Genomic DNA, 56,986 nt, shown 5'->3' with positions numbered 1-56,986 from the left:
CGGTGATAAACTACCTGCCCAATACCCGCATCGCGCCACTGCTGCGCCTGTTCCCAGGTCCAGTAGCCGGTCAGTTCTATCTGCACGTCGCCGTTGAACTCTTTCGCCACATCCAGCGCGCCTTTCGCGGTATTGATATCGGCGCAGCAAATAACTGTCACCCAGTCCGCGTTGGCTTCGAAACACATACGGGAGAGAATTTTACCGGCATCGGCAATTTTAGCGTCCGCCAGCACTATTTTGTGTGGATAGAGCGCTTTCAGGTCGCGAACGGCACGTACGCCTTCGCCAACGCATAGAATGGTACCCACTTCGATAATGTCGACCTCTTCGGCAATCAGGCGGGTAGTTTCATAGGCGCTATCCATGGTCTGGTTGTCCAGCGCGACCTGCAACATCGGTAATGACATTTTGTTTCTCCCTTAAACAGCCGCCGCAGTGGCGTTATCGATTAAATCCAGCACATCCTGCTCGGTGCGGCAGGCGCGTAAACGGTCAAAATTGGCTTCATCTTCAAACAGATTGACGATCTGCATGATGCCCACTTCCTGATGGGTATTAGCGTCTACTGCCGCCATGGTGATCAAAATATCGACCGGGTCGTTATCTTCGTGGTTAAACGCCAGCGGCTTTTTCAGCGTCACCAGAGCAAAACCCGTTTTCTTGACCCCTTCTTCCGGGCGGCCATGCGGCATCGCCAGGCCGGGGGCAATCACAAAATAGGGGCCAAACTGCTCAACACCATCGAGAATGGCCTGGTAATAGCGCGGCTCCACCACGTCGGCAGCCACCAGCAAATCGACGCCGATCTTGACAGCTTCTTGCCAGGTGTCGGCTTCCGCCTGTAAACAAATGGAATGGTTTTGCGCCAGCGAATCACGTAATTTCATGTTGCGTCCTTACTTCTTCACGTCCTGTGGAAAATGCGCGTTGATCACTTCCAGTAGTTTCGGACCAAAGTCTGCGGGCGATAGCATGTTGCGCACGCCAACCACATATTTGTTGCCCGTCACGCTGATTTCACCTGCAATATGTGTGGAAGCGATAATGATGTCCGCACCGTTCAGCTCACTTTTGTACTCTCCCACCGCGCAACTGTTTACCGTGTGGTCGATATTGGATTGGGTTAGAAACTGATCTACTTTCATTTTCATGATCATAGAACTGCCTTGTCCGTTGCCACATACAGCCAGAATACGTACGGTCATAATCCAAACTCCTTATTGAGCAGAAATCTCTGCCAGTTGTTTTTCTGCATCTTCTTCAGCACGCAGCGCGCGTCCTGCGAAGATCATATAAACCAGTGCAATAACAATGATGACGGCCATAAAGAGGATGCCGAGGGAGAAGACCCCCTGCATCATCGGCGGCGCCAGAATCGACCAATCCGCCATCCCCATCCAGGCACTCATACCGGTGAGTTTTACTGCCCAGACGCAGCCAAAAATTTCAATCATGCCCATCACCAGACAAATCTTGAGCGCCGCGCGCCAGCCGCCAAAGTGGTTGGCAAAGACGCCGATGGTAGCGTTAGAGAAGAACATCGGAATGAAGCCGGGAATGATCAGAATGGAAGAGCCGCAACCTACCAGGATACCAACGGCTATCAGTTGTCCGATGGTGCCCCACATAAAGCCCCAGACCACGGCGTTAGGCGCGAAGCTGTAAATAGCGGCGCAGTCAATCGCCAGTACCGCGCCCGGAATCAGACGCTGGGAGATACCATTAAAGGCCTCAGAGAGCTCGGCAACGAACATACGCACGCCCTGAGTAATGATGAAAATCGCCACAGCGAACGAGAAGCCGGTTTGCAGGATATAGACCGTCCAGTGGGTTTTACCCGCCATCGCCTGTACGGTGTCGATACCAAAAGAGAACAGGATCGCGCCAAAGAAAATGGTCATCACAATCGCCGTAGAGACGATATTGTCGTGGAAGATATTCAGCCAGCCCGGCAGCTTGAGATCTTCAACGCTCTCCTCTTTTTTGCCCAGGTATGGCGCAACTTTGTAGGCAATCCAGGAAGCAAATTGCTGCTGGTGACCAATAGAGAAACCGCAGCCATCGGTCACTTCCTGGGTGGGCTTATACATCATGTTGGAGGTGATGCCCCAGTACAGGGAAACCAGTATCGCCGTGCAGATAATGGTGGTCCACATGGAATAGCCGAAGATATAGAAAGAGACCGCAATCAGCCCCGCCTGCTGAAACATGATGTGCCCGGTCAACATGATGGTGCGAATACCGGTAATGCGTCGCAACAAGACGTAACAAATGTTCAGCGCAAGCGCGAGTAACACCGCGTAGCCTACCCAACTATACGCATCGCCCATTCGGTCGATCGTTGCCATCATCGAAGCATAGGTATCGGAAATCGCGCCGTTGATACCGTAGACCTCGGACATCTTCGCCACCACAGGCTTAAAGGTGCTGGTCAGAATACCGGACCCGGCCTGTAGCAGCATGAAGCCAATGATGGTTTTGATCGTTCCTTTGATGATGACGCTGACGCTTTTGCGCAGCAGGATATAGCCCAGGCAGGTCACAATACCCAGTAATAGCGGGGCATTGGTCATTACCTGATTAAAGAAAACGGTAAAGATGTTGTAGAGAATCCCCATAACGATCTCCGGTAGACAAGGTTGCTGAGTCGCAGGCGCTCAGGATAGTGTCCCTTCACTGTAATTTTCAAAAGTAATCACAACAAGATTGAATTTGATTAAATGTGACGTAGCGCGCAAATAATTAGCACACTTAATACATGGTTTACTTACAGATAACCTATTTTTTAATTAAAATAAGTAAAATCATAAACATGAATATATCTACATGACGCTATATCGGATTAATTTTTTCATCTATCAGCGTTATCCTCTCCCAAAAAGCCAAAAAATAGCCCATTGCCTTCTTGAGAAAATAGTGTCAGGATTAATCAAAACAAATCACACTTTGAGCAATTTTGAACAAACATGAAGGTAAATGCGATGAGTAAAGTACAAAGCATCACGCGTGAATCATGGATTCTGAGCACGTTTCCGGAGTGGGGAAGCTGGCTGAATGAAGAGATTGAGCAAGAGCAGGTCGCACCGGGCACGTTCGCCATGTGGTGGCTGGGCTGTACCGGCATCTGGCTAAAATCTGAAGGCGGCACTAACGTATGCGTCGATTTCTGGTGCGGTACTGGTAAACAAAGTCACGGTAATCCGCTGATGAAAACCGGCCATCAGATGCAGCGTATGGCTGGCGTCAAAAAATTACAGCCTAATCTGCGCACCACACCGTTTGTTCTCGATCCTTTCGCTATCCGTCAGATTGACGCCGTACTGGCGACCCATGACCATAACGATCACATTGATGTCAATGTGGCGGCTGCCGTAATGCAGAATTGCGCCGATGATGTTCCGTTTATCGGCCCGCAGACCTGCGTGGATTTATGGGTCGGATGGGGTGTCCCGAAAGAACGCTGCATCGTGGTAAAACCGGGCGATAGAGTGAAAGTGAAAGATATTGAAATTCATGCGCTTGATGCTTTTGACCGCACCGCATTAATCACGCTGCCCGCCGATCAGAAAGCCGCTGGCGTACTGCCGGACGGCATGGATGTACGCGCGGTTAACTATCTGTTTAAAACGCCGGGCGGCAATCTCTATCACAGCGGCGATTCTCACTATTCCAACTATTACGCGAAACACGGCAACGAGCATCAAATTGATGTCGCGCTCGGTTCCTATGGCGAAAACCCACGCGGTATTACGGATAAAATGACCAGTGCGGATATTCTACGCATGGCGGAATCGCTGAATACCAAAGTGGTGATCCCGTTCCACCACGATATCTGGTCGAACTTCCAGGCCGATCCGCAGGAGATCCGCGTGCTATGGGAAATGAAAAAAGATCGCCTGAAGTATGGTTTTAAACCGTTTATCTGGCAGGTTGGCGGCAAGTTTACCTGGCCGCTGGATAAAGACAATTTCGAATACCATTATCCACGTGGTTTTGACGATTGCTTTACGATTGAGCCAGATCTACCGTTCAAATCCTTCCTCTGAGCCGACATCATGCCGGGATTACCCGGCATTTTTTCCCATTTACTTTAGTATTTTCAGGCTATTTCAAATATCATCTTTTCAAATCAATTTATATCGGAATAGCTCATGACTGAAGCACAAAGACATCAAATACTGCTGGATATGCTGGCACAGTTTGGCTTTGTTACCGTCGAAAACGTGATTGAGCGTCTGGGGATCTCCCCGGCGACAGCGCGCCGTGACATCAACAAGCTCGACGAAAGCGGTAAACTTAAAAAAGTACGCAACGGCGCGGAAGCCATCACCCAACAGCGGCCCCGCTGGACGCCAATGAATCTGCACCAGGCGCAAAACCATGATGAAAAAGTACGCATCGCGAAAGCGGCGTCACAACTGGTGAATCCGGGTGAAAGCGTAGTGATTAACTGCGGTTCTACCGCCTTCCTGCTGGGGCGCGAAATGTGCGGGAAGCCGGTACAGATCATTACTAACTATCTGCCGCTGGCGAATTATTTGATCGATCAAGAGCATGAAAGCGTGATTATCATGGGCGGTCAGTACAACAAAAGCCAGTCGATTACCCTGAGCCCGCAGGGAAGTGAAAACAGTCTCTATGCTGGCCACTGGATGTTTACCATCGGAAAGGGCTTAACCGCAGATGGCCTGTACAAAACCGATATGCTGACCGCCATGGCGGAACAAAAAATGCTCAGCGTCGTCGGGAAACTGGTCGCTCTGGTCGATAGCAGTAAAATTGGGGAGCGCGCGGGGATGTTATTCAGCCGCGCCGATCAAATCGATATGCTGATTACCGGCAAAAATGCCAATCCGGAGGTTTTGCAACAGCTTGAAGCCCAGGGCGTAAGCATACTGCGCGTTTAAAGATGCTGTCGGAAAAACGCTACCGTCGCCGACAACGCTTCTGGCGTAATGCGATGCCGCACGCCTGCGGCCCACAAACAGGTCACATGCTTATCCAGCTTCGCTCCGGCGAGTGCCTGCTGGAGCCGGAAAGTTTCAATAGCAGGCACCACGTCATCCTCCTGACCATGCCACAACAGAAGCGGCCTGTCGGCCAGTCGTTCCAGTTGGTGTGTGACTTCCCATTCCTGCAGCGGCGCAATGATATTGTCAAATTCCGCCTGTTGTGCCGGGTTCTGCGGGGACAACGGCGGGAAAAGCGTCCGGGCGAGCTCGGTAAAATAGCCCGACCCCATTAAACTGGCCCCGCATTTTACCTCATGGTGACGCGTCATAATGCCCAGCGCCGTCATACCACCCATGGATGCGCCGCCTACCGCCAGACGCTCGTCAAGCAGCCAGTTTTCCGCCAGAATCGCCGCACGTAACGTCGTAAATTCCTGCATGTTTTGTTGCAGAATTTGCCAGAATCGCTGTATCCGTCCCTGTGAGTCGCCGCCGAAGCGAGCGCCATGTTCCGGCGCATCCGGCATGACCACCCGGAATCCGGCCTGCGCCAGGGCAACGGCAAAATAACTATAAACCAGGCTGGAGGAGGTGAAACCATGATAGAACACCACACAGGGAAGCGGCGCGTCGCGTTTCCCTTCCGGGAAGGCATGCAGTACGGCGCGCCCGTCTAATTGTCGTGTTTCAATCGCTATCATTATTCTCTCCTTTTTATCCGGTATGCCACGGAGAAATACTTAACGCAAGTTTATGGATAGCGCAATGATTCATAATGTTGAGAACTGGGTTACGCTTTCGCAACATTTTCATTCGAAAATCGCGTGACAGGTAACACTTCGGGAACATTCCCCCTAAAGGGAAATCAATAAGGCATTACACTATGGTTATCAGGAAACGAGATAGAGTTATGCGTCGGTTTGCTTCATTAATAGCAGCACTGTTATTAAGCGCGTGTAGCGTGCTGCAAGGTACGCCGCAACCTGCGCCGCCTGTCGCCGATCACCCGCAGGAAATCCGTCGCGATCAAACGCAAGGACTACAGCGGATGGGGACCGTAAGCGCGCTGGTTCGGGGTTCCCCGGATGATGCAATAGATGAAATCAGAGCGAAAGCCGCCGCTGCGAAAGCCGATTATTACGTTATCTTAATGGTTGATGAAACGGTTGTAACCGGACAGTGGTATTCACAAGCCATTTTGTATCGTCAATAACAGTAGATTGATTTTTAGTCAGTTTTACATTGCCTTGCGCCCCTATGCGTTTACCTGTGCACAATAAACAAACAGGTTTACCGTGATGGAGCGTCCTGTTAAATGCGGGGTATGTAATAAGGAGCTGACGATGAAACAAGAACTTGCCTTATCCTCACTGCTGCTTTCTGCCGGACTGGTGAGTACGACGGCACAGTCTGCCGAATTCGCCAGTGCTGACTGCGTAACGGGTCTGAATGAAATCGGCCTGATATCGGTCAGTAATGTTGCAGGAAACCCACAGGATGTAGAGCGGATTATCGCCCTGAAAGCCGATGAACAGGGCGCATCCTGGTACAGGATTATTCAAATGTATGAAGAACAACAGCCGGATAACTGGCGCGTACAGGCGATACTCTACGCCTGATTCCGCGTGGATAGCGACGCCAGCATCTTATCTGGCCTACACATTGACGCCCCCGAAGGCCCGGTAAGCGACAGCGCCACCGGGCAATTTTCCGGAGGGCGGCTAGGTCTTATCCGGCCTGAAGGATGGGCATGTACTGCAGGCCAGACACCAGGTATCATCAGGCACACCGTGTCCCATCCGGACCAGGTCGAAACCAGAAAAACGCTACCGCAATCCCCCCGTCGCCCTTAACAATAAATCATTTTGTACCTGTGCAGACAGCGGCATTTCGCCACGTGTATCCAGCATCATCTGACACCACGCCTGCGCCAGTGGCGGCGATGCATGACGAAGCATTTCCGCTCCGCATCCCAGCAAGAAAAGCGGCTGCGTAATCTCTCTGCCCATTGCTTCGTCCGGTTTGCGTAAACGTTGCTGTAGCTGACGTACCGCGCGGTCGTAATGGCGATCCTGACCTTTGACTTCTGCAAAAACTTCACCCAATACGTCATAGACACCGTGTTGTTTTGTCAGCACCCGAAGTACATCCAGACACATGATATTGCCGGAACCTTCCCAGATACTGTTCACCGGCATTTCACGGTACAGGCGCGGGAGTTCGCTCTCTTCGCAATACCCCATCCCGCCGAGAACCTCCATCGCCTCAGCCACAAAAGGGATTCCCTGCTTACAGATGGCGAATTTCGCCGCTGGCGTAAATAATCGCGCCCATAATGCCTCTTTCGCCTCGCGACGTTGCTCCCAGGCGCGCGCCAGCCGAAACAAAAGTGCCGTCTGCCCCTCCAGGCATAGCGCCATACGACTTAAGGTTTGTCGCATCAACGGTTGCTCGATCAGCGGCTTACCAAAAGCCTGACGCTGATGAGCATGGTAAATCGCGACTGAAAACGCGCGCCGCATTAAGCCATGACTCCCAAGCGCACAGTCAAAACGCGTCATACCGCCCATCTTTAAGATATGCCGAATCCCTTCGCCCTCTTCTCCCAGCAGCCAGCCGACGGCATCATGAAACTCAACTTCGGCGCTGGCATTCGATCGATTACCGAGTTTATCTTTCAGGCGTTCAAGACGAACAGAGTTCCGTTGCCCGTCAGGCAGGAAACGCGGCACAAAGAAACAGGATAGACCTCCTTTTGCCTGCGCCAGCACCAGGTGTGCATCGCTTTGCGGCACAGAGAAAAACCATTTATGCCCCACCAACCGATATGAACCATCCGCCAGCCGATCCGCGCGGGTCGTATTACTGAGCACGTCAGATCCGCCCTGCTTTTCCGTCATCCCCATACCGATGAGTAGACCCCGTTTTTGCCCGCCCGGTAATAAATGCGAATCGTAGCGATCGCTGCGCAGCGGCGCCAGCCAGTCATGGAAAGTGGCGGGAAGCATTTGCAATAGCAACGGTGTCGCGGCAAAAGTCATCGTGACAGGACAGAGTGTTCCCGCTTCTACCTGAGCATGTAATACAAAACGCGCGGCTCGGGCGACAAAGCTCCCCGCCCTGGCATCCTCCTCCCAGGCCAGATTATGTACCCGATTAGCGCAAAGTCCCTGCATCAACAGATGCCAGGCGGGATGAAAGCGAACGTCATCCAGACGTTGTCCCTGTGGATCGTAACGCAGCAACTCAGGAGGATACGCGTTCGCCAGACGACCCAGTTCCAGTGATTCCGCCGTTCCCAGTTGTTGACCAATGCTGGCGAGAAGGTCGCTGTCCCATCCCGCGCCTTCCCGGGAAACCGCTTCACACAGCGCGCCATCAGACAGGAATAAGTTACTGTTATTGAGCGGAGCAGGTTGATTAAAAACGGTATGTGTTTGCCAGGACATGGTGTCTCCCTCCTTCAATGGCGGTGAAGTCAAGTATGGTCATGACCGCGCCATTGACGCCGGAGGAAGATCACAAAAGTATGATTAATCGGCAATATAATGTGGAACGAAACGGGAAGTATCTTTGGTAATCAGCATATTATCCTCGCGAATCCCCATCCCGGAGGCTTCATCGTCAATGATCCAACTGCCAATCAGCGTATCGCTATCGCCAACGCGCGGCAAAGGCTGAAACGCCTGGTAAATCATCGGCTCATCGGCGTAGCCACTGTCGGCATAATCGATAACATTTTTCCGGTCATCGAAAATCGTGGCATTACCGCCTTCCCGCGAATAAATCGGCTTCCGTACACTGCTTTCGCCAGGCGCTGCGAGCGATTTTTCGCCCTCAAACCAGGCCGGCAGCAGATTCGGATGGTCAGGGAAGAAGCGCCACAATAGCGGCAGCATCAGGCATTTTGGCGTGTAGCGATTTCGTTTCCGCTCAAAAGGATTAACCGGTTCGGCTTTCCGTCTTATTGCCGAATAGCCTACGCCGGATGTGCTTCTGGATTTTCGTTTTCTTGCCATGATCTTCCGTTACCATGTCATACAGGCAGAGTTAAAAATACCGCCAGCCAGCGCCGTTCTTGCCAGTTGAGGGTTATCGGTCCCATTTCCGCTGGCGCAATGGCTGAACGCCAGTATCGTTCCTCGTTAATACCGAAATTTTCCTCGTACACAAAGAGTTTGATGTCATCAATGTCGTCAACATCCGTGCCGCCAGTCGTGTTAATTTGCAGAAACTCATCGCCAGAGGTGTAGTAGCGAAAAATCTGACTGCCGCCTGTATTATTCCTGTAAGTAGTCTTGTGTTATTTCAACGATATCCAACGCATTCTCTATAAGCGTGGTGATCTCCAGCGTCACGTCGTCAAGCGAAGAATTTAACGACAACGCACCAAAAGTGACATAATATTCTTCCTGTTTCACCCGAGTAATACCGACCGAAGACAGTGGTAAAACCTTCTGATTTCTAAGTAAGAAAACGTTAAACTCCGCGGTATCTCTAATAGTATTTGCCGGACATATATAAGTCTCGATAATTATTTGTTGCGAGGTAAATAAAACCGTCAGTGGTAAATCGCCATAATCATTCATTTTTATTATTAATGAATGATTTATTATATTCTATATCTAAATCGGCGATGTTGTTTAACGCATCCGCCAGCGTCCGTGGAGTCCATACCATATTCCTATCTCTTTATAACTAAAAGAAACTACAGGGTATGTTTTGCTTTTTATATTACCAGCCAAAGATTAAAAAAAACCATCCGATTATGGATGGTTTTTTCTGAAAAAATAATATCAGCATCAGGTTCGCTGGCGAACGGCTTCAAACAGACAAATCCCGGTCGCAACAGAGACATTCAGCGACGACACGCTACCGGCCATGGGAATGCTGATCAGCTCATCGCAGTGCTCACGGGTCAGACGACGCATACCTTCACCTTCTGCGCCCATGACCAGCGCCATGCGGCCAGGCATTTTGCTCTGATACAGCGTATGGTCAGCCTCGCCCGCCGTCCCGACAATCCAGATATTTTCTTCCTGCAACATGCGCATCGTGCGCGCCAGGTTGGTGACGCGGATCAACGGCACGCTTTCCGCTGCGCCGCAGGCGACTTTCTTCGCCGTCGCGTTGAGTTGCGCGGAGCGGTCTTTCGGCACAATTACCGCATGTACGCCTGCGGCATCGGCGCTGCGCAGACAGGCGCCAAGATTATGCGGATCGGTGACGCCATCAAGGATCAACAAAAAGGGGCGATCGTGTAATGCGATCAGATCCGGTAGATCGTTTTCCTGATATTGCCGGCCTGGTTTCACACGGGCGATAATGCCCTGGTGTACCGCGCCTTCACTTTTCTCATCCAGAAACTGGCGGTTTGCCAGCTGAATAACAACGCCCTGCGCTTCTAAAGCATGGATCAACGGCAACAGGCGTTTGTCTTCACGCCCTTTTAGGATAAAGACATCCTGAAAACGTTCAGGAGCACGCTCCAACAGGGCCTGCACCGCGTGGATGCCGTAAATCATTTCACTCATTGATGGTTCTCATTCATGACGTTTGCCGGGGGCGCTACGCTTACCCGGCTTATAAGGGGAAATTTACTCCGCGGATTGCTTTTTCGCGGCGCGTTTTGCTTTGGTAGCCGCGGCGATTTTGAGCGTTTTTGCCGACGGCTTTTTCGCTTTTTTATCGCCTTTTTTCTCCGCTTTCGGCTTTGCCTTACCTTTTTTCTCGCCGCGGAAGGCGCTATCAGGCTCGAAGTTAACTTTTTTACCTACCTGACGACGCTTACCGGCGTTTTTACTTTCGCCTTTTTTCGCTTTTTCACGCGCCGTTTTGCCGACATTACGCGGCGCGCGCTCGCTGGAGATGAGGCTAAAGTCGATTTTACGCTCGTCCATATTCACCGCTTCGACACGTACCTCGACCCGGTCGCCAAGGCGATACGTCTGTCCGCCAGACTCGCCAATCAGACGTTGCCCTACCTGATCGAAGCGATAGTAATCGTTATCCAGTGAGGAAACGTGTACCAGCCCATCGATAAACAGTTCGTCAAGGCGGACAAAGAAGCCGAAACCGGTGACGCTGGCAATCACGCCCTTAAAGACGTTGCCTACCTGATCCAGCATAAAGTCACATTTCAGCCAGTCGGAGACATCACGCGTCGCTTCATCAGCGCGGCGTTCCGCCATCGAACAGTGCTGACCGAGCTGCAACATCTCTTCCATCGAGTAGTGATAGCCACCCGTTTCTGTGGTGTTGCCCTTGTTCCCTTGCTCTTTCGCCAGCAGGTACTTAATGGCGCGGTGCAAAGAAAGATCCGGATAGCGGCGAATCGGCGAGGTAAAGTGCGCATAAGACTGCAATGCCAGGCCAAAGTGCCCGCGGTTTTCCGGATCGTAAATCGCCTGCTTCATTGAACGCAGCAGCATAGTTTGCAGCATTTCGGCGTCCGGCCTGTCGGCAATGGATTCAAGCAGTTCGGCATAATCGCGCGGTTCCGGTTTATTTCCGCCCGGAAGCTCCAGTCCCAGCTCCGCCAGTACAGAGCGGAATGAGGTAATCGCTTCGGTAGTGGGCTTATCATGAATACGGAATAGCGCCGGCTCTTTAGCTTTTTCGACAAAGCGCGCCGCCGAGATATTCGCCATGATCATGCACTCTTCGATAAGCTTATGCGCGTCATTACGCTGGGTCTGTTCGATACGCTCAATGCGACGCTCGGCGTTAAAGATAAACTTCGCCTCTTCGCTCTCAAATGAGATCCCCCCGCGCTCCTCACGCGCTTTATCCAGCACGTTGTAGAGGTTGTGCAGCTCTTCAATATGCTTCACCAACGGCGCATATTGTTCACGCAGATCCTGGTCGCCCTGCAACATATGCCAGACTTTGGTATAGGTCAGACGCGCATGGGAGCTCATCACCGCTTCATAGAATTTGTAGCCGGTCAGCCGCCCCTTCGCCGAGATGGTCATTTCACAGACCATACACAGCCTGTCAACCTGCGGGTTCAGCGAGCACAGGCCGTTGGAGAGCACCTCCGGCAGCATTGGGACAACCTGTGATGGGAAGTAAACCGACGTGCCGCGATTGCGCGCCTCGCGATCCAGCGGCGTTGGCGGCCGTACATAATAGCTCACGTCAGCAATCGCGACCCACAAACGCCAGCCACCGCCGCGTTTTTTCTCACAGTAAACCGCGTCGTCGAAGTCACGGGCATCTTCGCCATCAATAGTGACCAGCGGTAAATCGCGCAGATCGACACGGCCTGCTTTCGCCTCTTCCGGCACCTCTTCTTTCAGCCCGGCGACCTGCTGCTCTACCGCCTGCGGCCAGATGTAGGGAATTTCATGGGTACGCAGCGCCATATCAACCGCCATACCAGTGCCCATATTGTCGCCCAGCACTTCGACGATTTTCCCTACCGCTTTGGTACGCCGGGTTGGACGTTGGGTCAGTTCAACCACTACCACGAACCCCATCCGCGCGCCCATGACGTCTTCTGGCGGGATAAGAATGTCGAAGCTCAGACGGCTGTCGTCAGGCACCACAAAACCCACGCCCGCATCAGTAAAATAACGCCCGACTATCTGGCTGGTTTTCGGTACCAGAACACGGACGATACGCGCTTCGCGGCGACCTTTACGATCGGCGCCAAGCGGCTGCGCCAGCACCTGATCGCCATGAATACAGGTTTTCATCTGCTCGCTGGAAAGATACAGATCATCTTTGCGGCCTTCGACACGTAAGAAACCGTAACCGTCACGATGACCGATCACGGTGCCTTTCACCAAGTCGAGGCGTTCCGGCAGCGCATAGCACTGGCGACGGGTAAAGACCAGTTGTCCGTCGCGCTCCATCGCGCGCAGGCGGCGACGCAAGGCTTCAAGCTGCTCTTCGCCTTCAATATTCAGTTCTACGGCCAGTTCTTCGCGACTGGCCGGTTTTTCACGTTTCGTTAAATGTTCGAGGATAAATTCCCGGCTCGGGATAGGATTCGCGTATTTTTCTGCTTCGCGTTCCTGGAAAGGATCATGTGACATTGAGGTTCCTCCATTGTCATCTCTAATGAAGTTTACTTCACTCCACCAGTAATAATTTATAAAGCGGTTGATTCTCTTCAACCAAATCGGCAAGCGTGTAGTTATCCAGCTCCTTGAGAAAACTCTGCACGGCCTTAGAAAGCGCCTGTTTCAGACGACAGGCAGGGGTGATGTGGCAAAATTCGCTGCTACAGTTGACCAGTGATAAGGGTTCCAGCTCACGCACCACATCGCCAATACAAATAGTATTAGCCGGTTTACCCAGGCGGATACCGCCATTTTTTCCCCGAACGGCGGTGACAAAGCCCGCCCGGCTAAGCTGATTGATAATTTTGACCATATGATTACGGGACACGCCGTAGACTTCTGTCACCTCAGAAATGCTGGTCATTCGTCCATCTGGTAACGACGCCATATAGATTAGCGCACGTAAGCCGTAATCGGTGAAACTCGTTAACTGCACATCAACCTCTGGGAAAAACGGATAGGGATGCCTCTATGATTCAGGATATCAATGTTGCGCCAACACACCCAACACAGACACCAGCTCAATAAAGAGCATTATCGTTGATGATAAACCAGCCAGCGCTCAGGCCGCTAATTTATTTAAACGCAAGAGCAAAAAAGCGCGAATCTCAAGGCGAGCCGACTGATTTATCCCATAAACACGCAAGCTTTAAACACTCGGCGCCTTTGTATAAACATTCGTCGTAAATATGATAATCCACATGTTCAGCAACGCTGACCGAGCCAGGGTTATTTTTGGCAATCAGACAGACCGTTTTTGCTGGCGAGAATGTCTGCACAAACCACTGATGCGCGGCAACAGCCGCTTCCTTTGCAATTCCCCGCCCCTGCGCCGGGCGTGAAATAACCCAGGAAGCCTCAGCGCAACGCGCAAAGTTATCATCAAGGCCGCGATGAAAGTTAGCCAGCCCCGTTTCCCCAAGGAAAGCGCCGTCAGATTTCTGGAAAATGGCAAAGATGCCGTAACCGAATGCCGCCCAATGACCCACATTCCTTAATAGGCGATTCCATCCCTCTTCTGGTGTGAATCCAGGCGCATTATCCAGACGAAATATCTCAGGATCGGCATACATAGGATACCATATTGCAAAATCAGCGATGGTTTGTGGGCGTAGAATTAATCTCTCAGTGGTAATGGTCAACATGCTTTCCCTCTCTGGCGCCTTGATGCCAACGTTTATCCTACCACGTAACCGGACATAGCTATACCCAACGAACTTCGCGTTGCTGGCGTCTAAAAACAGGGAAATGTCGCGGGCTTACGCGCGGCGCTAACGGCGGGAAGGATAACATAGGGCGTGGATAACCACGCCCTCAGGAAGATTACGCGTCGAATGGGTCGCGCAGAATCATCGTTTCAGTACGATCCGGGCCGGTTGAAATAATATCAATCGGTACGCCGGTCAGTTCTTCGATACGCTTGATATAGTTCAGCGCCGCCTGCGGCAGGCCGCTACGATCTTTCACGCCGAAGGTGGATTCAGACCAGCCCGGCATGGTTTCGTAAATCGGCTCGATGCCTTTCCAGTCGTCCGCCGCCAGCGGAGTAGTGGTCACTTCGCGACCGTCCGGCATACGATAAGCCACGCAGAGTTTCACCTCTTTCAGGCCATCCAGAACGTCCAGTTTGGTCAGGCAGAAGCCAGACAGGGAGTTCAACTGTACCGCACGACGAACGGCAACGGTGTCCAGCCAGCCGGTACGACGACGTCGACCGGTAGTGGCGCCGTATTCGTTACCCTGCTTGCAGAGGAACTCGCCGGTTTCATCAAACAGCTCAGTCGGGAACGGACCTGCACCTACACGAGTGGAGTAAGCTTTGAGGATACCCAGAACGTAATCAACATAACGCGGGCCCAGGCCGGAACCGGTCGCCACGCCACCTGCAGTGGTGTTAGAAGAAGTTACGTACGGATAAGTACCGTGGTCGATATCCAGCAGGGTACCCTGCGCACCTTCAAACATGACGAAATCGCCACGCTGACGCGCCTGGTCGAGCAGGTCCGAAACGTCAACAACCATAGAAGTCAGGATGTCGGCAACAGCCATCGTATCATCCAGAACTTTCTGGTAATCAACCGCTTCAACTTTGTAGTAGTTAACCAACTGGAAGTTGTGATATTCCATCACTTCTTTCAGTTTTTCAGCGAAGGTTTCTTTGTCGAAAAGGTCACCAACACGCAGACCGCGACGTGCCACTTTATCTTCATAAGCAGGCCCGATTCCACGACCGGTGGTGCCGATCGCTTTCGCGCCACGCGCTTTCTCACGCGCGTTATCCAGCGCAACGTGATAATCAAGGATCAGCGGACAGGCTTCAGACAGCAGCAGACGCTCACGAACGGGGATGCCACGGTCTTCCAGTTCTTTCATCTCTTTCATCAGCGCGCTCGGAGACAGCACGACGCCGTTACCGATGATGCTGGTAACATTCTCACGAAGAATACCTGATGGAATAAGATGGAGGACGGTTTTTTCACCGTTGATTACGAGAGTATGGCCTGCGTTGTGACCGCCCTGATAGCGTACAACATATTTAGCCCGTTCAGTCAGAAGATCGACGATCTTTCCTTTACCTTCGTCACCCCATTGGGTGCCCAGTACGACGACGTTGTTACCCATTTTTCAAAATCACCGTTTGCTTAAAAATGGATTCTACCATCGCTTTTTCAGATATACAGCACTTTTTGCACTCAATCTGCGGCAAATCCGACCACTTTTTGCTCAGCCAATCGTTTTCCTCAACATGTAGTAGACCACAACTCCCGCAACCACAAGTCCGCCGCCAAAACGACGTAAAACATTTTCCGGCAGTTGCGCCAGTGCCGAAACCATTTTTTTCCATGCGCCGGGATATAGCATCGGTCCCAGCCCTTCGAGGACTAATACCAGAGCAAGCGCCAGCCAGATTGTTGAATTCATTTATCGCCCTTATAAAAGAAAACCACCGGCATCCTTTGGATGCGGTGGTTTTGCTGGTCTAAAACCGCTGACGCTATTTTAGCGTGTCGTCGAACTCGGTGTCTTCATGTAGCGGAAGAAATCGCTGTCCGGGCTCAGCACCATGACGTCCTGATTACCTTCGAAGCTATTCTCGTAAGCGCGCAGACTACGAATGAACGCGTAGAAGTCAGGGTCCTGGCTGAATGCGTCGGCAAACAGCTTCGCGGCTTCGGCATCGCCTTCACCACGCATGATACGCCCCTGACGCTCAGCTTCCGCCAGAGTTTTCGTCACTTCGTAGTCAGCCGCCGCACGCAGTTTTTCCGCTTCTTCCTGACCTTGTGAACGGTGACGACGCGCTACCGCTTCACGCTCGGCGCGCATACGGTTGTAAATCGCCTCAGAAACCTCGGTCGGCAGGTTGATCTGCTTAATACGCACATCGACCACTTCGATACCCAATGCCGCCATACTGTTCGGATTGATGACTGGTACCTTACCTTTGGTTTCCGCCGTGACGCGTTCCGCCGCTTCGGCAATGGCGTCATCCGCCGCCGGGGTCGCCACTTCATCGTCAGTACCGGCTGAACCGGAGTTCAGCGCGTCGCGCACTTCCAGAGTCAGACGACCACGAGAATCAGTCACGATGTCTTTTACGTCCAGGCGACCAATCTCAGAACGCAAGCGGTCCGAGAATTTACGTTTTAACAGCACTTCGGCTTGCGAAATATCGCCACCGCCGGTCGCCAGATAGTAACGGCTAAAGTCGCTGATACGCCATTTGATGTAGGAGTCGACAATCAGGTCTTTCTTCTCTTTGGTAACAAAGCGATCGGCCTGGTTATCCATCGTCTGGATACGCGCATCAAGCATTTTCACTGATTCAATAAACGGGATCTTAAAGTGCAGACCCGGCGCGTAAACCAGCGGTTTGTTCTCATCGTCACGCAGAACTTTACCAAAACGCAGCGTAATGCCGCGCTCGCCCTCTTTGACCACAAAGACGGACATGTAGAGCACTACCAGCACGATGATGATAATCGCAATAACTGACTTACGCATCGTTATTCCCCCTGACGCTGGTAGTCGTTACGCTGCGCATTCGCGCGGCGTTGGTCCATAATATCGCCCTGATTTGAGGACGACGTGTTGCTTGCTCCGCTGGCGTTAGACTTTGTGGACGGCGGCAGGCGCAGCAGGTTGCTGGCGCTATTGTCGCTCTTTGCCGCCGGCGCATTCCCGCCTTTTAGCATCTGATCTAACGGCAGCACCATTAAATTACCGCTCTTGTCGTTAACCAGTACTTTACGGGTATGGCTCAGCACTTTTTCCATCGTTTCAATATACAGACGCTCGCGCGTAATCTGTGGCGCGGCTTTATATTCCGGCAAAATCTTCGCAAACCGGGCAACTTCACCCTGCGCTTCCAGGATAGTCTGGGTTTTATACGCGCGTGCTTCTTCAAGAATACGCTGCGCCTGACCGTTGGCGCGCGGCTGAACTTCGTTGGTATACGCTTCCGCTTCACGAATGTACTGCTGCTCGTTTTCACGTGCGGCAATCGCGTCGTCAAAGGCGGCTTTCACCTCTTCCGGCGGCCGCGCAGCCTGGAAGTTCACGTCCAGCAGGGTAATCCCCATGTTGTACGGCTTGATGGTTTCTTCCAGTTCGCGTTGGGTATCGCTACGAATAACGGTACGACCTTCGGTCAGGATGCGATCCATCGTGTATTTACCAATGACGCCGCGCAGCGCGCTGTCGGTGGCCTGACGCAGGCTATCGTCCGGGTTGGTCACGCTAAACAGATATTTCTGCGGATCGGTGACGCGGTATTGCACGTTCATTTCAACACGCACGACGTTTTCATCAGACGTCAGCATCACGCCTGACGCCGCCAGTTCGCGCACCGCTTCGACGTTCACCGGCGTGACGTCGTCAATAAATGTCGGCTTCCAGTTCAGGCCTGGCTCTACCAGATGGCTGAATTTACCAAAACGCGTCACAACGCCGCGCTCGGCTTCTTTAATGGTATAGAAGCCGCTGGCTGCCCAGATAATGACTATTGCCGCCGCGGCAATGGCGACGATACGACCGCCCAGTTGCGGACGCGGGCCTTGCGATGAGCTACCGCCGCCGGAACCGGTGCCTTTACCGCCCCCAAAACCACCGAGTTTTTTACTCAGCTTACGGAAGATATCATCCAGATCGGGAGGTCCCTGATCGCGGCCACCTTTGTTTCCATTTCCCCCAGAGTTGCTGCCAGGTTTGCTGCTTCCCCACGGGTCGCGGTCCTGTCCGTTATTACCGGGCTGATTCCACGCCATGTTTGTGCTCCATATTTGTTATGCGGTGATCCCCGTTGTCTTTCGACTCCAGAGGATAAGGCGAAATTACTCCATGCTTCAGACGAGCCGCCGTTACAGGCGTCATCTCTCAGGCCGCTCCTTGAGTGGCTGCTACTTTCACCCCAGTCACTTTACAGTTGTAAACTCCTGAGATTCTCTCAGCTACCGCTTCAATGCGACCTGAATGACTCCGCTCTAGATCACGTATTCGATCAACGCCGGTTCTTGTTTACAGAGGCGACGCCAGTCGACAATCGGCATTCGTACCTGCAGACTGACGCTACCGTCTTCCTCCATCCACTCTTTTTCTATTGCCTGAAGCTGATAAAACCGGCTTCTCAGACGCCCTTCCTGCGGCGGCAAACGCAGCGTGTGCTGCGCCACCTCGCCGGAAAGACGCTCCGTCAAAGCCTGAAAAAGCTGTGGTATTCCCACGCCGGTTTGCGCTGAAAGCCAAACACGGATGGGTTTATTCTCTTCATCTCTGTCGATACGCGGTTCAAAGTCGTCCAGCATATCGATTTTGTTCATCACCATTAAGGTGGGGATTTCGTGAGCGTCAATCTCTTCAAGAACGGTATTTACCGCCTCGATGTTTTCCTGCACACGAACATCCGCCGCATCGACCACATGCAGCAGCAGCGTCGCCTGACGCGTCTCCTGCAGGGTAGCTTTAAAGGCAGCCACCAGATCGTGCGGTAAATGGCGGATAAAACCTACCGTATCCGCCAGCACGGTTTCACCGACATCCGCCACATCAATACGACGTAACGTGGGGTCCAGCGTCGCGAATAGCTGATCTGCCGCGTAGACCCGCGCTTCAGTGATCTGATTAAAAAGGGTGGATTTTCCGGCGTTGGTATAGCCCACCAGCGATACCGTCGGAACGTCGGCCTTGATACGCGACTGTCGCCCCTGCTCACGTTGCTTCTCAACTTTCTCCAGGCGCGACTGAATCTGCACAATGCGATTACGCAGTAAACGACGGTCGGTTTCGAGCTGGGTTTCACCCGGACCGCGCAAACCAATCCCGCCTTTCTGACGTTCAAGGTGGGTCCAGCCACGCACCAGACGCGTAGCCAGATGGCGCAACTGCGCCAGCTCAACCTGCAGCTTACCTTCATGGGTTCGCGCACGTTGGGCAAAAATATCTAAGATAAGACCGGTGCGATCGATAACCCGGCACTCGCACAAACGTTCCAGGTTTCGCTCCTGGGCTGGACTCAATGCATGATCAAACAATACGACCGCTGCGCCAGTCGCTTTCACGGCTTCCGCAATTTCAACTGCCTTACCTTCACCTACAAAGTACTTCGGGTGCGGTGCTTTACGGCTACCGGTAATCACCTGCATTGCTTCGACACCGGCGGAAGAGACCAGAGATTCAAACTCCTGGAGGTCTTCCATATCTTTGTCTTGCGAAAAATAGATGTGTACCAGTACCGCCTGCTCACCGGCATCATAACGGTCAAACAAGCGTAAACCCTCTTAATAACCAGCGGGGGCGATTATCCGACGCCCCCGACATGGATAAACAGCGCGTGAACTTATTCAGTCTCTTCGCTGTCCTGTTGCGCAGTAGAACCCTGCGCGTTGCTACCGTGATGGTAGTTATTGCTGGTGCCGCCACCGGCATTGTTGCTGTGATGGGAAACCGGGCGAGACGGGACAACAGTAGAAATCGCGTGCTTATAAACCATCTGGCTGACCGTGTTTTTCAACAGGATCACGAACTGATCAAAGGACTCGATTTGACCTTGCAGCTTAATACCATTCACCAAATAAATAGAAACTGGAACACGTTCCCGACGCAATGCGTTCAGGAACGGATCTTGTAAAGATTGCCCCTTAGCCATTCTCTTTTCCTTATATACTTATTTGTACTTTGAACCTTTCGATTCTGAAAAATTGCGCACGATACGTCTCAATTGTACACATTCAGTCTGCGATAGCACCAACAACCTGTAATACTTCTTTTCGCGCTCGATCGGGATTTTCACTGTCAAGCCAGCGCACCCCTTCCCAACCGCGCAACCAGGTCATCTGGCGCTTCGCCAACTGTCTCGTGGCGCAAACACCTCTATAAACCATTTCATCATATGAAATTTCGCCCTCAATGTATGACCACATCTGGCGGTATCCCACACAACGGATGGAAGGCAAGTCCGTATGCAAATCTCCTCGGGCAAAAAGCGCCCGGACTTCTGCTTCAAAACCTGAAGCCAACATCTGATGAAAACGCTGCTCAATGCGCTGATGGAGCAGTTCACGGCTCGCCGGGGCGATAGCGAACTGATGCACCTGGTACGGTAGCGCGTCTCCTGACGTTTGCGTTAGCTCCGTTAAAGTTTTACCCGAAATGAAAAAAACTTCCAGTGCCCGGGAAAGTCTTTGCGGATCATTTGGATGAATTCGCGCGGCGGCAACCGGATCTATCTCCTGAAGTTGCTGGTGCAACGCTTCCCATCCAAGCTCCGAAGCTTGCTGCTCTATCCGGGATCTGACTTCCGGATCTGCTGAAGGCAACGGCGATAACCCTTCAAGCAATGCCTTAAAATACAGCATGGTACCGCCTACTAACAGCGGGATACGCCCCGCGGAGGTGATCTCCGCCATTTGCGCTAACGCATCACGGCGAAAATCCGCTGCCGAATACGCCTGCGACGGGTCGCGTATATCCAGCAGTCGATGCGGCGCCGCTTTCAGCTCATCGGCATTCGGCTTAGCCGTACCAATATCCATTCCCCGATAAATGAGGGCGGAGTCAACGCTTATCAACTCTACTGGCAAAACTTTACGCAGTTCTATCGCCAGTGCCGTTTTGCCGGAGGCCGTCGGCCCCATCAAAAATATCGCCTTAGGCAGGCTCGCCTTACTTACATCATTCATGCTTCAGGGCGTTCATCGCCGAATGTAAATCAACAGGTTGTAACAGACCACCCGGCGGCGCTTTTACCAGTTGCGGACATAGCCGCTCAACATCCGCCAGCAGCGATATGGCCTGCGCCATCGACCACTGCGGATGTTCGCTCTGCACATTACGCGCTATCCACTGTGCAATATTGACCGTTGCAAATGTAGTTTGTTGCGCCAGGTAGCCTATCAGTTCAGGAATCAAGATTTGTAAATTTTGTTGTCGTAAGGGTAAAGGCACTGCACGAATGGTCACATGCTGCGCATCTGACTGAAATTCAATGCCCAATTCCCCCAGCAAAGGTTGGGCTTTTTGCAGCGCGGCTTTTTCATCGGCGCTCACTTTTAAACGCAGCGGAATCAGCAGCGGCTGCGCGCAAACCGGATTTTGACCCGGCGTAAGCTGCGCCTGACGCAGCCAACGCTCCGCAACCGACAGCGACAAGAGCTGGATATTCCCCACATGTTCCAGTAACGCGCAGTCACCGCCGACTATCGTCAGTACGCGGCCAAAACTCTGGCTATGTCCGTCAAGCGCAGGCGCAACCGGTTCCGGCGTTGGGCTCGTCGCAGGCGTCTGTAAAAGCGCGCGATAAACCTCGCCCTGCTGCTTCTGATAGCCCGGCTGCGCGTGAGGCCAGCCGCCAACGGACTGACGCCCGCCGCTACCGCCCGATGCGCCGCCAGAATAACGCGGTGTAGCCGGCTCGCGCGCCGCAGCCGACACGGCGGGTTCAGCAAAATGGTTACGTCCGGCGGCGATACGGTTTTCCGGGACATGCCGCGGCGCTGGCGCAATGTCCTCCAGCGGCAGCGTCGTTTCCGTCTGCTGTTGCAGAACGCTCAGCACCCCTTGATAGATGAAGTCGTGCACCAGTCGGGATTGATGAAAGCGCACTTCGTGCTTGGCGGGATGAACATTGACATCCACCTGATGCGGGTCAATCTCCAGATACAGCACAAACGCAGGCTGTTGGTCCGCGCCCAATTTGTCTTCACAGGCCTGGCGAATAGCATGGTTGATCAAACGATCGCGCATCATGCGGCCATTCACATAGCAGTACTGGATCTCCGTTAACGCCGTGGTGCTATGATTCGGATCGGCGACCCAGCCGCGCAGAGTCAGATCGCCATGCTGCCACTCGATCGCCAATGCCTGTTCGAGAAACGGCGTGCCGCAGATGGCGCCTAACCGGCGCTCTTTTTGCCCATCCTTTGTAACAGCGCGATACTGCCGTACCAATTTGCCGTTGTGCGACAGGTTAAGAGTGACGTCAAAACGGGCCAATGCAATACGACGGATGATCTCATCGATATGATTAAATTCCGTTTTTTCGGTACGCATGAATTTGCGCCGGGCGGGCGTATTATAAAAGAGATCCAGAACTTCCAGGGTGGTGCCGACCGGGTGCGCGGCGGGTTTTACCGTCACGTCCATGTCGCGCCCTTCCGCATACGCCTGCCAGGCTTCCGCCTGCTCCGCCGTGCGCGACGTTAGCGTCAGACGCGAGACCGAACTGATACTCGCCAACGCTTCGCCGCGAAATCCCAGACTCATAATCGCTTCCAGATCGTCAAGCGAGGCGATTTTACTGGTGGCATGTCGGGCCAGCGCCAGCGCCAGCTCCTCTTTTTTAATGCCGCAGCCATTGTCACGAATACGAATAAGCTTCGCGCCGCCACGCTCGATGTCGATATCAACGCGGGTGGCGCCGGCATCCAGACTATTCTCTACCAGCTCTTTAACAACCGACGCAGGGCGTTCCACCACTTCGCCAGCGGCGATTTGGTTCGCAAGCTGCGGCGGCAGAACCTGAATCGGCATGAAATCTCCTTAATTCGCGGCGGTTATGCCGCCAGGCTGGTTGGTACTGGCCGTCTGGCCTGGGCCGCCCTGCGGCGCAGACTGGATCGGATGCGCTGCAAAGTACTTACGCAACCCTTTGTATATAGCGTCAGCAATCTGCTGCTGATAGCGATCGCTCGCCAGCAATCGCTCTTCGCCGTGATTACTGATAAAGCCTGTCTCCACCAAAATGGACGGGATATCCGGCGAACGCAGCACGCCGAGGCTCGCGTGTTCCGGGCGACGTTTATGCAGTGACCCCACGCCGTCCAGTTGGCTTAGCACGTTCGTCGCCACATCATACCCTACCCGCTGCGAATGACCGAATTGCAAATCCAGTACCGCCTGGCTCAGGTAAGGGTCTGACTGACTGTTCGCCAGCACATCGCCAGCGCCGCCTAACAGTTCGGACTGCTTCTCATGCTGCTCAAGCCAGTTTGCCATTTCGCTGTTCGCGCGACGATTGGACAATACCCAAACGGAGGCGCCAGTGGCGTCGCGATTTGGCGCGGCATCCGCATGAATAGAGACAAGGAAGTTGGCGTTTTGCTTACGCGCCACGTCAGACCGCCCCATCACCGAAATAAAATAGTCGCCGTCACGCGTCAGCACGCCTTTAAACATCGGATCGTTATTCAGTAATGTGCGTAACTTACGCGCGATGGCGATGGTGACATTTTTCTCACGCGTACCACCCGGGCCTATCGCGCCGGGGTCCTGGCCTCCATGTCCGGCATCAATAGCAATCACCACTTTATCGCCAGCGCCTGCCGGCGCGCGCGCCGTAGGTCGCGTAACGGTCTTGCTGCTGGTTACGCCGGTTAGGCGATCATCAGGAGATTTAAACGGATTACGGGCAGGCTCCGTCGGACGGGGCGCGCTTTCAACCCGTTTCGCGACGACAGGCGGTGGTGGCGGCGGCGGAACATCGGCATTAATGGTGAAAATGACCGTATAGTTGCCGCCGTTTTGCCGCTTCACCGCCTCGGTTTTACCATTTTCCGTCAGATCGACAAGCAGCCGTAAAGATTGCGCATCTTTCGGCGTTCCGGCACGGATCGTTTTCACCAGATTGTTACCGCTAAACTGAAGCGGCAGCCCCTGAATCACGCCGGTCTGCCTGATATCCAGCGCCACGGTACGTTTACCGTCCTGTGAGTAAGCATATTCCGGCTCGCCGATAAAACTGAGCGTAATGCGCGCCTGCTGCTCGCCGTTGGAAACCTGAATATCAGAGAGACTGGCGGCGCCCGCCTGCGCGCACAGCAGGATTAAGGCTGCTATTACGGCATTTTTGATGCGATAAATCATCCCGCCACCTTTATAGCTAATCGGCTAAACGCGCCAGTAACGAATGACCCGCTGAGGATACTGCGCTTACGCGCGCCTCACGCCCCTGCGTCTGATAATCAATATGGATTTCGACGTCCGGGTCGGGGAGAACGCCTTTACCTTGTTGCGGCCACTCCACCAGGCAAATGGCGTCGTTGGCGAAATAATCGCGAATGCCCATAAACTCCAGCTCCTCCGGGTCCGCAAGACGGTATAAGTCGAAGTGATATACCATCATGTTATCAAGCGCATAAGGTTCTACCAGTGTATAGGTGGGACTTTTTACATTACCGTTATGGCCTAACGCCTGTAAAAACCCCCGGCTAAACGTCGTTTTACCGGCACCTAAATCGCCATACAGATAAATAACGGTCGCGCCATCGCAGGCGTTGGCTACCCGTTGCCCCAGGTCTAGCGTCGCCTGTTCGTCAGGTAGCGGAATTACTCGATTCATCATGGTTTACGTCAATCACATCAGGGTTAACAATACGCCGCAGCGTAGTAAAAAGATCGGTCGCCAACATGCCGCGAGCGCCATAACGCGCTGCCAGTAAGTCCGCCGCCGCGCCGTGAGCCACACATCCCACACATGCCGCATCATACGGGGTAAACTTCTGTCCAAGCAATGCGCCGATGATGCCAGACAGGACATCGCCCATCCCGCCGCTCGCCATCCCCGCATTACCAGCGTCAACGATAGCCAAAGGGTGGTGTGCAGAGGCGATAATCGTTCCTGCGCCTTTTAACACAACCACGCCTCCGTAACGTTTTACCAGACGCTGTGCTGAAAGTAAGCGATCACTTTCAATTTCTGCCACAGAACATCCTAACAGGCGGGCAGCCTCTCCCGGATGCGGCGTAATCACGCGATTGTGACGTTTATCAGGATTGATTGCCAGTAGGTTCAACGCATCCGCATCCCACAGCATAGGTTTACGGACGTTTTCTACTTTCTGTAAGGCTTTTTTGCCCCATTCCTGCTGCCCAAGCCCCGGGCCGATAACCACAACGTCAGCCCAGGTCAGGCTCTCTTCCAGCGACTGAGGCGTCAGTTCATGTACCATCAGTTCCGGGCGGGCCGTCAGCAACGGCGCGATGTTTTCACCGCGGGTCAGTACCCTGACCAACCCCGCTCCCGCACGCAGCGCCGCCTCGCCAGCCATCCGAATCGCGCCCGCAGTTCCCAGGTCACCGCCGATAATGGCCAGGCGACCATGATCGCCCTTATGGGAGGTCGGTCGACGCGGCGTTAGCCATTGCCCCAACTGCGTCGCGTCAAAGCGCCGGAGCGGCGGCGTCTGGCTCGCCAGCCAGCCTTCCAGTCCCAACGCGTCATAATGCAGTATGCCAGTAACATCACGCGCTTTGCCGGTCAGCAGCCCAGGTTTCAGCGCGATAAACGTGACCGTATGCGCGGCACTTATCACCGCGCCGGGCGTGGTGCCCGTTTGCGCCAGCAGACCTGACGGGATATCGACGGCGACAACTGGCGCAGGATGGGCGTTCGCCTGTTCAATCAGACTGGCTACCGGGGCGCGCGGCGCCTGGGCTATGCCAGTGCCAAGCAGCGCGTCGATAATCAGATCTGTCACTTCCGGCCAGATAATATCGGCAGCATGAATAATTCCCCCGGCATTCAGCCAGGCATCGCGCGCCTGTGCTGCTTCTTCAGGCAACGGTTTGTCGCTCTCCTGCGCCAGCAACGTCACGCTAATGCCCGCCGCTTGCGCCAGTCGCGCCACGACGTAACCATCGCCGCCGTTGTTACCATGACCACACAGCACCAGCCAGTGTCGGGCGTCAGGGTACATGTCACGAGCTATCCGAAACGCTGCGTCGCCAGCGCGCAGCATCAATTCATAGAGTGTGAGCCCGAAGGCATCCGCCGCATCGCGTTCCAGCCGTTTGATGTCATCGGCGGGCCAAATGGAGTGTGGTATACTTACAGGGTTTTTCTTCATGTTATGGTCCATCATGTCAAAGCCCCTCGATCTCAATCAGTTAGCGCAAAATATTAAGCAGTGGGGGCTGGAGCTGGGCTTTCAGCAGGTCGGTATTACCGACACCGATCTGCGCGCATCCGAACCTGTGCTGCAGGCGTGGCTGGACAAACAATACCACGGCGAGATGGCATGGATGGCGCGCCACGGTATGATGCGCGCCCGGCCTCATGAACTCTTACCTGGAACGCTACGTGTCATCAGCGTGCGCATGAACTATCTGCCCGCCAACGCCGCGTTTGCCAGTACGTTGAAGAATCCCACGCTGGGCTACGTTAGCCGATATGCGCTGGGGCGTGATTATCACAAGCTATTACGCAACCGCCTTAAAAAACTGGGCGAGCAGATCCAGCAGCACTGCGGTTCGCTGAATTTTAGACCGTTTGTCGACTCTGCGCCTATTCTTGAACGCCCATTAGCGGAAAAAGCCGGACTTGGCTGGACGGGTAAGCACTCACTTATTCTTAATCGGGAGGCGGGGTCATTCTTTTTCCTGGGGGAATTGCTGATTGATTTACCGCTGCCGGTCGACCAACCGATTGAGGAAGGTTGCGGCAAATGCGTCTCCTGTATGACCATTTGCCCGACCGGGGCGATTGTCGAACCCTATACGGTGGACGCGCGGCGCTGTATTTCTTATCTCACCATTGAGCTGGAAGGCGCTATTCCAGGAGCATTTCGCCCACTAATAGGCAACCGTATTTACGGCTGCGATGACTGCCAGCTTATCTGTCCGTGGAATCGTTATTCTCAGTTGACCGACGAAGCAGATTTTAGCCCACGCAAGGCGCTGCATGCTCCGGAGTTGCTTGAGTTGTTTAGCTGGAGCGAAGCGCAATTTCTGAAAGTCACTGAAGGTTCTGCGATTCGGCGCATTGGTCATTTACGCTGGCTGCGCAATGTTGCCGTCGCGCTGGGGAATGCGCCGTGGAGTAATGCCGTCATTGCGGCGCTGGAAAGCCGCAAGGGTGAGCATCCACTCCTTGATGAGCATATCGAATGGGCGGTTGCGCAACAAATTGAAAAGCGGAACGCCTGCATCATTGAAGTGCAGCTACCGAAAAAACAACGTCTGGTCAGGGTGATTGAGAAAGGGCTGGTGCGCGATGCCTGAATTATTCACAGGCTGTGTATAAAAATAAAAACACATTGCGATTCAAGAGGGAGAAAAGGAACAGTCCATAACGCTAACATTTTGAAATCTTATTTTTTGCATAAATTTCAATGCGTTGTATAAATTCCACTGGTTAGGTATGATTTTTGGCATTCCAGGAGTAATGGACCATCCTGTGGATAAGTCTGTTTACAAGGATCTGACGAAAGCGGAACAAAACGTTCCCCAACGCGATTTTCGTTGTGGATAATTTTACTGTAGATAAGAATTGGAGCGGGAAACGAGACTCGAACTCGCGACCCCGACCTTGGCAAGGTCGTGCTCTACCAACTGAGCTATTCCCGCTTGGGTGCGTTTGTGCTTAACAAGCACTATCAAATTTGGAGCGGGAAACGAGACTCGAACTCGCGACCCCGACCTTGGCAAGGTCGTGCTCTACCAACTGAGCTATTCCCGCAAATTTGTTGCTGTCGTAATTCGCATTTCTGCGTCGTTACGGGAGGCGCATTATACGAGAAATCCATTTAGCTGCAAGCCCCTGAGCGCATTTTTTCGCGTTTTTTGTTTGAGTGCTGATTAAATCACCAAACAAGATAAAAAACGAGCAAAGCGTGCGTCATTCGACAAAAAACTTTTCACGCCACGCCTAAAGGCACAGAATCAGAATAGCACCCTGCGCCAAAAAAAGAATAGCAAGGTGTATGCGCCTCATCATTTACGCGGTATCGCAGCAGCAAAAAACGATCAGGAACATAGATAGCGATGTGACTGGCGTATCTTAAGCCAGCCGCCAGAAAACCGCTTAAAGAACGAAGCGCATCGGAACCACCACAACATCCAATCGATATCAAGGATCAAGATGAAAAAAAAGCTTATTGTCATGCTGTTAGCCAGCCTCTCCGTTCACGCTGCTTCCGTTTCCGCCAGAACATTACATTTTGGCACCTCCGCAACCTATGCGCCCTATGAGTTTGTCGATGCCGATAATAAAATTGTTGGTTTCGATATTGATGTCGCCAACGCAGTCTGCAAAGAGATGCAAGCGGAGTGCTCATTCACTAACCAGAGCTTTGATAGCCTGATCCCCGGTCTACGCTTCAAGAAATTTGATGCGGTGATCGCTGGTATGGACATGACGCCCAAACGTGAACAGCAGGTCTCCTTTAGCCAACCCTATTACGAAGGTTTGTCGGCGGTAGTCGTCACGCGTAAAGGGGCTTATCACACTTTTGCCGATCTGAAAGGCAAAAAAGTCGGACTGGAAAACGGTACAACGCATCAGCGCTATTTGCAGGATAAACAACAAGCAATCACGCCAGTCGCCTATGACAGCTATCTGAACGCCTTTACCGATCTGAAAAATAACCGCCTTGAGGGCGTGTTTGGCGATGTCGCCGCGATTGGCAAATGGCTAAAAAACAATCCAGATTACGCCATCATGGATGAACGCGCCAGCGATCCTGACTACTACGGAAAAGGGTTAGGCATTGCGGTACGCAAAGGCAATGACCCGCTATTGCAAGAGATTAATGCCGCACTCGACAAGGTGAAAGCGTCGCCGGAATATGCGCAGATGCAAGAGAAATGGTTTACGCAGTAATTCAGCGGCGGGAGAGCTGCCGGATAAAACGCTCTGGCGTCGTCATCCGGCATGTCGCGCCTCATAGCTTAATGAAATGCTCGCGGTAGTAAGCCAGTTCCGCTACCGACTCGCGAATATCATCCATCGCCTGGTGCGTGCCCTGCTTGGTAAAGCCAGCCAGAATCTCCGGCTTCCAGCGGCGCGCCAGTTCCTTGAGTGTACTGACATCCAGATAGCGATAGTGGAAGTAAGCCTCCAGTTCCGGCATATATTTAAACAGGAAACGACGATCCTGACCAATGCTATTACCGCAAATCGGCGACTTACCCGCAGGCACCCACGTTTTCAAGAATTCAATCGTCGCCAGTTCAGCGTCTCGTTCGCCCATCGTACTTGCCTTAACGCGATCCACCAGGCCGCTGCCGGTATGGGTGCGCACGTTCCAGTCATCCATTAACGCCAGTTGCGCATCGGGTTGATGTACCGCAATCGTCGGCCCTTCCGCCAGAATATTCAGACTGGCATCCGTCACCAGCGTGGCTATCTCAATAATGCGATCGCGCTCGGGGTCCAGACCTGTCATCTCCAGATCGATCCAAATCAGGTTGTTTTCATCGGCACTCATGCTATTTTCCACCCTTCAGAGGTCACATTCACTGTGACTATATTCATCTACAATTGCGTGTATCATAGATGTTTTGCCCACTATGGGCGACCAGGAGCCAGTACGATTGAGCAAAAATAAACTCTCCAAAGGCCAGCAGCGCCGTGTGAACGCCAATCACCAGCGTCGTTTAAAAACGTCCGCGGAGAAAGCCGACTACGATGACAACCTGTTTGGCGAGCCTGCAGAAGGTATCGTCATTAGCCGTTTTGGTATGCATGCCGATGTGGAATCTGCTGACGGCGAGGTTCACCGTTGCAATATCCGCCGCACCATTCGCTCGCTGGTGACAGGCGATCGTGTCGTCTGGCGTCCGGGCAAAGCCGCCTCAGAGGGCGTCAACGTAAAAGGCATCGTTGAAGCGGTGCATGAGCGCACCTCGGTATTGACGCGCCCGGACTTCTACGACGGCGTGAAGCCTATTGCCGCCAACATTAACCAAATCGTTATCGTCTCCGCGATTTTGCCGGAGCTGTCGCTGAATATCATCGATCGCTATCTGGTCGGCTGTGAAACCCTACAGGTTGAGCCGCTTATCGTACTGAACAAAATTGATCTGCTGGATGACGAAGGCATGGACTTCGTTAATGAGCAGATGGATATTTACCGCAATATCGGCTATCGCGTGCTGATGGTCTCCAGCCATACGCAGGATGGCCTGAAACCGCTGGAAGAGGCGTTAACCGGTCGCATCAGTATTTTTGCCGGACAGTCCGGCGTCGGAAAATCCAGTCTGCTAAACGCCCTGCTCGGCTTACAGGACGAGATTCTGACGAACGATGTGTCGAATGTCTCCGGTCTGGGTCAACATACCACTACCGCTGCTCGTCTGTATCATTTCCCGCATGGCGGCGATGTCATTGACTCCCCTGGCGTGCGCGAGTTCGGCTTATGGCATCTGGAGCCGGAACAAATCACGCAGGGCTTTGTCGAATTTCATGACTATTTGGGACATTGCAAATACCGGGACTGCAAGCATGACGCCGATCCAGGCTGCGCCATTCGCGAGGCGGTAGAGAACGGCGCTATAGCGGAAACCCGTTTCGAAAATTATCACCGAATTCTTGAAAGTATGGCGCAGGTAAAAACGCGTAAAAACTTTTCTGATACGGACGACTGACAGATACGCTAGGCGTCGTTAGAATCGTCCCCTTTTTTCAGGATGCCGGTATAAATGCCGGTTCAGGAACAACAATGGCCTGGAGGCTACCTTGTTAAACTCATTTAAACTTTCGCTACAATACATACTGCCGAAACTATGGCTCACTCGCCTGGCGGGCTGGGGCGCAAGCAAACGAGCAGGATGGCTGACGAAACTGGTTATCGATCTCTTTGTAAAGTATTACAAAGTCGATATGACAGAGGCGCAAAAACCGGATACCGCCAGCTATCGTACGTTCAATGATTTTTTCGTGCGCCCGCTGCGTGATGATGTGCGCCCGCTCAATACCGATCCTAACATCCTGGTTATGCCTGCCGACGGCGTGATTAGCCAGTTGGGCCGTATCGAAGAAGATAAAATTTTGCAGGCCAAAGGCCATAATTACAGCCTTGAGGCGTTGCTGGCGGGTAACTACCTGATGGCGAATAAGTTCCGCAACGGCACGTTCGTGACCACTTACCTCTCCCCTCGCGACTACCATCGCGTGCATATGCCATGCAACGGCATCCTGCGCGAAATGATCTACGTACCGGGCGATCTGTTCTCCGTTAACCATCTGACCGCGCAAAACGTCCCCAACCTGTTTGCCCGCAACGAGCGCGTTATCTGTCTGTTTGATACCGAGTTCGGCCCTATGGCGCAGATTCTGGTCGGCGCGACTATTGTCGGCAGTATCGAAACCGTCTGGGCGGGGACCATTACGCCGCCGCGCGAAGGCATCATCAAGCGCTGGACCTGGCCAGAAGGCGAACATGAAGGGTCTGTCGCCTTGTTGAAAGGCCAGGAGATGGGGCGCTTTAAACTGGGTTCCACGGTCATCAACTTATTTGCGCCGGGGAAAGTGGATCTGATCGAGTCGCTGGCAAGCCTGTCCGTCACCAAAATTGGCCAACCGCTGGCAACCTCGACCGAAACATTCGTCGCACCGGAGGTAGAACCTGCTCCACTGCCGGAAGAAGAAATTAAAGCCGAACACGACGCCAGCCCGCTGGTTGACGATAAAAAAGACGAAACCTAATCAAGAGAGAACGCTGACGTGCGCCTGATTATCGCTTTTCTGATGGCCTGGTGCCTCAGCACGGGGGCGTTCGCCGCAACGGCCCCCGACGCCAAACAAATCACGCAGGAACTGGAGCAGGCAAAAGCGGCGAAGCCTGCTCAGCCGGAAGTTGTTGAGGCGCTCCAGACTGCGTTAAACGCGCTTGAAGAGCGAAAAGGCTCGCTTGAGCGCGCGAAACAATATCAACACGTTATTGATAATTTCCCTAAGCTGTCCGCCACCTTGCGCGCCCAGTTGAATAATCTGCGCGATGAACCTCGCAGCGTACCGCCAGAGATGTCCACCGAGGCGTTAAATCAGGAGATCTTGCAGGTTAGCAGCCAGCTACTGGATAAAACCCGCGAGGCGCAACAGGAGCAGGAGCGCGCCAGGGAGATCGCCGACTCGCTCAGCCAGCTTCCCCAACAGCAAAACGACGCCCGCCGCCAGCTTAATGAGATTGAGCGACGGCTCGGCGCCGCGGGCGGAAGTGCCTCGCTTAGCCAGGCGCAAAGTCTCAGTATGCAGGCGGAATCCGCTAAACTAAAGGCGTTAGTCGACGAACTGGAGCTGGCGCAACTGTCCGCCAACAACCGTCAGGAACTGGCTCGTCTGCGTTCCGAACTGGCGGAAAAACAGAGTCAGCAATTGGATGCGTATCTTCAGGCGCTGCGCAATCAGCTTAACAGCCTGCGTCAACGTGAAGCGGAACGCGCGCTGGAAAGCACTGAGCTGCTGGCGGAAAACAGCGCCGGTCTGCCGGAAGGCATCGTCGAGCAATTTAAAATCAACCGCGAACTGTCACAAGCACTCAATCAACAAGCGCAGCGGATGGATCTGGTCGCCTCGCAGCAGCGACAGGCCACCAGCCAAACGTTACAGGTGCGTCAGGCGCTCAATACGCTGCGGGAGCAGTCGCAATGGCTTGGCGTGTCCAACATGCTTGGCGAAGCGCTGCGCGCGCAGGTCGCCCGTCTGCCGGAAATGCCTAAGCCGCAGCAGCTTGATACGGAAATGGCGCAGTTACGCGTTCACCGTATGCGCTATGAAGAGTTACTCAATAAGCAGCCGCAGCTACGGCAAATACGTCAGGCCGATGGACAGCCGCTGACCGCCGAGCAAAACCGGATCCTTGACGCCCAGCTTCGTACTCAGCGTGAGCTGCTCAACTCCTTGTTACAGGGCGGCGACACGCTGATCCTGGAGCTGACCAAACTGAAAGTCTCCAATAGTCAACTGGAGGATGCGCTTAAAGAGGTTAACGAAGCGACCCACCGTTATCTGTTCTGGACCGCTGACGTTAGCCCACTATCGCTCTCCTGGCCTGTTGATTTGGTTCAGGATTTACGTCGGCTTATCTCATTAGATACGTTTAATCAGTTAGGTAAAGCCAGCATCATGATGCTGACCAGCAAAGAGACGCTACTGCCGTTATTCGGCGCGCTGGTGCTGGTCGGATTTAGCCTCTATTCGCGCCAACACTTCAACCGGTTCCTTGAGCGCTCAGCCTCGCGCGTCGGGAAAGTTACCCAGGATCACTTCTCGCTGACGCTGCGAACGGTGTTCTGGTCGATTCTGGTCGCCTCGCCGCTGCCCGTCTTATGGGCGACGCTTGGTTATGGCCTACAGGAAGCCTGGCCGTATCCGCTGGCCGTCGCCATCGGCGATGGCGTGACGGCGACAGTACCGCTGTTGTGGGTAGTCATGATTTGCGCTGCTTTTGCCCGCCCTAACGGCCTGTTTGTGGCGCATTTCGGCTGGCCGCGAAATCGGGTAGCGAAAGCGATGCGCTACTACCTGATGAGCATTGGGCTGATCGTGCCGCTCATTATGGCGGTGATCATGTTTGATAATCTTAACGATCGGGAGTTTTCCGGCTCGTTGGGCCGCCTTTGCTTCATCCTGATATGCGGCGCGCTGGCGCTGGTGACGCTGAGTCTGAAAAAAGCGGGAATCCCGCTCTATCTCGATAAAGAAGGCAACAGCGACAACATGGTCAACAGCCTGCTGTGGAATATGTTGATGGGCGCGCCACTTATCGCGATTCTGGCGGCGGCGGTGGGCTATCTGGCCACGGCGCAGGCGCTACTGGCGAGACTGGAAACCTCGGTCGCCATCTGGTTCCTGCTGCTGGTCATTTATCACGTAATTCGCCGCTGGATGCTGATCCAACGACGCCGACTGGCTTTTGACCGCGCCAAACATCGTCGGGCGGAAATGTTGGCGCAGCGCGCGCGCGGCGAAGAAGAACCGGCGCACTCCTCCAGCCTTGAAGGCGCGGTCGACATCGATGAAAGTGAAATCGATCTTGACACTATTAGCGCTCAATCGCTACGTCTGGTCCGCTCGATTCTGATGCTTATCGCCCTGCTATCGGTGATCGTACTGTGGTCGGAAATCCACTCGGCGTTCGGCTTCCTGGAGAATATTTCGCTGTGGGATGTCACCTCTACGGTGCAGGGTGTGGAGAGCCTGGAGCCGATTACCCTGGGGGCGGTGCTCATTGCGATTCTGGTGTTTATCATCACCACGCAGTTGGTGCGTAATCTGCCTGCGCTGCTGGAGCTGGCGTTATTACAGCATCTCGATTTAACGCCGGGCACCGGTTACGCCATCACTACCATCACCAAATATCTGTTAATGCTGATTGGCGGACTGGTCGGCTTCTCGATGATCGGAATTGAGTGGTCGAAGCTACAGTGGCTGGTTGCCGCACTCGGCGTTGGGCTCGGTTTTGGCCTGCAGGAAATTTTCGCTAACTTTATCTCCGGTCTGATTATTTTGTTTGAAAAGCCGATTCGTATCGGCGATACGGTGACCATTCGCGATCTCACCGGTAGCGTGACCAAAATCAATACCCGCGCCACCACCATCAGCGACTGGGATCGTAAAGAGATTATCGTGCCGAACAAAGCCTTTATCACTGAACAGTTTATTAACTGGTCGCTGTCTGACTCCGTTACGCGCGTGGTGTTAACCATCCCGGCGCCAGCGGATGCCAATAGCGAAGAGGTGACGCAAATTCTACTGACGGCGGCGCAGCGCTGTTCTTTGGTGCTTGATAACCCACCACCTGAAATCTTTCTGGTGGATCTCCAGCAGGGTATTCAGATTTTCGAACTGCGTATCTATGCCGCGGAAATGGGGCACCGTATGCCATTACGCCATGAGATCCATCAGTTGATTCTGGCGGGCTTCCATAAGCACGGTATCGATATGCCATTCCCACCGTTCCAGATGCGTCTGGAAAGCCTGAACGGGAAGCAGACGGGAAGAACGTTAACGTCAGCCGGTAAAACCAGCCGCCCGGCAGGCAGTTTGTAATCCGGGTTCGTGTCGTGTAGGCCTGATAAGCGCAGCGCTATCAGGCCTACACGCAAAGCGCTTACTCCGCCGCCCACTCCGGATCAGCGCTCATACGGCGGCTGTAATTCTGATAAATCGCCATCGCTAACAACGAGAAGAAGATCGGGCCGCCGGTCATCCACAGAGCGCTATTCCAGTCCCCGGCCTCAATCACTGGTTGGATGATGGTAAAAACGTTGGCAAACGTCACCACCAGCACCACAACAACTGTCGCGACCAGGGTAGAGGCTTTGGTTTTAAAGAGAACAAATGGCCGCTCCAGATCCTGACGCGCTTTAAAGAAGGGAAATGCCAGCGCAAGGAACAGGTATGGCAACGTCATTGAGACATTCGCCATCAGCGTGAGTTTGTTATAAAACGCCGACGCGGTATCGCCGCCAAAAGAGACCAGCAAAATAAACAGACTCACCAGCACACACTGTAGCCACATAGCGGTCGCCGGCATACCGTTAGCGTTCAGTTTCGTCATCGGCGCGGGCCACAACGCTTTTGGCGTCCCCTGAATAATGGCTTTCAGCGGTGAATAGCTCAACGTAAAAAACGCGCCGGTATAAGCCAGAAACATAGAAAGACCAGTGATACGTGCAAACCAGACGCCCACCGTCAACGCCGCTTCTGGAGAAAGGTTTAACGCGTTGCCTAATGTCGTGCCTAAACTCGACATCAGAATATAGGTGATATTCCCTAAGTTAACGGCGCTATTACTTAATATCTGTTGCCAGTTAGTGCTGACGCCCCATAAAAAGATTGCCAAAGAATAACCAATTGAAATCACAATTGCCGCGAAGACGATACCTTTCGCAAAATTCTTTTCCGGTTTCTCGGTTTTATCCACCAGCCCGCCGACGGCTTCAATGCCACCGTAAGCAAAAATAGCAAATACAACAAATGACAACATTGCCAGGCCAGAGTGATAACCCGGATTCGGTGACGAGGTAAAATTAATTTCTTGTGCAAAATGCCCACCATTTAACAACAAAATAGCGACACTCACTAACAATAAAACTAAATTAAGACACATTACGGCAATACCTCCGACCGCCGTAATTCGCGCAATTTTATTAATCCCTCTGGCGGCGACACACGTCACCAGAATCATCCAGCCAACGGCCAACAATCCGACAACCTGGGTAGCTTCAAGCCCGGCGATCCCCCAGTGCTGCGTCATATCGGCGCCAAAAACAAAAGTAGAAAACGGTACCCAGACTTTTGCCGCCGTACTTACCATCCAGATGACATACGATGAAAACCACATAAACGTGCCGATAAACGCATAACGCGGCCCCACGCTATTATTCATCCAGGAATAGATTCCCCCCTCTTCTTTTCGATAAGCGGAACCCATTTCAGCCATCATTAAGGCGAATGGAATAAAAAACAGTAAGGCAGAAAATATATACCACGGGATTGCGCTATATCCCATTAAATAAAACGCCGAAGGGCTATTCGCAAAACCAAAAACAGAAGTAAAAATCATCAGGATAAGCCCAATAAGGCTCATCTTTTTTATTGTGTGAGTCATTCAACCATCCCTTACGCTCGAGCGCGTTTGCCAGACGCCGCTCACCGATTGACGCCGCCTTCTTTTTTACAAAGGTCAGCGATAAAAAAATCAACACAGGATTGATACCTAAATGGCATCAAATATCCAGCCTTATGTTGTGGCAAGTAGAGGATAATTGAAAAAATATGCTACAAAATGGCGCTTATTGCGCCATTTTATCTCGCAAAAGAGTAAATTTCAGATTTACGCCCGATCGACCGTAAAAGCAATCACGTCCGCCAGGCTTTCCGCCCCCAGCGCCAGCATCACCAGACGATCAACGCCCAGCGCCACGCCGGAACAATCCGGTAAACCTGCGGCCAGAGCATCCAGCAGATTTTGGTCAATCGGCTGCTGCGGCAGGCCGCGCGCAGCGCGCTTACGATTATCCTGTTCAAAGCGCTGTTGTTGTTCACGTGCGTCCGTCAGCTCGTGGAAACCATTCGCCAGCTCAATACCTTTGTAGTACACCTCAAAGCGCTCGGCGACGCGATGATCCTCGGTACTGATTTGCGCCAGCGATGCCTGACTTGCCGGAAAATGATAAATAAAGGTCGGCTTTTCTTTACCTATATGCGGCTCGACCCCCATCGTGAACAGCAGTTGCAGCAAGGTGTCCCGGTCTTCTTCCGTATCGGCAATATTGCTTAAATCAAGCTTTGCCGCCACCTCACGCAGCTGCATTTTGTCCGCTGATAATGGGTCAATCTCCAGGTGGCGCTGAAACGCCTGTTGATAGGAGAGGCTTTCCGCAGGCTGACAATCCAACACTTGCTGAAGCAAATCATCCACTTCATTCATCAGGCGGTACATATCGTAATGCGGTCGATACCACTCCAGCATAGTGAATTCCGGATTATGATGTCGTCCCATCTCTTCGTTGCGGAAGCTGCGGCATAGCTGAAAAACCGGACCACATCCTGCCGCCAGCAGGCGTTTCATATGGTATTCCGGACTGGTCATTAAATAGAGGTTCATCCCCTGGGAATGGCCAGGTCCGACGAAACGCGTTTCGAACGGGAACAGATGGATGTCCGTGACCGTCGCCTGACTCATGCAAGGCGTCTCAACCTCAAGCACTCCACGATCGGCAAAGAAACGACGGATTTCCGCCATAATCGCCGCGCGTTTTAATAAATTGGGGATGGACGCGCTCGGCTGCCAGGTTGCCGTTTCGCTCATGATTCTTTCTCCAGTTTAAGACAAGGTCACGAAGTCTACTCGCAACGCGCGGGCGAAACAAATTTTGCGCGGGCGTATCGGGCGCCTTCTGGAGGGTAAAAAAAGTGATTTCAGATGGTTTAGTAATTAAATTAATCAAAATCAATGATAATTCATCCCCCTGATACGCTAAAAAAATCGAACACGTCAAATTTCCCTGACATCCCTGAGACTATACTGTTGTACCCATAAAGGAGCAGTGGAAACGCATTCATACTCCGCAGAACCCAGAGGCTTTATCTGGCTGCGCGAGGGTGAAATTACAATAATCTGGAGGAATGTCGTGCAAACCTTTCAAGCCGATCTTGCCATTATAGGCGCCGGTGGCGCGGGATTACGTGCTGCAATTGCTGCCGCACAGGCGAATCCCAACGCTAAAATCGCACTGATCTCAAAAGTGTACCCGATGCGCAGCCACACTGTCGCTGCCGAAGGGGGTTCAGCCGCTGTCGCCCAGGATCATGACAGCTTTGACTATCATTTTCACGATACGGTAGCAGGCGGAGACTGGCTGTGTGAGCAGGATGTCGTGGATTACTTTGTCCACCATTGTCCCACTGAAATGACGCAGCTCGAGCAATGGGGCTGCCCGTGGAGCCGCCGTCCGGACGGTAGCGTTAACGTGCGTCGCTTCGGTGGTATGAAAATCGAGCGTACCTGGTTCGCCGCAGATAAAACCGGCTTCCATATGCTGCATACCCTGTTCCAGACTTCCCTGCAATTCCCACAAATCCAGCGCTTTGACGAACATTTTGTACTGGACATTCTGGTTGATGACAACCATGCGCGCGGCCTGGTGGCGATGAACATGATGGAAGGCACGCTGGTGCAAATCCGCGCCAACGCCGTGGTAATGGCGACAGGCGGCGCAGGCCGCGTATACCGCTATAACACCAACGGCGGCATCGTCACCGGCGACGGGATGGGCATGGCGCTGAGCCACGGCGTTCCGCTGCGTGATATGGAATTCGTTCAGTATCACCCGACCGGCCTGCCAGGTTCCGGTATCCTGATGACCGAAGGTTGCCGTGGCGAAGGCGGTATTCTGGTCAACAAAAATGGCTACCGTTACCTGCAAGATTACGGCATGGGCCCTGAAACGCCGCTGGGCGAGCCGAAAAACAAATATATGGAACTGGGGCCGCGCGACAAAGTATCCCAGGCTTTCTGGCACGAATGGCGTAAAGGCAACACTATCTCCACGCCGCGCGGCGATGTGGTTCACCTCGACCTGCGTCATCTCGGCGAGAAGAAACTGCATGAACGTCTGCCGTTCATTTGCGAACTGGCGAAAGCCTATGTCGGCGTTGATCCGGTTAAAGAACCGATTCCAGTACGTCCGACCGCGCATTACACCATGGGCGGCATTGAAACCGACCAGAACTGTGAAAGCCGTGTCAAAGGACTGTTTGCCGTTGGCGAATGTTCCTCTGTCGGTCTGCATGGCGCGAACCGCCTCGGTTCCAACTCACTGGCGGAACTGGTGGTATTTGGTCGTCTGGCTGGCGAACAAGCGATGGAGCGCGCTGCTACGGCAGGCGCCGCAAATAGCGCCGCGCTCGACGCCCAGGTTGCCGACATTGAACAACGTCTGAAAAATCTGGTGAACCAAGAAGGCAACGAAAACTGGTCGAAGATCCGCGATGAGATGGGTCTGTCTATGGAAGAAGGTTGCGGTATCTACCGTACCCCGGAACTGATGCAGAAAACCGTTGATAAACTGGCCGAACTTCAGGAACGCTTCAAGCGCGTACGTATCTCCGATACCTCCAGTGTGTTCAACACTGACCTGCTATATACCATCGAACTGGGTCATGGTCTGAACGTGGCGGAATGTATGGCGCACTCTGCTCTGGCGCGTAAAGAGTCCCGCGGCGCGCATCAGCGTCTGGATGAAGGCTGTACCGAGCGCGACGATGTGAACTTCCTCAAGCACACCCTCGCCTTCCGCGATGCTGATGGCACGACCCGCCTGGAATACAGTGACGTGAAAATCACCACCCTGCCGCCAGCCAAACGTGTTTACGGCGGTGAAGCGGAAGCAGCCGATAAGAAGGAGAAGGCGAATGGCTGAGATGAAAAACCTGAAAGTTGAGGTGGTGCGCTATAACCCGGAAACCGATACCGCGCCACACAGTGCTTTCTATGAAGTTCCTTATGATGAGACAACGTCGCTACTGGATGCGTTGGGCTACATCAAAGATAACCTGTCGCCAGACCTGAGCTACCGCTGGTCCTGTCGTATGGCTATCTGCGGCTCTTGCGGCATGATGGTCAACAACGTCCCTAAACTGGCGTGTAAAACTTTCCTGCGCGATTACACCAACGGTATGAAGGTGGAAGCGCTGGCAAACTTCCCGATTGAGCGCGACCTGGTTGTCGATATGACGCACTTTATTGAAAGTCTGGAAGCGATCAAACCGTACATTATTGGCAACTCTCGCACGCCGGATCAGGGGCCGAACGTCCAGACCCCGGCGCAAATGGCGAAGTATCACCAGTTCTCCGGTTGCATCAACTGTGGTCTGTGCTACGCCGCGTGCCCGCAGTTCGGTCTGAACCCTGAGTTTATCGGACCGGCTGCGATTACGCTGGCGCATCGCTATAACGAAGACAGCCGCGACCACGGTAAGAAGGAGCGTATGGCGCAGTTGAACAGTCCGAACGGCGTATGGACCTGTACTTTCGTGGGCTACTGCTCCGAAGTCTGTCCAAAACATGTCGATCCGGCTGCGGCCATTCAGCAGGGTAAAGTGGAAAGCTCGAAAGACTTTCTTATCGCCACCCTGAAACCACGCTAAGGAGTGCAACATGACGACTAAACGCAAACCCTATGTGCGGCCGATGACGTCCACCTGGTGGAAGAAACTGCCGTTTTATCGCTTTTATATGCTGCGCGAAGGCACAGCGGTGCCGGCAGTCTGGTTCAGTATTGAACTGATTTTCGGTCTGTTTGCACTCAAACACGGCGCGGAATCCTGGATGGGATTCGTCGGCTTTTTACAAAATCCGGTGGTAGTGATCTTAAACCTGATCACCCTGGCTGCCGCGCTGCTGCATACCAAAACCTGGTTTGAGCTGGCGCCGAAGGCTGCCAATATCATTGTAAAAGACGAAAAAATGGGGCCAGAGCCAATTATCAAAGGGCTTTGGGTGGTCACTGCGGTAGTCACCGTAGTCATTCTGTATGTTGCCCTGTTCTGGTAAGGAGTCCCGGATGATTAATCCAAACCCAAAACGTTCTGATGAACCCGTATTCTGGGGACTGTTTGGCGCAGGCGGTATGTGGGGCGCGATCATCGCGCCGGTGATCGTGCTACTGGTTGGCATCATGCTGCCGCTGGGGCTGTTTCCGGGCGATGCCCTAAGTTTTGAGCGCGTACTGACGTTCGCCCAAAGCTTTATTGGTCGCGTTTTTCTGTTCCTGATGATCGTACTGCCACTATGGTGTGGCTTACACCGTATGCACCATGCGATGCATGACCTGAAAATTCATGTGCCCGCGGGCAAATGGGTCTTCTACGGCCTGGCGGCAATCCTGACCGTTGTGACGGCGATTGGCGTTATCACTCTCTAAGTCGCAACGATGCCCTCTTATCTACCCGGTAAGAGGGCGTTTTTTCTTTTCCTGCCCCTCATTTTCCCGCCAGGTTCTACACTTAGAAAAAACACTGGAAGGAAAAACTCTATGCGCTTGCTGCCCGTCGTTGCTGCAGTTACCGCGGCATTTTTGGTTGTCGCCTGTAGTTCGCCTACGCCGCCTAAAGGCGTTACCGTGGTAAATAACTTTGATGCCAAACGTTACCTCGGCACCTGGTATGAAATCGCACGCCTCGATCATCGATTTGAGCGTGGACTGGAGCAAGTTACTGCCACCTATAGTCTGCGTAACGATGGCGGGCTTAATGTCATCAATAAAGGCTATAACCCGGATCGGGGAATGTGGCAAAAAACAGAAGGCAAAGCGTATTTTACCGGTAGTCCAAACCGCGCCGCGCTCAAGGTCTCTTTTTTCGGCCCGTTCTACGGCGGCTATAACGTGATTGCGATTGACAGAGAATACCGTCATGCGCTGGTGTGCGGCCCGGATCGCGATTATTTGTGGATACTCTCTCGCACGCCAACGCTCTCTGAGGAAATAAAACAGCAAATGCTGGCCGTCGCGACCCGGGAGGGGTTTGACGTCAATAAATTAATTTGGGTAAAACAATCAGGTTCGTAGCGATGTCAGCGACGAATTAATGCGTGCTGAGTTTTAGCCCAATTATACCCGCGACGATCAAGCCAAGACTGAGCAAACGCGCCGGTGAGGCAGACTCGCCCAGCAGAAGGATACCGGTGATTGCCGCCCCGACGGCGCCGATGCCGGTCCAGATAGCGTACGCCGTTCCAACAGGTAGCGTTTTCATTGCCCAGGAAAGTAACGCCATACTGATAATCATGGCAATAATAGTGATAATACTGGGGGTCAGACGAGAAAAACCGTGGGTATACTTCAGGCCGACAGCCCATACCACTTCAAGTAAACCAGCGATTAATAAAATGATCCAGGACATATCAGGCTCCAGAGAATTAATGGGGCCGTCCCCGCTGAGAATAGCGTTTACAGGTCGTCCTGTAACGTATACGGATTAAAAGCTATTCTTGCCTGAGAGAAAATGAATTTCAACCTTTTTATTTTTTCCGTCTAAAGGCGGGAATTGACCCTTTTAAGCCGCGTAATTTTCGCATTTAGCGCCAACAGGAGTTCTCTATGATGGAGCGCTTTCTGGGATCAGAAAATGCTTTATCTACTTCCAGGTGCAAAAAAACTATGTTGAAAATTTTAGTGATAGACCGATGCCATTTTACCCGTACGGGAATGGAGGCCTGGCTTAATCACACTGATGTGCTCAGTTCTTCGCTGCTGGTATCCGGGATGAATAACCTTATACTGGCGAAAGAACATATTCTGCAATGGAAGCCTCATCTGGTTATCGCTGATTTATATGGTTTTCTCAACGATGCCTTGCCCGCGCAGCCTATCAATGCATTTTTCGCCGCCTGTGGGATGACGCCGTTGGTATTATTACAGTCAGGGGATGTGCCGTACAGGTCACACTATGCCAGCCATGCGGTGTTATCTAAACACACGTCTTTACATGAGCTTGCACAACGAATTAAAGGCGCACTCTGTACTCATCCACTGCAGGAAGCGCCGGAAAGCGCCACGCCATTGCTCTCTCCGCAGGAGGAAAAGGTGCTCGCGATGTGGACAGAAGGCACCAGCAATAAAGAAATTGCGTATGCGCTTGGCATTCACGGGAAAACGGTTTACACCTATAAACGTAATATCCGTATGAAACTTCATATGGATAATCGGTATTCTCCCTTTCTAACGCTTCCGGAGAGAATAGATTAACGGTACGACGCCATGCCGTACCGTTGATGATTACTGCTGAGCTCTGGTTGCAGCGCCAGAGATCGCACTACCACCGTCCGAGATGTCCTCACCCACGCCACGCGTGGTATTACAAGCGGTTAATACAGTGGAAAGTACCAAAACAGAAAAGATCGCTGCAATTGTCTTTTTAACCATAATGTCTTCCTTTTCTAGCCAATGTTGTTTGTGTATAGCAACTTAATAATAGACAACATCCCAGAAAATGACGGACGTTCGACTAATTTTAGGAAGACGAGAAGTGATTAACTGGCTGCGCGGGAGAGGGTGTGACCGAGATGCTGAATATCTTCGCAAAAACCACGAGCGGTATTACATGCCGTTAATAATGTGCCGATGAGGAGAACCAGCGCGACAAGGCTGATAAGGCGTTTCATCATTGATGCTCGAAAAATACGATGGCGCAGCACACGCTACGCCATACTTCCCGGTAACGTAAATTATTTTACGCGAGATACGTATTCGCCGGAACGGGTATCGACTTTGATCACTTCACCAATCTGCACGAACAGCGGAACTTTAACCACTGCGCCAGTAGACAGAGTAGCTGGTTTACCGCCCGTACCTGCGGTATCGCCCTTCAGACCTGGGTCGGTATCAACGATTTCCAGTTCAACAAAGTTTGGCGGGGTGACAGAGATTGGCTGACCGTTCCACAGGGTCACGATGCATTCCGCCTGATCCAGCAGCCATTTTGCGTTGTCGCCGATAGCTTTGGCATCTGCAGAGAGCTGTTCGAAGGTTTCGTTGTTCATGAAATGCCAGAACTCACCGTCGTTATACAGGTAAGTCAGGTTCATATCGACCACATCCGCGCCTTCAGCGGAATCGGTCGATTTGAAGGTTTTCTCTACACGCGTGCCGGTCAGCAGGCGACGCAGCTTAACGCGGGCAAACGCCTGGCCTTTACCCGGTTTCACGAATTCACTGGATTCAACCGCATAAGGTTCGCCATCCAACATGATTTTAAGACCGGAACGAAAATCGTTGCTATAGTAAGTCGCCATAAGGCCCTCTGAAATTGTTAACTGGTAGCTAAGCCACAAAATGGCGCATATTGTAACCCTAAATACCCCATTGCGAGAAGATTGGTTAGCGCAACTTGCCGATGTTGTGACCAATCCCGATGAACTGCTGCATCTTTTACAGATTGAAGCTGATGAAAAACTCCGGGCAGGACAGGACGCCAGGCATTTGTTTGCCCTCCGCGTGCCGCGCGCTTTTATTGCGCGCATGGAGAAAGGCAACCCTGACGATCCTCTTTTACGTCAGGTACTGACGTCCCGGGACGAATTTATTGTCGCCCCCGGTTTCTCCACCGACCCGCTGGAAGAGCAACACAGCGTGGTGCCAGGATTATTGCATAAATACCAAAACCGAGCGCTATTGCTGGTAAAAGGCGGATGCGCGGTAAATTGCCGCTACTGTTTCCGTCGTCACTTCCCGTATGCGGAGAATCAAGGCAATAAACGCAACTGGAAAGTCGCGCTGGAGTATATTGCCGCGCACCCGGAACTGGATGAGATCATCTTTTCCGGCGGCGATCCGCTGATGGCGAAAGATCATGAGCTGGACTGGCTGCTCACGCAACTGGAAGCCATTAAGCACGTCAAGCGGTTACGCATCCATAGCCGGTTGCCTATCGTCATCCCGGCACGTATTACTGACGAACTGGTCGCCCGCTTTGACCAGTCGCGTCTGCAACTTTTGCTGGTGAACCATATCAACCACGCCAATGAAGTGGACGAGGCGTTCTGCCTGGCGATGAAGAAACTGCGCCGCGTGGGCGTAACGCTTCTCAACCAGAGCGTCCTGCTGCGTGGCGTGAATGATAATGCGCAAACGCTGGCGAATCTGAGCAACGCGCTATTCGACGCCGGAGTGATGCCCTATTACCTGCATGTGCTGGATAAAGTGCAGGGTGCCGCGCATTTTATGGTCACCGATGACGAAGCCCGGCAAATCATGCGCGAACTGCTCACGCTGGTATCCGGCTATATGGTGCCAAGACTGGCGCGTGAAATTGGCGGCGAACCGAGCAAAACGCCGCTTGATTTACAGCTTCGTCAACAATAATACTCGCGGGCGAATCAGGGACGGCGAAAAATATTACCGCGCAATATCACGAGGAGATTCGCCCTGCGATTCTCCTCACCATCTGGCGACGATAAAATAACGTTCGTTATCCCTCCTATTTCTGACACTCTCTTTTCAATAAAATCCGTTTTAGGACTCGCTTAGCATGTACTGCATTTTCAAATTATACTGGCTTTCCTTTTTATAGAGCAGCATAAACAATTCATATATTAAAAACATTACTATTAAACATTTAATTATTTTATATTTATGGAGAATTGACATAGCCTTAACGATTAAAGAACTAAATACCGGCGTTATTCGTCACAATAATACGTTTATCGCGCTGGCGCTTAAGGTGAAGTCCCTGAGAAATAAAGAAATAGTGCTTTTCTTTCCTGTGCTCGCGCTGCGAGACCTGCTGATCGGCCTTGAACACCAGCTTTATTTACAACACTCGCTTCCGGAACAAGAGCAGGAAAAACGCCAGAAAGCCAAAAGCAGCCATGTGCGTAAAATGCATGAGAATATTCCGGCAATACTCCGTGAAGAGCTGGAAAACGCCGATATTAATTAGCGCATTGAGTCCTTAGCGCTCAGCGATAATACAGAAGAGGCATTAATCTTTACGTTAAATCTGCACAATGGTAGCCACCTGGATTTACAGGTTGGAGAGTGGCAGGTTGAAGTCCTGGTGATAGCTATTATTCACGCTATTAACAATGCCGGAATGCGTGAGCTCGCATTGCGTATTTCTTCAATGCTGGACTTTTTACCATTATACGATGCTGATTGTCTGGAAAACGGTAATCTGCAATTCGATACCTATAACCAGCCCGACTGGAAACATAATCTGTATAACCATTATCTGGCGCTCGTTTATCGTTACACGGATGAAGCAGGAAAATCTTATGATTGCGGCACCATCATTAAAACCCGCAGTCAGTCAGGCTCTAAAGAAGCCGAAGCGATATCACGCCGTTTGCTGAATTACAGCCCGCGTCTTAAAAAGCTGGAGGGAAGACCATGTAAGGTTTTTGTCAGAACGCCAGGAACCGGTAAAGCAACGCGTCTGACGCAAGATCAATGCCTGCGCGCGTTGCATAATCTACGCATGGGGTCATCGCAGGAAAAACACTAACCATATCGCCCTCTGAATCTTGCAGAGGGCGTTACGATTCAGACATATCAGTTCGGACATTTATAAACCTGGCCGTTCATCTCGCTGGCCGTCGGGACAAAGCTGGACAACATGCCCTGCGACGGGCTACTTACGCCATACAGAACGTTCCCGCCCATCGCCGCCGCCTGGTTACGCAGATCGTTCGCTGCGCCGCGCATTGACCCCCCCTCTTCGCCGTGCTGGCCTGAAAACCAGTTACTCTGTTTACCGGTTGCCGTACCAATAAGCTGGCATTCCGCGCCTGGCTTATCTTCGACAAAGCGCACATTCTGGCCGGCCGCGGTGAGTTCGTTGCTGGAGCTACAACCCGCCATCAGCAGCGCGGCGCCAACGATCCCTGCTAAATATTTCACGTGCATGTTATTCCCCATAATCAATGAGCTGGACGTTTTGTCCGTATCTGAATCTTATACTAAAAAGATGACCAAAAGAAAAACCCCCGGTCATTTCTGCCCGGAGGTTTCTCAATTCTGGGAGATAAGCACCCAAATCATTCTGGTTGCAGGAAGGCGGCCAGTTTGTTAATCCCCAGGAGCTTACTCAAGTAAGTGACTGGGGTTAGCAAACGCAGCCAACGCATCTGCAGCCTGAAGGATGCAGGGTGTAGGCAATTACATCATGCCGCCCATACCACCCATACCACCCATACCGCCAGCAGCACCTAAATCAGGCGCATCGCTTTTCGGCAGGTCGGTCACCATGCACTCGGTGGTGATCATCAGACCAGCCACAGAAGCCGCGTACTGCAGCGCAGAACGGGTGACTTTGGTTGGGTCCAGGATACCCATATCAATCATGTTGCCGTATTCTTCGGTCGCTGCGTTGTAACCGTAGTTACCGTCGCCACCTTTAACGGTGTTAGCCACAACAGACGGCTCTTCGCCGCAGTTCAGCACGATCTGACGCAGCGGAGCTTCCATTGCGCGCAGCGCAACTTTGATACCCACATTCTGGTCTTCGTTCTGACCACGCAGCTCGCTCAGTTTGGACGCCACGCGAATCAGCGCAACACCACCACCAGCAACCACGCCTTCTTCTACCGCCGCACGGGTCGCGTGCAGGGCATCTTCAACGCGGGCTTTCTTCTCTTTCATTTCAACTTCGGTCGCAGCGCCAACTTTGATAACCGCAACGCCGCCTGCCAGTTTCGCTACGCGCTCCTGCAGTTTTTCACGATCGTAGTCGGAGGTCGCTTCTTCAATTTGCTGACGAATCTGAGCGACACGGCCCTGGATGGCCGCTTCTTCACCCACGCCATCAATGATGGTGGTGGTGTCTTTGTTGATCACAACGCGTTTCGCCTGGCCCAGATCTTCCAGGGTTGCTTTTTCCAGCTCCATACCGATCTCTTCAGAGATTACGGTACCGCCGGTCAGGGTAGCGATATCCTGCAGCATCGCCTTACGACGATCGCCGAAGCCAGGCGCTTTAACCGCAGCCACTTTCACGATACCACGCATGGTGTTCACGACCAGGGTAGCCAGAGCTTCGCCTTCAACATCTTCTGCGATAATCAGCAGCGGTTTACCAGCCTTCGCAACGGCTTCCAGAACCGGCAGCATTTCACGAATGTTGGAGATTTTCTTATCAGCCAGCAGGATGAACGGGCTTTCCAGCTCTACTGCGCCAGTTTCCGGCTTGTTGATGAAGTAAGGGGACAGGTAGCCGCGGTCAAACTGCATACCTTCAACCACATCCAGTTCGTCCTGCAGACCGGTACCGTCTTCAACGGTGATGACACCTTCTTTACCGACTTTATCCATCGCTTCCGCGATCAGTTTACCTACGGTCTCGTCGGAGTTAGCGGAGATAGTACCTACCTGAGCAATCGCTTTAGAGTCGGAGCACGGTACGGACAGCGCCTTCAGCTCTTCAACCGCAGCAGCAACCGCTTTGTCGATACCACGTTTCAGATCCATCGGGTTCATGCCCGCAGCAACGGCTTTCAGGCCTTCGGTAATGATGGACTGCGCCAGTACGGTCGCGGTGGTGGTGCCGTCGCCTGCAGCATCGTTCGCTTTAGAGGCAACTTCTTTCACCATCTGCGCGCCCATGTTTTCAAACTTGTCTTCCAGTTCGATTTCACGCGCTACGGAAACACCATCTTTAGTGATAGTCGGTGCACCGAAGGATTTATCCAGAACCACGTTACGGCCTTTCGGACCGAGGGTTACTTTCACTGCATCTGCCAGTACGTTTACGCCGCGCAGCATTTTCACACGAGCGTCGTTACCGAATTTTACGTCTTTAGCTGCCATTTTCTCTTTCCCTTAAATTCGTATGTTCAGTGTCGTTCGCGGATTACGCTTCAACAATTGCCAGAATGTCGCTTTCAGACATGATCAACACTTCTTCATTGTCGATCTTCTCAGATTTCACACCGTAGCCATCGTTAAAAATAACGATGTCGCCGACTTTCACATCCAGCGGCTGTACAGTACCGTTGTCCAGGATGCGACCCTTACCGACAGCGATGATTTCGCCACGAGTTGATTTACCCGCTGCGGAACCGGTCAATACGATGCCGCCAGCAGATTTGGACTCAACTTCTTTACGTTTGACGATCACACGATCATGTAACGGACGAATACTCATTGATAGCTCTCCTTTGAGAAAGTCTTTATCAGTTATGGGTTACGCCGGCCCGTAAACGGTTTCCCGGCTGGTGACCAGAGAGATGGGGATGGGATTTTGCCCCTTCAAGGGGGGAGATGAAAAAAAATTCTTCTAAGCCAAAAAAGCTGTAAAAACGCTACTTATCTCACGTTTACCCGAGGTTTAGAACATCCTGCTAAAAGAAAATGCGTGTGTGATACGCTTAAAAATGTCTGTCGTCGCCTGACGTTACAATGCCGCCGGATAATTAGCTTATGAATGAACTAAAAAAAGAGCTTGGGCTGGTTCAGGGCGTTATCTTGTTAACCACGTCATTATTAGGGACTGGCGTTTTTGCGCTTCCGGAACTGGCTGCGCGGGCCGCAGGCAACATCAGCCTGTGGGCATGGCCGTTGCTCATTATTTTGATTTACCCTATTGCCATTGTCTTTGCCGTGCTGGGGCGTCATTTTCCACACGCTGGCGGCATAGCGCATTTTGTCGGAATGGCATTTGGCCCGCACCTACAACGGGTGATCAGTTGGTTATTTTTATCGGTAATTCCTGTCAGCTTTCCCGCAGCCCTGCATATTGCGGTGGGCTTCGGTCAGGCGCTGTTTGGCTGGCGGAACGAGCAGCTCTTATTCGGGGAACTGGGAACTATAGTCTTACTATGGTTTATGGGCTCTCGCGGCGCCAGCTCCAGCGCCAACCTGCAAGCCATTATCGCTGGATTAATTATCGCGCTTATTGCCGCCATTCTGTGGAAAGGCGCGATTAAACCTGCGGATATCACTTTTCCAGCCGCGAAAGAAATCACATTTTCCCGGCTGTGTACCGCCCTTGCGATCATATTCTGGGGATTTGTGGGAATTGAGGCTTTTACGCATTTGTCGTCTGAATTTAAAAATCCTGAACGTGATTTTCCGCGCGCATTGATCATTGGCCTGATGCTGGCCGGCTCCATTTATTGGGCCAGTACCGCCGTGGTACTGCATTTTGGCGTCTATAGCGACAAGATAGCGGCGACAGCATCGCTACCGCTTATTATTGTTCATCTCTTCGGTCTGCAGGCGTTGTGGGTAGCCTGCATTATTGGTTATCTCACCTGCTTTGCCAGCCTGAATGTGTATGCTCAGAGTTTCGCGCGCCTGATATGGACGCAAATGCAATATAAGCCCGACCACTATCTGGCTCAACTCTCTCCCGGACGCATCCCCTTGCACGCGTTAAACGCCATTCTGGCCTGTTGTTGCGTGAGTTCCCTGGTCGTCTACGCCCTGAGAATTAATCTCAATGCGCTGATCGTCTATGCTAACGGTATTTTTATTATGCTCTATCTGCTTTGTATGCTGGCGGGCTGTCGGCTGTTGAAAGGGCGCGGTCATGCACTGGCGGTGACGGGTTGTCTACTGTGTCTATTATTGCTGGTAATGGTGGGTTGGAAAAGCTTATACGCCACTATTATGCTGGTAATGTTATGGCGGTTTTTACCGAAGCGGAAACGCATGACGTGAGAGGCAACCATTGGCCGGATAGCGACGCTCACGCAACTTATCCGACCTGCATCTCCACCTTTAATCCCGACGATCATCCTTATGTTCAATACGATCGCGATCGTCGTCTTTACGCTGATACTCGCCGTCAAATGTTTCGCCACCACCAGTACCTGCGCTAAACCCGCCGCCCGGCATCCGGGAAAAACGTAAATGTGGCAACAACTTTAGCGTCAAATGTTTTTGCACTGGCGGTAACAAAAGGAGAAGGCCGAGAAAATCGGTGAAAAAAACCGGCAACAGGAGCAGTAAGCCAGCGATGATCAGCGATACGCTCTTAATCATTTCTGCCGCAGGGCTCTCACCGGCCGCCATTTTTTGTTGCATCAGCAAAAAGTTTTTAAAACCCTGGTTACGTACCAGCGACATACCGATAACCGACGTAAAAATCACCAGGATTAGCGTCATCAGGACGCCAAGCACATGGGCGACCTGGATAAAGATAGAAATCTCAATATAAACATAGAGAAAGACAGCTAAAAAGGGTATCCAGCGCAAAGGACTCTCCTGTAAGTCATAGCCGTCTGCGACGACCATTTAAATGGGTTTGCGATTCGCATTGATCCGATATGGTGGTGCTTAGCAAAATTTCAAGCAGTTTGTACACTTATTTTAAGTAGTAATCCTAAAGCGGTGACCTATTTCACAAAATAATAAATAAGGGGTAAATTCCCACACTTTAAGTGATCCAGATTACGGTAGGAATTCTGAACCAGCATATGATCTCGTTTATCAGGCCGATGGAGGGGATAATCGTCGGTCAGAAAACATTCGAAATCACATATATCCTGTGTGTTTTAAAGTAAAAATCATTGGCAGCTTGAAAAAGAAGGTTCACATGTCAAACAACATTCGTATCGAAGAAGATCTGTTGGGTACCAGGGAAGTTCCAGCTGAAGCCTACTATGGTGTTCACACTCTGAGAGCGATTGAAAACTTCTACATTAGCAATAACAAAATCAGCGACATCCCTGAATTTGTGCGTGGCATGGTTATGGTAAAAAAAGCGGCGGCGCTGGCCAACAAAGAGCTGCAAACCATTCCTAAGAGTGTGGCGAATGCCATCATTGCCGCATGTGATGAAGTCCTTAATAACGGTAAGTGCATGGATCAGTTCCCGGTAGATGTCTACCAGGGCGGCGCGGGCACTTCCGTCAACATGAATACCAACGAAGTGCTGGCCAATATCGGGCTGGAACTGATGGGTCATCAGAAAGGTGAATATCAGTACCTGAACCCGAACGACCACGTGAATAAATGTCAATCGACTAACGACGCCTATCCGACAGGCTTCCGTGTAGCGGTTTACGCCTCTATCATCAAACTAATTGATGCCATCAACCAGTTACGTGAAGGCTTCGAACGTAAAGCAGTTGAATTCCAGGACATCCTGAAAATGGGTCGTACCCAGTTGCAGGACGCCGTACCGATGACGCTTGGTCAAGAATTCCGTGCTTTCAGCATCCTGCTGAAAGAAGAAGTGAAAAGCATCGAACGTACTGCTGAACTGCTGCTGGAAGTGAACCTTGGCGCTACGGCAATCGGTACCGGTCTGAACACGCCGAAAGAATACTCTCCGCTGGCGGTGAAAAAACTGGCTGAAGTAACTGGTTTTGCTTGTGTTCCGGCTGAAGACCTGATTGAAGCGACGTCTGACTGTGGCGCATATGTCATGGTTCATAGCGCGCTGAAACGCCTGGCGGTGAAGATGTCCAAAATCTGTAACGACCTGCGCTTGCTCTCTTCTGGCCCTCGTGCCGGCTTGAACGAGATCAACTTGCCGGAACTGCAGGCGGGCTCTTCCATCATGCCAGCAAAAGTGAACCCGGTTGTACCGGAAGTCGTAAACCAGGTATGCTTTAAAGTCATCGGTAACGACACCACCGTTACGATGGCGGCGGAAGCCGGTCAGCTACAGTTGAACGTTATGGAACCGGTTATCGGTCAGGCGATGTTCGAATCCATTCACATTCTGAGCAACGCGTGCTACAACCTGCTGGAAAAATGCGTTAACGGCATTACCGCGAATAAAGAAGTGTGCGAAGGGTACGTTTATAACTCCATCGGTATCGTCACTTACCTCAACCCGTTCATCGGCCACCACAACGGCGACATCGTCGGTAAAATCTGTGCCGAAACCGGTAAGAGCGTACGTGAAGTTGTGCTGGAGCGCGGCCTGTTGACGGAAGCCGAGCTGGACGATATTTTCTCCGTACAGAACTTGATGCACCCGGCTTATAAAGCTAAACGTTATACTGATGAAAGCGAACAGTAATCGTACAGGGTAGTACCAAAGAGGCACGTCAAGATGACGTGCCTTTTTTCTTGCAATAAGTTACCAAATAACAACAATTTAATATCAACTTGTTAAACAACAAGGAAGGCTAATATGATAGTTGTCGAACTTATCATTGTTTTGCTGGCAATCTTTTTGGGCGCCAGACTTGGGGGCATCGGTATTGGATTCGCAGGTGGACTGGGTGTTCTGGTACTTGCCGCCATCGGCGTGAAGCCAGGGACAATTCCATTCGATGTCATTTCCATCATCATGGCGGTTATCGCCGCGATCTCTGCCATGCAGGTCGCGGGCGGTCTGGATTATTTGGTAAACCAGACAGAAAAACTGCTGCGTAAGAACCCGAAATACATCACCATCCTCGCACCGATTGTGACCTATTTCCTGACTATTTTTGCCGGTACCGGGAACATTTCCCTGGCAACGCTACCGGTTATTGCTGAAGTCGCGAAGGAGCAGGGAATCAAACCTTGCCGGCCACTCTCTACCGCCGTGGTATCCGCGCAGATCGCGATTACCGCCTCGCCGATTTCTGCGGCCGTGGTGTATATGTCTTCTGTCATGGAAGGTCATGGCATCAGCTACATCCACCTGTTGTCCGTGGTTATCCCATCTACGCTGCTGGCGGTACTGGTGATGTCCTTCCTGGTCACTATGCTGTTCAACTCCAAACTTTCGGACGACCCGATTTACCGCAAGCGTCTGGAAGAAGGACTGATTGAACTGCGTGGTGAAAAGCAGATTGAAATCAAACCGATGGCAAAAAACTCCGTCTGGCTGTTCCTGCTGGGCGTTATCTGCGTGGTTGTTTATGCGATTGTCAACAGTCCGAGCCTCGGCCTGGTTGAGAAACCGCTGATGAACACCACCAACGCTATTCTGATCATCATGCTGAGCGTCGCAACGCTGACCACCATCCTGTGTAAAGTGGAAACTGACGCCATCCTCAACTCCAGTACCTTTAAAGCAGGGATGAGCGCCTGTATCTGTATTCTGGGCGTGGCGTGGCTGGGTGATACCTTCGTATCCGCTAACATCGACTGGATCAAAGATACTGCGGGTAGCGTCATTCAGGGTCATCCGTGGCTGCTGGCCGTCATCTTCTTCTTTGCTTCCGCGCTGCTCTACTCTCAGGCGGCAACGGCGAAAGCTCTGATGCCGATGGCGCTGGCGCTGAACGTCTCTCCGTTGACGGCAGTCGCTTCCTTCGCTGCCGTTTCCGGCCTGTTCATTCTGCCGACCTACCCGACTCTGGTTGCGGCGGTACAGATGGATGACACCGGTACAACCCGTATCGGTAAATTCGTCTTTAACCACCCGTTCTTCATCCCAGGCACCCTGGGCGTCGTTCTGGCTGTCTGCTTCGGCTTCCTGCTGGGCAGCGTTATGCTGTAAGTGTTTTACCCGCGGGGCGTATCACGCCCCGCATTCTCCCGCCCTTTGACTAACATCCTGCCCTCGTCCATTGTATAGTGACCATTCACTTGCGGATCTTTTTGTTCTTTCGAGGTGTTTATGCTTGATGTTAAGAGTCAGGATATTTCCATCCCCGAGGCCGTTGTGGTGCTTTGCACCGCCCCGGATGAAGCTACCGCCCAGGATCTGGCCGCCAAAGTGCTGGCGGAAAAACTGGCCGCCTGCGCCACCCTCCTCCCCGGAGCGACATCGCTGTACTACTGGGAAGGCAAACTGGAGCAGGAGTATGAAGTTCAAATGATCTTGAAAACCACCGTTTCACATCAGCAAGCGCTTATCGACTGCCTGAAGTCTCATCACCCGTATCAAACGCCCGAACTTCTGGTTTTACCTGTTACTCACGGAGATACTGATTACCTCTCATGGCTCAACGCATCTTTACGCTGATCCTGCTGCTGTGCAGCACATCCGCCTTCGCCGGATTATTCGACGCGCCGGGTCGCTCACAGTTCGTCCCTGCCGACCGGGCTTTTGTTTTTGATTTTCAGCAAAATCAACACGACCTTACCCTCTCCTGGCAGGTAAAAGAGGGTTACTACCTTTACCGTAAACAAATCAGCATTACGCCGACGAAAGCGGATATCGCCGCAGTCCAGCTCCCGGCAGGCGTCTGGCATGAAGATGAGTTTTACGGGAAAAGCGAAATCTACCGTAAGCGGCTAAACGTTCCGGTAACAGTTAACCAGGCGGCGGCTGGCGCGACATTAACGGTAACATACCAGGGGTGCGCCGATGCGGGATTCTGTTATCCGCCGGAAACGAAAACGGTGCCACTAAGTGAAGTCGCCGCGGCAATAGACGCCACGCCGACGTCTGCTGTCACCCAGACGGGTGAGACGTCAAAACCCGCCGCCCAGCTACCTTTCTCCGCGATCTGGGCACTTCTGATCGGCATCGGCATCGCCTTTACGCCCTGCGTTTTACCCATGTATCCGCTGATTTCCGGTATTGTACTGGGCGGAAGGCAACGTTTGTCGACGGGTCGCGCACTGCTGCTGGCCTTTATCTATGTACAAGGGATGGCGCTGACCTATACCGCACTGGGTCTGGTCGTCGCCGCGGCGGGATTACAGTTTCAGGCGGCGCTGCAGCACCCTTATGTGTTAATCGGCCTTGCCATCGTGTTCACCCTGCTTGCGTTGTCGATGTTTGGCCTGTTCACACTACAGCTCCCCTCCTCACTGCAAACCCGGCTAACATTAATGAGTAATCGTCAGCAAGGCGGCTCGCCCGGAGGCGTCTTTGTTATGGGGGCGATTGCCGGATTAATTTGTTCTCCCTGCACCACAGCGCCGTTAAGCGCGATTCTGCTCTATATCGCTCAGAGCGGAAATATGTGGCTGGGCGGCGGCACGCTGTATCTGTATGCATTAGGCATGGGTCTGCCGCTAATTCTGGTCACCGTATTTGGCAACCGCCTGCTGCCGAAAAGCGGCCCGTGGATGGCGCATGTCAAAACCGCTTTTGGTTTCGTAATCCTCGCGTTACCGGTATTTTTACTGGAGCGGATTATTGGCGAGGCTTGGGGTTTACGGCTGTGGTCGCTGCTGGGCGTCGCTTTCTTTGGCTGGGCGTTTATCACCAGCCTTCAGGCCAGACGTGCATGGATGCGTATCGTACAGATTATCCTGCTGGCAGCAGCGCTCATTAGCGTGCGGCCGCTACAGGATTGGGCATTCGGATCGCCGTCCGCGCAGACTCAGGCGCACCTCAATTTCACGGCTATTTCTACCGTGGACGAGCTCAATCAGGCGCTGGCACAGGCCAAAGGCAAACCCGTTATGCTGGATTTCTACGCCGACTGGTGCGTGGCCTGTAAAGAGTTTGAAAAGTATACCTTCAGCGATCCGCGGGTCCAACAGGCGCTCGACAACACGGTGCTCTTGCAGGCTAACGTCACCGCTAACAATGCGCAGGATGTCGCGCTGTTAAAGCATCTGCAAGTCCTCGGGCTACCCACCATTCTGTTCTTTGATGCTCAAGGTCAGGAACAGCCGCAAGCGCGAGTCACCGGCTTTATGGACGCCGCAACCTTTAGCGCGCATTTGCACGATCGCCAACCGTGAGCGACACTTGCAAAAGCAAAGACGGAGGAGAATACCGTGCAACGTGAAGATATTCTGGGAGAAGCCCTGAAATTACTGGAGACGCAAGGGATAGCCAATACTACGCTGGAAATGGTGGCGGAGCGCGTAAATCAACCACTCGACACATTACAGCGTTTCTGGCCAGATAAAGAAGCCATTTTGTATGACGCGCTACGTTATCTT

General features: G+C 52.6%; 54 protein-coding genes, 2 tRNA genes and 5 pseudogenes (2 of these 61 cut by a window edge). 23 read left to right on the top strand and 38 right to left on the bottom strand.

Annotated elements, in window-relative coordinates:
* The 4 genes in view from ulaD to ulaA are tightly spaced (at most 12 nt apart) and all read right to left on the bottom strand, a layout consistent with a single transcriptional unit that may run on beyond the window.
* A protein-coding gene (gene ulaD / locus ACE15A_RS03185; RefSeq protein ID WP_000056750.1) for a 3-keto-L-gulonate-6-phosphate decarboxylase UlaD crosses the window boundary here: on the bottom strand, positions 1–410 show its 5' portion. The gene continues 241 nt to the left of window position 1, outside the view; only the first 410 of its 651 coding nucleotides appear in the window; it begins with the start codon at positions 408–410; its stop codon lies off the left edge, out of view.
* Positions 411–422: 12 nt separating this feature from the next.
* Positions 423–890: a PTS ascorbate transporter subunit IIA gene (gene ulaC / locus ACE15A_RS03180; RefSeq protein WP_053507681.1), complete on the bottom strand. Its 468-nt coding sequence runs from the start codon at positions 888–890 to the stop codon at positions 423–425.
* Positions 891–899: 9 nt separating this feature from the next.
* A complete protein-coding gene (ulaB, locus tag ACE15A_RS03175) occupies positions 900–1,208 on the bottom strand; it encodes a PTS ascorbate transporter subunit IIB (RefSeq protein WP_023248665.1) in 309 nt (102 codons plus the stop codon).
* A gap of 12 nt (positions 1,209–1,220) precedes the next feature.
* A complete protein-coding gene (gene ulaA / locus ACE15A_RS03170) occupies positions 1,221–2,621 on the bottom strand; it encodes a PTS ascorbate transporter subunit IIC (protein ID WP_129382358.1) in 1,401 nt (466 codons plus the stop codon).
* Positions 2,622–2,984: 363 nt separating this feature from the next.
* On the opposite strand from ulaA, the gene ulaG reads away from it, so the two are divergent.
* Together ulaG and ulaR are read left to right on the top strand one after the other, a co-directional pair.
* Positions 2,985–4,049, top strand: coding sequence for an L-ascorbate 6-phosphate lactonase (gene ulaG / locus ACE15A_RS03165; protein ID WP_053507683.1), 1,065 nt, complete (start codon positions 2,985–2,987; stop codon positions 4,047–4,049).
* 105 nt (positions 4,050–4,154) lie between these two features.
* Complete coding sequence (gene ulaR / locus ACE15A_RS03160) at positions 4,155–4,910, top strand: HTH-type transcriptional regulator UlaR (protein ID WP_053507684.1); 756 nt, start codon at positions 4,155–4,157, stop codon at positions 4,908–4,910.
* Here the strand turns inward: ulaR and yjfP are convergent.
* A complete protein-coding gene (gene yjfP, locus ACE15A_RS03155) occupies positions 4,907–5,656 on the bottom strand; it encodes an esterase (protein WP_053507685.1) in 750 nt (249 codons plus the stop codon). The two genes, ulaR and yjfP, sit on opposite strands and share 4 nt — an antisense overlap.
* A 182-nt stretch (positions 5,657–5,838) precedes the next feature.
* On the opposite strand from yjfP, the gene bsmA reads away from it, so the two are divergent.
* Both bsmA and yjfN read left to right on the top strand, forming a co-directional pair.
* The gene (gene bsmA / locus ACE15A_RS03150; RefSeq protein WP_000236760.1) at positions 5,839–6,168 is read left to right on the top strand and encodes a biofilm peroxide resistance protein BsmA; all 330 of its coding nucleotides are present in this window, start codon (positions 5,839–5,841) and stop codon (positions 6,166–6,168) included.
* 130 nt (positions 6,169–6,298) lie between these two features.
* Positions 6,299–6,574 carry a DUF1471 family protease activator YjfN gene (gene yjfN, locus ACE15A_RS03145; RefSeq protein WP_001664967.1) on the top strand — a complete coding sequence of 92 codons (276 nt, stop codon included), beginning with the start codon at positions 6,299–6,301 and terminating at the stop codon, positions 6,572–6,574.
* A 207-nt stretch (positions 6,575–6,781) separates the two neighbouring features.
* Here the strand turns inward: yjfN and ACE15A_RS03140 are convergent, their stop codons facing one another.
* The 20 genes and pseudogenes from ACE15A_RS03140 to nnr form a co-directional block, all read right to left on the bottom strand.
* Positions 6,782–8,404, bottom strand: coding sequence for an isovaleryl-CoA dehydrogenase (locus ACE15A_RS03140; protein ID WP_053507686.1), 1,623 nt, complete (start codon positions 8,402–8,404; stop codon positions 6,782–6,784).
* Between the two features lie 84 nt (positions 8,405–8,488).
* Positions 8,489–8,854, bottom strand: a pseudogene (locus tag ACE15A_RS03135) (glutathionylspermidine synthase family protein); the annotation flags it as partial.
* Positions 8,840–8,974, bottom strand: a pseudogene (locus ACE15A_RS03130) (hypothetical protein); the annotation flags it as partial. The pseudogenes ACE15A_RS03135 and ACE15A_RS03130, both read right to left, overlap by 15 nt.
* Before the next feature lie 35 nt (positions 8,975–9,009).
* Positions 9,010–9,231: pseudogene (locus tag ACE15A_RS03125) on the bottom strand (DUF2491 family protein); the annotation flags it as partial.
* A 4-nt stretch (positions 9,232–9,235) separates the two neighbouring features.
* Positions 9,236–9,635 (bottom strand): annotated as a pseudogene (locus ACE15A_RS03120) (YjfI family protein).
* A 122-nt stretch (positions 9,636–9,757) separates the two neighbouring features.
* The gene (rlmB, locus tag ACE15A_RS03115; protein WP_001293263.1) at positions 9,758–10,489 is read right to left on the bottom strand and encodes a 23S rRNA (guanosine(2251)-2'-O)-methyltransferase RlmB; all 732 of its coding nucleotides are present in this window, start codon (positions 10,487–10,489) and stop codon (positions 9,758–9,760) included.
* Between the two features lie 63 nt (positions 10,490–10,552).
* Positions 10,553–12,997, bottom strand: a complete 2,445-nt coding sequence (gene rnr / locus ACE15A_RS03110) for a ribonuclease R (RefSeq protein ID WP_053507688.1) — start codon at positions 12,995–12,997, stop codon at positions 10,553–10,555.
* A gap of 37 nt (positions 12,998–13,034) precedes the next feature.
* Positions 13,035–13,460 (bottom strand): nitric oxide-sensing transcriptional repressor NsrR, encoded by a 426-nt coding sequence (gene nsrR / locus ACE15A_RS03105; RefSeq protein ID WP_001177632.1) that lies wholly within the window; start codon positions 13,458–13,460, stop codon positions 13,035–13,037.
* A gap of 172 nt (positions 13,461–13,632) precedes the next feature.
* Positions 13,633–14,169, bottom strand: coding sequence for a GNAT family N-acetyltransferase (locus ACE15A_RS03100; protein WP_024149716.1), 537 nt, complete (start codon positions 14,167–14,169; stop codon positions 13,633–13,635).
* A gap of 178 nt (positions 14,170–14,347) precedes the next feature.
* Positions 14,348–15,646, bottom strand: a complete 1,299-nt coding sequence (gene purA, locus ACE15A_RS03095) for an adenylosuccinate synthase (RefSeq protein WP_023248676.1) — start codon at positions 15,644–15,646, stop codon at positions 14,348–14,350.
* A 102-nt stretch (positions 15,647–15,748) separates the two neighbouring features.
* A complete protein-coding gene (locus tag ACE15A_RS03090) occupies positions 15,749–15,946 on the bottom strand; it encodes a DUF2065 family protein (protein WP_001089290.1) in 198 nt (65 codons plus the stop codon).
* A 78-nt stretch (positions 15,947–16,024) separates the two neighbouring features.
* Entirely contained in the window at positions 16,025–17,029 is a 1,005-nt protein-coding gene (gene hflC / locus ACE15A_RS03085; RefSeq protein WP_001232419.1) for a protease modulator HflC, read from the bottom strand.
* Positions 17,030–17,031: 2 nt separating this feature from the next.
* Positions 17,032–18,291, bottom strand: a complete 1,260-nt coding sequence (hflK, locus tag ACE15A_RS03080; RefSeq protein ID WP_000312502.1) for an FtsH protease activity modulator HflK — start codon at positions 18,289–18,291, stop codon at positions 17,032–17,034.
* A 216-nt stretch (positions 18,292–18,507) separates the two neighbouring features.
* Entirely contained in the window at positions 18,508–19,788 is a 1,281-nt protein-coding gene (hflX, locus tag ACE15A_RS03075; RefSeq protein WP_000460339.1) for a ribosome rescue GTPase HflX, read from the bottom strand.
* A gap of 71 nt (positions 19,789–19,859) precedes the next feature.
* Positions 19,860–20,168 carry an RNA chaperone Hfq gene (gene hfq, locus ACE15A_RS03070; protein WP_001051879.1) on the bottom strand — a complete coding sequence of 103 codons (309 nt, stop codon included), beginning with the start codon at positions 20,166–20,168 and terminating at the stop codon, positions 19,860–19,862.
* Between the two features lie 82 nt (positions 20,169–20,250).
* Positions 20,251–21,201, bottom strand: a complete 951-nt coding sequence (miaA, locus tag ACE15A_RS03065; protein WP_053507689.1) for a tRNA (adenosine(37)-N6)-dimethylallyltransferase MiaA — start codon at positions 21,199–21,201, stop codon at positions 20,251–20,253.
* Positions 21,194–23,050 carry a DNA mismatch repair endonuclease MutL gene (gene mutL / locus ACE15A_RS03060; protein WP_053507690.1) on the bottom strand — a complete coding sequence of 619 codons (1,857 nt, stop codon included), beginning with the start codon at positions 23,048–23,050 and terminating at the stop codon, positions 21,194–21,196. Before mutL ends, miaA begins: the two co-directional genes overlap by 8 nt.
* 9 nt (positions 23,051–23,059) lie before the next feature.
* Positions 23,060–24,382, bottom strand: coding sequence for an N-acetylmuramoyl-L-alanine amidase AmiB (gene amiB / locus ACE15A_RS03055; RefSeq protein ID WP_053507691.1), 1,323 nt, complete (start codon positions 24,380–24,382; stop codon positions 23,060–23,062).
* A gap of 16 nt (positions 24,383–24,398) precedes the next feature.
* Positions 24,399–24,860, bottom strand: coding sequence for a tRNA (adenosine(37)-N6)-threonylcarbamoyltransferase complex ATPase subunit type 1 TsaE (gene tsaE / locus ACE15A_RS03050; RefSeq protein WP_023248680.1), 462 nt, complete (start codon positions 24,858–24,860; stop codon positions 24,399–24,401).
* On the bottom strand, positions 24,832–26,379 hold the full coding sequence (gene nnr, locus ACE15A_RS03045) for a bifunctional ADP-dependent NAD(P)H-hydrate dehydratase/NAD(P)H-hydrate epimerase (protein WP_064055799.1): 1,548 nt from the start codon (positions 26,377–26,379) through the stop codon (positions 24,832–24,834). The genes tsaE and nnr overlap by 29 nt, the downstream gene beginning before the upstream one ends.
* On the opposite strand from nnr, the gene queG reads away from it, so the two are divergent.
* On the top strand, positions 26,378–27,517 hold the full coding sequence (gene queG / locus ACE15A_RS03040; protein WP_164984565.1) for a tRNA epoxyqueuosine(34) reductase QueG: 1,140 nt from the start codon (positions 26,378–26,380) through the stop codon (positions 27,515–27,517). The genes nnr and queG overlap by 2 nt on opposite strands.
* Positions 27,518–27,786: 269 nt before the next feature.
* On the opposite strand, the gene ACE15A_RS03035 is transcribed toward queG, so the two are convergent.
* Both ACE15A_RS03035 and ACE15A_RS03030 read right to left on the bottom strand, forming a co-directional pair.
* Positions 27,787–27,862, bottom strand: a tRNA-Gly gene (locus ACE15A_RS03035).
* Positions 27,863–27,898: 36 nt separating this feature from the next.
* A tRNA-Gly gene (locus tag ACE15A_RS03030) sits at positions 27,899–27,974 on the bottom strand.
* Between the two features lie 402 nt (positions 27,975–28,376).
* Here ACE15A_RS03030 and ACE15A_RS03025 point away from each other — a divergent pair.
* Positions 28,377–29,117: an arginine ABC transporter substrate-binding protein gene (locus tag ACE15A_RS03025; protein ID WP_023248790.1), complete on the top strand. Its 741-nt coding sequence runs from the start codon at positions 28,377–28,379 to the stop codon at positions 29,115–29,117.
* Between the two features lie 61 nt (positions 29,118–29,178).
* Here ACE15A_RS03025 and orn read toward each other — a convergent pair whose 3' ends face one another.
* Entirely contained in the window at positions 29,179–29,724 is a 546-nt protein-coding gene (gene orn / locus ACE15A_RS03020) for an oligoribonuclease (protein WP_053507694.1), read from the bottom strand.
* A gap of 106 nt (positions 29,725–29,830) precedes the next feature.
* Here orn and rsgA point away from each other — a divergent pair, with 106 nt between their 5' ends.
* The 3 genes from rsgA (at position 29,831) to mscM (ending at position 35,288) form a co-directional block, all read left to right on the top strand.
* Positions 29,831–30,883, top strand: a complete 1,053-nt coding sequence (gene rsgA, locus ACE15A_RS03015; protein ID WP_072158621.1) for a small ribosomal subunit biogenesis GTPase RsgA — start codon at positions 29,831–29,833, stop codon at positions 30,881–30,883.
* 91 nt (positions 30,884–30,974) lie between these two features.
* Entirely contained in the window at positions 30,975–31,943 is a 969-nt protein-coding gene (gene asd / locus ACE15A_RS03010) for an archaetidylserine decarboxylase (RefSeq protein ID WP_023248788.1), read from the top strand.
* A gap of 18 nt (positions 31,944–31,961) precedes the next feature.
* The gene (gene mscM / locus ACE15A_RS03005; protein ID WP_053529126.1) at positions 31,962–35,288 is read left to right on the top strand and encodes a miniconductance mechanosensitive channel MscM; all 3,327 of its coding nucleotides are present in this window, start codon (positions 31,962–31,964) and stop codon (positions 35,286–35,288) included.
* Between the two features lie 61 nt (positions 35,289–35,349).
* On the opposite strand, the gene yjeM is transcribed toward mscM, so the two are convergent.
* Both yjeM and epmA read right to left on the bottom strand, forming a co-directional pair.
* Entirely contained in the window at positions 35,350–36,852 is a 1,503-nt protein-coding gene (gene yjeM, locus ACE15A_RS03000; protein WP_023248786.1) for a glutamate/gamma-aminobutyrate family transporter YjeM, read from the bottom strand.
* 225 nt (positions 36,853–37,077) lie between these two features.
* Positions 37,078–38,055, bottom strand: coding sequence for an elongation factor P--(R)-beta-lysine ligase (gene epmA, locus ACE15A_RS02995; RefSeq protein WP_023248785.1), 978 nt, complete (start codon positions 38,053–38,055; stop codon positions 37,078–37,080).
* Between the two features lie 322 nt (positions 38,056–38,377).
* Here epmA and frdA point away from each other — a divergent pair, with 322 nt between their 5' ends.
* The 5 genes from frdA to ACE15A_RS02970 all read left to right on the top strand — a co-directional run bounded on the left by frdA (position 38,378) and on the right by ACE15A_RS02970 (position 42,316).
* Positions 38,378–40,168 (top strand): fumarate reductase (quinol) flavoprotein subunit, encoded by a 1,791-nt coding sequence (gene frdA, locus ACE15A_RS02990; RefSeq protein WP_001192954.1) that lies wholly within the window; start codon positions 38,378–38,380, stop codon positions 40,166–40,168.
* Positions 40,161–40,895, top strand: coding sequence for a fumarate reductase iron-sulfur protein (gene frdB / locus ACE15A_RS02985; RefSeq protein ID WP_000829509.1), 735 nt, complete (start codon positions 40,161–40,163; stop codon positions 40,893–40,895). The genes frdA and frdB overlap by 8 nt, the downstream gene beginning before the upstream one ends.
* Positions 40,896–40,905: 10 nt before the next feature.
* The gene (gene frdC / locus ACE15A_RS02980; protein ID WP_000208749.1) at positions 40,906–41,301 is read left to right on the top strand and encodes a fumarate reductase subunit FrdC; all 396 of its coding nucleotides are present in this window, start codon (positions 40,906–40,908) and stop codon (positions 41,299–41,301) included.
* Positions 41,302–41,311: 10 nt separating this feature from the next.
* Entirely contained in the window at positions 41,312–41,671 is a 360-nt protein-coding gene (gene frdD, locus ACE15A_RS02975) for a fumarate reductase subunit FrdD (protein WP_000609650.1), read from the top strand.
* Between the two features lie 111 nt (positions 41,672–41,782).
* On the top strand, positions 41,783–42,316 hold the full coding sequence (locus ACE15A_RS02970) for a lipocalin family protein (protein ID WP_053507697.1): 534 nt from the start codon (positions 41,783–41,785) through the stop codon (positions 42,314–42,316).
* A gap of 16 nt (positions 42,317–42,332) precedes the next feature.
* Here the strand turns inward: ACE15A_RS02970 and sugE are convergent, their stop codons facing one another.
* A complete protein-coding gene (gene sugE / locus ACE15A_RS02965; protein ID WP_023248783.1) occupies positions 42,333–42,650 on the bottom strand; it encodes a quaternary ammonium compound efflux SMR transporter SugE in 318 nt (105 codons plus the stop codon).
* A 257-nt stretch (positions 42,651–42,907) separates the two neighbouring features.
* Between sugE and ACE15A_RS02960 the strand changes: the two genes are divergently transcribed.
* Entirely contained in the window at positions 42,908–43,495 is a 588-nt protein-coding gene (locus tag ACE15A_RS02960; RefSeq protein WP_023248782.1) for a LuxR C-terminal-related transcriptional regulator, read from the top strand.
* 30 nt (positions 43,496–43,525) lie between these two features.
* Here the strand turns inward: ACE15A_RS02960 and ecnB are convergent, their stop codons facing one another.
* The 3 genes from ecnB to efp form a co-directional block, all read right to left on the bottom strand.
* On the bottom strand, positions 43,526–43,672 hold the full coding sequence (gene ecnB / locus ACE15A_RS02955) for a lipoprotein toxin entericidin B (protein WP_000239598.1): 147 nt from the start codon (positions 43,670–43,672) through the stop codon (positions 43,526–43,528).
* Between the two features lie 107 nt (positions 43,673–43,779).
* Positions 43,780–43,914, bottom strand: coding sequence for a hypothetical protein (locus ACE15A_RS02950; RefSeq protein ID WP_023248781.1), 135 nt, complete (start codon positions 43,912–43,914; stop codon positions 43,780–43,782).
* A 60-nt stretch (positions 43,915–43,974) separates the two neighbouring features.
* Positions 43,975–44,541, bottom strand: a complete 567-nt coding sequence (gene efp, locus ACE15A_RS02945) for an elongation factor P (RefSeq protein WP_000257282.1) — start codon at positions 44,539–44,541, stop codon at positions 43,975–43,977.
* Positions 44,542–44,581: 40 nt separating this feature from the next.
* Between efp and epmB the strand changes: the two genes are divergently transcribed.
* Positions 44,582–45,610: an EF-P beta-lysylation protein EpmB gene (epmB, locus tag ACE15A_RS02940; protein ID WP_023248780.1), complete on the top strand. Its 1,029-nt coding sequence runs from the start codon at positions 44,582–44,584 to the stop codon at positions 45,608–45,610.
* A gap of 283 nt (positions 45,611–45,893) precedes the next feature.
* Positions 45,894–46,751, top strand: a pseudogene (gene yjeJ, locus ACE15A_RS02935) (YjeJ family protein).
* A gap of 47 nt (positions 46,752–46,798) precedes the next feature.
* On the opposite strand, the gene ACE15A_RS02930 reads toward yjeJ, so the two are convergent.
* The 3 genes from ACE15A_RS02930 to ACE15A_RS02920 all read right to left on the bottom strand — a co-directional run bounded on the left by ACE15A_RS02930 (position 46,799) and on the right by ACE15A_RS02920 (position 49,388).
* A complete protein-coding gene (locus tag ACE15A_RS02930) occupies positions 46,799–47,152 on the bottom strand; it encodes a DUF4156 domain-containing protein (protein ID WP_000558210.1) in 354 nt (117 codons plus the stop codon).
* A 252-nt stretch (positions 47,153–47,404) separates the two neighbouring features.
* Positions 47,405–49,051, bottom strand: coding sequence for a chaperonin GroEL (gene groL, locus ACE15A_RS02925; protein WP_023185643.1), 1,647 nt, complete (start codon positions 49,049–49,051; stop codon positions 47,405–47,407).
* 43 nt (positions 49,052–49,094) lie between these two features.
* Positions 49,095–49,388: a co-chaperone GroES gene (locus tag ACE15A_RS02920; RefSeq protein WP_000027827.1), complete on the bottom strand. Its 294-nt coding sequence runs from the start codon at positions 49,386–49,388 to the stop codon at positions 49,095–49,097.
* 275 nt (positions 49,389–49,663) lie between these two features.
* Between ACE15A_RS02920 and yjeH the strand changes: the two genes are divergently transcribed.
* Positions 49,664–50,905 carry an L-methionine/branched-chain amino acid transporter gene (gene yjeH, locus ACE15A_RS02915; RefSeq protein WP_053507698.1) on the top strand — a complete coding sequence of 414 codons (1,242 nt, stop codon included), beginning with the start codon at positions 49,664–49,666 and terminating at the stop codon, positions 50,903–50,905.
* 60 nt (positions 50,906–50,965) lie between these two features.
* On the opposite strand, the gene ACE15A_RS02910 is transcribed toward yjeH, so the two are convergent.
* Positions 50,966–51,442, bottom strand: a complete 477-nt coding sequence (locus ACE15A_RS02910) for an FxsA family protein (RefSeq protein ID WP_053507699.1) — start codon at positions 51,440–51,442, stop codon at positions 50,966–50,968.
* Between the two features lie 340 nt (positions 51,443–51,782).
* Here ACE15A_RS02910 and aspA point away from each other — a divergent pair, with 340 nt between their 5' ends.
* The 5 genes from aspA to ACE15A_RS02885 all read left to right on the top strand — a co-directional run.
* Positions 51,783–53,219 carry an aspartate ammonia-lyase gene (gene aspA / locus ACE15A_RS02905; protein WP_023220389.1) on the top strand — a complete coding sequence of 479 codons (1,437 nt, stop codon included), beginning with the start codon at positions 51,783–51,785 and terminating at the stop codon, positions 53,217–53,219.
* 114 nt (positions 53,220–53,333) lie between these two features.
* On the top strand, positions 53,334–54,635 hold the full coding sequence (gene dcuA, locus ACE15A_RS02900; RefSeq protein ID WP_000637596.1) for an anaerobic C4-dicarboxylate transporter DcuA: 1,302 nt from the start codon (positions 53,334–53,336) through the stop codon (positions 54,633–54,635).
* Between the two features lie 120 nt (positions 54,636–54,755).
* The gene (cutA, locus tag ACE15A_RS02895) at positions 54,756–55,103 is read left to right on the top strand and encodes a divalent cation tolerance protein CutA (protein WP_000887832.1); all 348 of its coding nucleotides are present in this window, start codon (positions 54,756–54,758) and stop codon (positions 55,101–55,103) included.
* On the top strand, positions 55,079–56,782 hold the full coding sequence (locus ACE15A_RS02890) for a protein-disulfide reductase DsbD (RefSeq protein ID WP_053507700.1): 1,704 nt from the start codon (positions 55,079–55,081) through the stop codon (positions 56,780–56,782). Before cutA ends, ACE15A_RS02890 begins: the two co-directional genes overlap by 25 nt.
* Before the next feature lie 36 nt (positions 56,783–56,818).
* On the top strand, positions 56,819–56,986 hold the 5' end (the start) of the coding sequence (locus ACE15A_RS02885; protein WP_053507701.1) for a transcriptional regulator. It continues 408 nt past the right edge of the window; 168 of the gene's 576 nt are visible here — the first part of the coding sequence; the start codon lies at positions 56,819–56,821; its stop codon lies beyond the right edge, outside the window.

It is taken from the genome of Salmonella sp. HY31 (assembly GCF_042604575.1).
GTDB lineage: Bacteria > Pseudomonadota > Gammaproteobacteria > Enterobacterales > Enterobacteriaceae > Salmonella > Salmonella diarizonae.
The sequence above is the reverse complement of the archived record's forward strand: the minus strand, read 5'-3'. Positions and strand labels throughout refer to the sequence as shown.

Excerpts from the sequence above, each read along its gene's own strand:
- ulaC (WP_053507681.1), bottom strand. The coding sequence starts at position 890 with ATGAAATTACGTGATTCGCTGGCGCAAAACCATTCCATTTGTTTACAG.
- ulaB (WP_023248665.1), bottom strand. The coding sequence starts at position 1,208 with ATGACCGTACGTATTCTGGCTGTATGTGGCAACGGACAAGGCAGTTCT.
- ulaA (WP_129382358.1), bottom strand. The coding sequence starts at position 2,621 with ATGGGGATTCTCTACAACATCTTTACCGTTTTCTTTAATCAGGTAATG.
- ulaG (WP_053507683.1), top strand. The coding sequence starts at position 2,985 with ATGAGTAAAGTACAAAGCATCACGCGTGAATCATGGATTCTGAGCACG.
- ulaR (WP_053507684.1), top strand. The coding sequence starts at position 4,155 with ATGACTGAAGCACAAAGACATCAAATACTGCTGGATATGCTGGCACAG.
- yjfP (WP_053507685.1), bottom strand. The coding sequence starts at position 5,656 with ATGATAGCGATTGAAACACGACAATTAGACGGGCGCGCCGTACTGCAT.
- bsmA (WP_000236760.1), top strand. The coding sequence starts at position 5,839 with ATGGTTATCAGGAAACGAGATAGAGTTATGCGTCGGTTTGCTTCATTA.
- yjfN (WP_001664967.1), top strand. The coding sequence starts at position 6,299 with ATGAAACAAGAACTTGCCTTATCCTCACTGCTGCTTTCTGCCGGACTG.
- ACE15A_RS03140 (WP_053507686.1), bottom strand. The coding sequence starts at position 8,404 with ATGTCCTGGCAAACACATACCGTTTTTAATCAACCTGCTCCGCTCAAT.
- rlmB (WP_001293263.1), bottom strand. The coding sequence starts at position 10,489 with ATGAGTGAAATGATTTACGGCATCCACGCGGTGCAGGCCCTGTTGGAG.
- rnr (WP_053507688.1), bottom strand. The coding sequence starts at position 12,997 with ATGTCACATGATCCTTTCCAGGAACGCGAAGCAGAAAAATACGCGAAT.
- ACE15A_RS03100 (WP_024149716.1), bottom strand. The coding sequence starts at position 14,169 with ATGTTGACCATTACCACTGAGAGATTAATTCTACGCCCACAAACCATC.
- purA (WP_023248676.1), bottom strand. The coding sequence starts at position 15,646 with ATGGGTAACAACGTCGTCGTACTGGGCACCCAATGGGGTGACGAAGGT.
- ACE15A_RS03090 (WP_001089290.1), bottom strand. The coding sequence starts at position 15,946 with ATGAATTCAACAATCTGGCTGGCGCTTGCTCTGGTATTAGTCCTCGAA.
- hflC (WP_001232419.1), bottom strand. The coding sequence starts at position 17,029 with ATGCGTAAGTCAGTTATTGCGATTATCATCATCGTGCTGGTAGTGCTC.
- hflK (WP_000312502.1), bottom strand. The coding sequence starts at position 18,291 with ATGGCGTGGAATCAGCCCGGTAATAACGGACAGGACCGCGACCCGTGG.
- hfq (WP_001051879.1), bottom strand. The coding sequence starts at position 20,168 with ATGGCTAAGGGGCAATCTTTACAAGATCCGTTCCTGAACGCATTGCGT.
- miaA (WP_053507689.1), bottom strand. The coding sequence starts at position 21,201 with ATGAATGATGTAAGTAAGGCGAGCCTGCCTAAGGCGATATTTTTGATG.
- mutL (WP_053507690.1), bottom strand. The coding sequence starts at position 23,050 with ATGCCGATTCAGGTTCTGCCGCCGCAGCTTGCGAACCAAATCGCCGCT.
- amiB (WP_053507691.1), bottom strand. The coding sequence starts at position 24,382 with ATGATTTATCGCATCAAAAATGCCGTAATAGCAGCCTTAATCCTGCTG.
- tsaE (WP_023248680.1), bottom strand. The coding sequence starts at position 24,860 with ATGATGAATCGAGTAATTCCGCTACCTGACGAACAGGCGACGCTAGAC.
- queG (WP_164984565.1), top strand. The coding sequence starts at position 26,378 with ATGTCAAAGCCCCTCGATCTCAATCAGTTAGCGCAAAATATTAAGCAG.
- nnr (WP_064055799.1), bottom strand. The coding sequence starts at position 26,379 with ATGATGGACCATAACATGAAGAAAAACCCTGTAAGTATACCACACTCC.
- ACE15A_RS03025 (WP_023248790.1), top strand. The coding sequence starts at position 28,377 with ATGAAAAAAAAGCTTATTGTCATGCTGTTAGCCAGCCTCTCCGTTCAC.
- orn (WP_053507694.1), bottom strand. The coding sequence starts at position 29,724 with ATGAGTGCCGATGAAAACAACCTGATTTGGATCGATCTGGAGATGACA.
- yjeM (WP_023248786.1), bottom strand. The coding sequence starts at position 36,852 with ATGACTCACACAATAAAAAAGATGAGCCTTATTGGGCTTATCCTGATG.
- epmA (WP_023248785.1), bottom strand. The coding sequence starts at position 38,055 with ATGAGCGAAACGGCAACCTGGCAGCCGAGCGCGTCCATCCCCAATTTA.
- frdB (WP_000829509.1), top strand. The coding sequence starts at position 40,161 with ATGGCTGAGATGAAAAACCTGAAAGTTGAGGTGGTGCGCTATAACCCG.
- frdC (WP_000208749.1), top strand. The coding sequence starts at position 40,906 with ATGACGACTAAACGCAAACCCTATGTGCGGCCGATGACGTCCACCTGG.
- frdD (WP_000609650.1), top strand. The coding sequence starts at position 41,312 with ATGATTAATCCAAACCCAAAACGTTCTGATGAACCCGTATTCTGGGGA.
- ACE15A_RS02970 (WP_053507697.1), top strand. The coding sequence starts at position 41,783 with ATGCGCTTGCTGCCCGTCGTTGCTGCAGTTACCGCGGCATTTTTGGTT.
- sugE (WP_023248783.1), bottom strand. The coding sequence starts at position 42,650 with ATGTCCTGGATCATTTTATTAATCGCTGGTTTACTTGAAGTGGTATGG.
- ACE15A_RS02960 (WP_023248782.1), top strand. The coding sequence starts at position 42,908 with ATGTTGAAAATTTTAGTGATAGACCGATGCCATTTTACCCGTACGGGA.
- ecnB (WP_000239598.1), bottom strand. The coding sequence starts at position 43,672 with ATGGTTAAAAAGACAATTGCAGCGATCTTTTCTGTTTTGGTACTTTCC.
- ACE15A_RS02950 (WP_023248781.1), bottom strand. The coding sequence starts at position 43,914 with ATGATGAAACGCCTTATCAGCCTTGTCGCGCTGGTTCTCCTCATCGGC.
- efp (WP_000257282.1), bottom strand. The coding sequence starts at position 44,541 with ATGGCGACTTACTATAGCAACGATTTTCGTTCCGGTCTTAAAATCATG.
- epmB (WP_023248780.1), top strand. The coding sequence starts at position 44,582 with ATGGCGCATATTGTAACCCTAAATACCCCATTGCGAGAAGATTGGTTA.
- ACE15A_RS02930 (WP_000558210.1), bottom strand. The coding sequence starts at position 47,152 with ATGCACGTGAAATATTTAGCAGGGATCGTTGGCGCCGCGCTGCTGATG.
- groL (WP_023185643.1), bottom strand. The coding sequence starts at position 49,051 with ATGGCAGCTAAAGACGTAAAATTCGGTAACGACGCTCGTGTGAAAATG.
- ACE15A_RS02920 (WP_000027827.1), bottom strand. The coding sequence starts at position 49,388 with ATGAGTATTCGTCCGTTACATGATCGTGTGATCGTCAAACGTAAAGAA.
- yjeH (WP_053507698.1), top strand. The coding sequence starts at position 49,664 with ATGAATGAACTAAAAAAAGAGCTTGGGCTGGTTCAGGGCGTTATCTTG.
- aspA (WP_023220389.1), top strand. The coding sequence starts at position 51,783 with ATGTCAAACAACATTCGTATCGAAGAAGATCTGTTGGGTACCAGGGAA.
- dcuA (WP_000637596.1), top strand. The coding sequence starts at position 53,334 with ATGATAGTTGTCGAACTTATCATTGTTTTGCTGGCAATCTTTTTGGGC.
- cutA (WP_000887832.1), top strand. The coding sequence starts at position 54,756 with ATGCTTGATGTTAAGAGTCAGGATATTTCCATCCCCGAGGCCGTTGTG.
- ACE15A_RS02890 (WP_053507700.1), top strand. The coding sequence starts at position 55,079 with ATGGCTCAACGCATCTTTACGCTGATCCTGCTGCTGTGCAGCACATCC.